Below are 46,743 nucleotides of genomic sequence, written 5' to 3' on the forward strand. Positions count from 1 at the left end.
CGGCGGCCCCGGCTGCCATCAGCGGACCCGCCAGAGGCGTCGACGTGTCGAGCGGCCAGGAGACGACGATGTCGTCAGGTGCATCGGCGGTGCCGTCGTGGGCGATGAGAAGGCTGACGCCTTCGGGGAGCTGCATGTCGGCGATCAGCGCGTCGGTGTCGGTGAACGAGTCGAGCCAGAGATCCGACCCGACCGGACTGCGCCCGGCATCGACTGCCGCACCGTCGTCTGCGGGCGTCTCTTCTGGAGCCGGGGTCGCCTCGGGGGCGTCCGTACTCGTGTCGTCGTCACCTGCCGCAGCTGCGTCCACGAGCTCGACATCGAGCTCGCCGTCCTTGCCGACGGTGACGTGGTTGTACGAGGCGTCAGCCAGCCACGCCTCCATGTCGGCGGTCCGACCGTATGCGGCGAAGATGTCGCCATCGCCACGGACGAGCAGGGTCTGAGCGCCCGGGTGCTCCCTCAGGACGTCGCCGTCCATGAGCACATAGGGCGCCGGTTCTTCCACGGCGACCGAAGTCTCCTGGGTCGACGGACCCATGAAAACGGTTCGCTGCGCGATGCCCGCAGCGATCAGTCCCGCAGCCAGCACGAAGGCCACGACGGCCCATACGAAACGCACGAATAGTCTCCTCACGCAACCCGGACGAGCGCCCGAGTCACAACACTCGACATTTCAGACTAGCGAAATCACCTGTGTGTTGCCCACGAGGGCATGCCCGATCGTCCCGGCACGTCGTGACGATCAGGCATCGCCCGGTCGATAACCTTGCATCACCCGCATCTCCGAGGAGCACCGATGAAGATCCACAACCCGTTCCGCACCGCCCTCGTGGCGACGCTCGGCGTGGGGCTGGGAATCCTGCTGATCGGAAGCGTCGAGAGCCTGTCGACGGTGCTGCTCTACGTCGGCACGGCGCTGTTCCTCAGCCTCGGTCTCGACCCGCTGGTGTCGTTCCTCGAGCGCAAGAGGCTTCCTCGCTGGCTCGCGGTGCTGATCACGATCCTGGCCGTCCTCGGCATCTTCGCGGGCATCATCCTGATCGTCATCCCGGTGCTCGTCGACCAGATCTCGCAGCTGATCGCCCAGATCACGGCCATCGTCCAGCGCGGCACCTTCCTCGCGGATCTCCGGGAGTGGATGGTCGACACCTTCCCCAACCTCAAAGTGGACGACGTGTTCGCCTACGTGACGAACTGGCTCGAGACGAACCTCACCCAGATCGGCGGGTCCATCGGGCAGAGCGTCCTCGCAGCCAGCGGCGCGGTCGTCAGCGGACTCTTCGGGGCGTTCATCGTCCTGATCCTCACGATCTACCTGACGGCCTCCACGCCCTCGCTGAAGCGAGCGGTGTACCAGCTCGCCCCCGCGTCGAAGCGGGAGCGCTTCATCGATCTCGCCGAGCAGATCACGGACTCGGTCGGGTACTACGTCATGGGTCAGGTGACGCAGGGCGTCATCAACGGCGTCCTGAGCATGATCTTCCTGACGATCATCGATGCGCCGTTCCCTGCCGTGCTCGCGGTCGTGGCCTTCTTCTTCTCGCTGATCCCGCTCGTGGGCACCCTGACGGGGTCGACGATCATCGTGCTCGTCTGCCTCATCCCCGGCCTCGGGTCCCCCGCCACCGCGATCGCGGCGGCGATCTACTACCTGATCTACATGCAGATCGAGGCCTACGTGATCTCCCCGAGGATCATGAGCCGAGCCGTGTCGGTTCCCGGAGCCGTCGTGGTGGTCGCCGCGCTGGCGGGAGGAAGCCTTCTGGGGCTTCTGGGCGCCCTCATCGCGATCCCGGTCGCCGCCAGCATCCTGATCCTCTACCGCCAGGTGCTGATCCCCCGGATGAACGAGCTCTAAGCGACCGGCCACTCGTTCGGCAACGGCAGCGCGGCAGGATTCACTGCCGCGACGATCTCGGTGAGGACGCGCCGGGTCTGGCTCTCCCCCACCCAGAGATGCTTGCCGCCCTCGACCGCGATCAGGTTCGCATGCGGGATCGCCGCGAAGCGCTCCCGCGCCTCGGCCGGACGGAGATAGTCGTCGAGCTCGGGAACCAGGATGACGACCTCCACGTCGTCGCCCGCCCATGCCGCCACCTCGGCCTCCGTCGCACGATGGAGGGGCGGCGACAGGAGGATGATCCCCTCGACATCGTGCTGTCGCCCGTACTTGAGGGCGAGCTCCGTGCCGAAGGACCAGCCGAGCAGCCAGGGGCGCGGAAGGCCGCGCTCACGGACGAAGTCCATCGCCGCGGCGACGTCGAACTGCTCCGCCGCTCCCCCGTCGAACGCACCGTCGCTCGTTCCCCGAGGCGACGTCGTTCCGCGCGTGTTGAATCGCAGGACGGCGAGGTCGGCCAATGCAGGAAGCCGTGCGGCCGCCTTGCGGATGATGTGCGAGTCCATGAAGCCACCCGCCGTCGGCAGCGGGTGGAGCGTCACGAGCGTCGCGACCGGATCGGATGACTCCGGCACCGCCAGTTCTCCGACGAGTGTCAGTTCGTCCGCCGTCTGCAGCACGATGTCCTCGCGTCGAGCAGGAAGCTCGAGCGGTCCACGGATCTCGATGCTCACGCAATCCTCCAACAGTGTGTGTGCCAATGCCGCCGGGCGGCGAGGTCTGCGGCGTCACCGAGCACGCCGTCCGCGCGCCAGATCACGAGATGGGCGGTGCCCGGCGCGACGGTGCGTCCGCAGCCGGGGCAGATGTAGTCCTTGAGCGCCTGTGCCGCCGATACCGGCTGAACGGTCCACTCCGAGCCCCGGCGCACCTCCGTGCGCTTCCAGGACGCGAGAAGACGATCGAGTGAGTCCTCGGTGTCAGGGCGCGCCGGACGGCGTTTGCGGGAGCGGGCCATGACGGCCGCTCACCACCAGTGGTTGTTCGTCCAGAAGGCGTGCGCGCCTGCCCAGCTGCCGTATCGTCCGGTCGCATAGCCCGTCGCCCAGCGCAGGTTGTCGACCGGGTCGTATCCGTTGCCCGGGACCTTGCTGCAGGGCAGCGCCTGGACGAGACCGCACGCACCCGACGACTTGTTCGTCGCGTTGGGGTTCCATCCGCTCTCACGCGAGACGATGTAGTCGACGTAACCCCAGTCGGACTCGGCGATGCCGGCAGCGGCCATCCACTCGGCAGGAGCTCCCCCGCCTGTGTAGAAGAGCGGTGCAGCGCTGGTCGGCTTCGAGGAGGACGCCGTCGTCGGTGTCGGCGTCGGTGTCGGCTTCGGCGTCACGTAAACCGAGAAGGTCCCTCGCTGGATGGGCGCGATAGCCGCGCCCTCGACCGAGACGGTGAGGTTCTGGGTCTCGGAGAGCGCCACAGAGTACGCCGACTCCGGGCTGGCCTCAGCAGGCTGCTCGGCGAGGGCGACACCCGTCGGGGCGACCATCGCCGCCGCAAAACCGACCACCGCGAGAGCGCTGAAGAAGCCCACGACGCCGCGGCGGCGGCTGCCCTTGCGCGCCGAAAGCGTCGCCGATGCGGGCACAGGCGTGACGTCGTTTCGCTGGGGGGTCATGTCGTTTCGGGAGTTCACGATGAGAGGCAGTCTACCCGTTGTGGCCTGAGACGGCCATCGGAACGCTCAGCGAACAGCCAGGATCACATCTACGGCAGCGTCGAGCAGGGCATCGACCTGCTCTTCGCGGTAGCCTCCACGCTGCATCCGGAACGCGGCCGCGCGCAGCTGCTCGGCCGTCAGAGGCTCTCCGTCGCGCAGGTAGCGGGCGATGCGCGTGCCCACGTGATCGACCTCGTCGATGCGGTAGCCGAAGGTGAGCACGCCCGTGCGAGCGAAACGGTGACGCTTGGGGCGGGCCAGATGGTCGAGGATCACCTGCGCGTCGTCGCGGGCCTGCTCGACCCACGCGCCCGCGCCACGAGAGCGGACCACCCGATCACGAGCGCGCGCGGCCAATGCGTCCTCGACCCGGCCGAGTGCCGCGTCGACCTCGGCCACGACATAGCCGTTCTTCACCAGGGGAAACGATGCCACCCGCACGTCCGCCGCGCCCAGGTCGTCGGCGTCGCTCTCGAAGGCTGTTCGCGCAGCTGCGAGGAAGGTATCGACCGCTGCGCGGTGGTAGCCGCGCACACGACCGCTCGTGAGCGAGAAGGCGGGCGGCGCCTCCACGGCTCCGTCCGCTACCTGCACGTCGTCGGAGACCATCACAGCACCACCCAGGAGGAGAAGAGGAAATAGAGGCACAGCGCGGGAACCGTGGACGGCAGGATGCTGTCGAGCCGGTCGAGGAGTCCGCCGTGACCGGGAAGCCAGGAGCTCATGTCCTTGATGCCGAGGTCGCGCTTCAGCATCGACTCTCCGAGGTCGCCCAGCGTCGCGGACAGCAGGATGGCGACGCCGAAGATCACTCCGATCCACCACGGCACGTGGAGCAGGAAGATCGCGAGGAGCACGCCGGCCGCGATCGAACCGACCACCGCGCCTCCGAAGCCTTCCCACGTCTTCTTGGGACTGATCCGGGGAGCCATCGGATGCCGCCCGAACGCGAGGCCTGCGGCGTACGCGCCGGTGTCGGCGACGACCGCGATCGCGATGAAGCTCAGCACCCACCACTGACCGCCTTCCTGCTTCAGCAGGATGAGGGCGACCGCAGCGAGGAACGGCACGTAGATCTGCACGAAACCGCTGATGACGGCATCCGTGAGCACATCGCCGTAGGTTCTGCCGTCCTTGGCGATCATCTGCGCGACGAGCCGCCACACGATCACGAACGCGACGGCGAGGAACAGCATGACCCAGACGAGCCAGAGATCGAGGAAGAAGGCGGAGAGCACGAGGAGGGTCGCGGCGATGAACTGCGGCACCACGTCGATCCGTCGTCCCGACGCGCGAAGGGCGAGCGAGAGTTCGTAGACGCCCAACAGGGCGGCCGCCAATGCGAACGGCACGAACAGGACCTTGATGAAGATCAGCGAAGCGAGCAGCGCTGCACCGAAGGCGAGACCGATCAGCGTCGCGAGGATCAGGTCGCGCCCCGTGCGCTCCTTGATGCGCTCATTGGCCTGATCGAGCTGGCCGCGAGCGTGCGAGACATGGTTGCCCAGCTCGTCCCTGGCCGCTCTCCACTGCTCGCGGATGGCGTTGTGATCGGCGGTGTCCAGTGTGGACGCCGTGACTACAGGCCCTTCTGCGGGCAGCGGAGGCCGCGGCGGGATGCTCGTGGTGTCGAATGCCGGGAAGGCACCGTCGACCAGAGGGATGCCGCCGGTCGGGGTCGACGAGTCGCGCGCCTCACGACGCGTCTGCGGCTTGTCGGTACCGTCACCGGTGGAGTCGTCGGACATGCCGCCTACACCTCGAGGAGTTCGGCCTCTTTGCGCTTGAGTGCGTCGTCGATCAGGTCGACGTGCTGGCGCGTGAGGGCGTCGAGTTCCTTCTCTCCCCTGGCGATCTCGTCTTCGCCGAGCTCGCTCTTCAGGGCGTCGAGCTCATCCTTGCCCTTGCGGCGGATGCCTCGGACGTGGACCTTGGCGTCCTCCGCCTTGGTCTTGACGAGCTTCACGTACTCCTTGCGACGCTCGGCAGTGAGCTCGGGCATCGTGACCCGCACGAGGTTGCCGTCGTTGGTGGGGTTCGCGCCGAGGTTCGGCATGTCGCGAATCGCCTGCTCGATGCCCTTCAGTGCCGACTTGTCGTACGGCGTGATGATGAGCGTGCGTGCTTCCTGATTCGCGAGTGAGGCGAGCTGCGCGAGAGGAGTCGGCGTTCCGTAGTAGTCGACCAGGACCTTCTGGAAGAGCTGCGGGTTCGCACGACCGGTGCGCACCGTGGAGAAGTCCTCCTTGGCGGCCTCGACGGCTCGTGCCATGCGGGAGGTGGTTTCAGCGAGGACATCCGCGATCACGGTGACTCCTATCGTCGGGGTGTTCTGAAATTCTATCGGGCCGGGGACTCGAGCACCGGCAGGCGCTCAGGCCGTGACCAGAGTGCCGATGTGCTCGCCGAGGAGAGCACGCGTGACGTTGCCCGCCGGTTCCATGCCGAAGACGCGCATGTCCATGTTGTTGTCCATGCAGAGGCTGAACGCCGTCGAGTCGACGACCTTGAGCCCGCGCTGGAGGGCGTCGCGATACGTGACGCGCTCGATGCGCTCGGCATCCGCGTGCTTGTTCGGGTCTGCGGTGTAGATGGCGTCGACGCCGTTCTTGGCGACGAGGACCTCCTCCGCACCGATCTCGAGAGCGCGCTGCGCGGCGACCGTGTCGGTCGAGAAGTACGGCAGGCCGGCGCCCGCGCCGAAGATCACGACGCGACCCTTCTCCATGTGACGCTCCGCGCGGAGCGGGATGTAGGGCTCGGCCACCTGCGTCATCGAGATCGCGGACTGCACTCGTGTGGGTGCACCGGCCTGCTCGAGGAAGTCCTGGAGAGCAAGAGCGTTCATCACCGTGCCGAGCATGCCCATGTAGTCGGCGCGCCCGCGGTCCATGCCGCGCTGGCTGAGCTCCGCGCCGCGGAAGAAGTTGCCACCACCGACGACGATGGCGATCTCGACGCGGTCGACCGCTGCGGCGATGTCGCGAGCGATCTGGCTGACGACGTCGGGGTTGACACCGAGCTGGCCGGCGCCGAACGCCTCACCGGAGAGCTTGAGAAGAACGCGGCGGCGTCCTGTGCGGTCGGTCATGGGGGTGATCCTCTCGTCCCGATTCAAGATAGTGCCTTCTGGGCATGAAGAAGGGGTCCGGATCGCGTTGATCCGAACCCCTTCGACGATGTTACGCGCCGACCTTGAAGCGCGCGAAGTCCGTCACGGTGATACCGGCGTCCTTCGCCACCTGGGCGACAGAGAGCTTGTTGTCCTTCGCGTAGTCCTGCTCGAGCAGGGCGACCTGCTTGATGAACGCGGAGACACGGCCCTCGACGATCTTGGGCAGAGCCGCTTCCGGCTTGCCCTCGTTGCGGGAGATCTCGGTGACGATCTCGCGCTCCTTCTCCACGGCGTCGGACGGAACGTCCTCGCGGGAGAGGTACGACGGGTTCGCGAACGAGATGTGCTGCGCGATGCTGCGAGCGGTCTCTGCGTCGTCACCCGAGTAGGCGACGACGACACCGATCTGCGGCGGCAGGTCCTTGCTCGTGCGGTGCAGGTAGACCTCGACCTTGTCGCCCGAGACCGTGCGCACGCGACGCAGTTCGACCTTCTCGCCGATGATCGCAGCCTCTTCCGAGATGACCTGCTCGACGCTCTTGTCGCCCGCCTGGGCGGCGAGACCGGACTCGACCGAGTCCGCCTTGACTGCTGCGACGGCGTCTGCGACCTTGTCGGCCAGCGCGATGAAGCGCTCGTTCTTCGCGACGAAGTCCGTCTCGCAGGCGAGCTCGATCAGCGTCACTGCGCCGTCCTGCTCGCGAGCGACGATGAGGCCCTCGCTGGTGGAACGGTCAGCACGCTTCGCGTTGCCCTTGGCACCCTTCAGGCGCAGGATCTCGGTGGCCTTCTCGACGTCTCCGTCAGCCTCCTCGAGCGCCTTCTTGGTGTCGACCATTCCCGTGCCGAGCTGCTCACGCAGCGCCTTGAGGTCGGCGATGGTGAAGTTGGCCATGTGTGGTGGCTCCTTGCTTCGTGATGTGTGTGGTGGTCGCGGAATTACTTGGCGTCTGCTGCCTCGGCGGCGGCGACCTCAGAGGTCTCCTCACCGGAAGCGGCGGCGATCGCCTCGTCGTGTGCCTCAGCACCGGCCTCATCGGCAGCGGTCTCGTCGGCAGCAGGTGTCTCGACGACAGCAGCCTCGTCGGCGGCGGCGTCGACGACCTCTGCGGCGTCTGCGGACTCCTGAACGGGAGCCTCGAGAAGCTCCTTCTCCCAGTCGGCGAGCGGCTCAGCGTCGCCCGTCTCGGGGTTGTGCTTCTGCTGCAGTCCCTCTGCCGCTGCGTCCGCGATGATGCGGGTGAGCAGCGAGACCGAGCGGATCGCGTCGTCGTTGCCGGGGATCGGGTACTGGAAGTCGTCCGGGTCGGCGTTCGTGTCGAGGATGCCGATCACGGGGATGCCGAGCTTCTTGGCCTCGTCGATGGCGAGGTGCTCACGCTTGGCGTCGACGACCCAGATGGCAGACGGCGTCTTGGTGAGGTTGCGGATACCGCCGAGCGACTTGTGCAGCTTGTCGAGCTCGCGCTTCTTGAGAAGCAGCTCCTTCTTCGTGAAGCCGCTGTTCGCCGGGGTCTCGTAGTCGAGCTCCTCGAGCTCCTTCATGCGTGCGAGACGCTTGGAGATCGTCTGGAAGTTGGTGAGGAGTCCACCGAGCCAGCGCTGGTTGACGAAGGGCTGACCCACGCGGGTCGCCTGCTCGGCGAGGATCTCCTGCGCCTGCTTCTTCGTGCCGACGAAGAGGATCGTGCCACCGTGGGCGACGGTCTCCTTGACGAAGTCGTAGGCCTTGTCGATGTAGCCGAGCGACTGCTGGAGGTCGATGATGTGGATGCCGCTGCGCTCGGTGAGGATGAAGCGCTTGACCTTCGGGTTCCACCGACGGGTCTGGTGTCCGAAGTGCACGCCGCTGTCGAGCAGCTGGCGGATGGTGACCACAGCCATGGTCGTCTCCTTGTTCCGGCGCGGTTCTGCGCCATTGAGGTTGTCAAGTCGATCGGGCGATCGAACTTCCTGGTGCCCGGCGCACACCCGCCTGCTCGGAAGCAGGACCTGTGGGAGTGGATGCCACGACCGGAGTCGCTCTGGGCACGCGTAGTCACCCCGAGATCGAGGTGCTCCCCCAGCATACAGGATGCGTGGGCGTCACTCGCCCTGCACCTCGGAGCGCTTCCGGGGTTCTGCACACCTCCTGCGACGATTCGTCCCACGTCCGCGTCGAGCGAGGCGCACATCCCGGATCATGGCCCGATGGTCGTCCGTCGTCGCATCCTCGCCGTCATCCTGCTCGTCGCTCTTGTGAGCGTCGGCCCCCCTGTCCCTGCGAACGCGGACACCCCATCCGCCACCACAGTCCTCGCCTCCGCGCACTGGACTTGGCCTTTCGACGGGGCCCGCTCGGTCGCGAATCCGTATCGGGCGCCGGCGCACGAATACGGAGCCGGGCACCGCGGCGTCGACATCGTCTCGGGACCGAGCGGTGCAGTCCGTGCACCGGCCGACGGGGTCGTGGCGTTCCGTGGAACCGTAGTGGACCGGCCCCTGCTCACGATCGAACACCCGGACGGTTATGTGTCGACGTTCGAGCCGGTGATGTCCACACTCTCCCCCGGAGATGTCGTGATGGCCGGGGATGATATCGGCACCGTCGCATCGGGTGGCCACGCGTCACCTGGAACGATGCATCTCGGCGTGCGGCTCGACGGCGACTACATCAACCCCATGCTCCTGTTCGGAGAGGTGCCGCGCGCGGTGCTCCTCCCCTGCTGCGACCCGCTGTGAGCCGTTGTGAGCGCCTGTGAGCGCCCGTGAGCGCCCGGTGAGCCGCGCCGACGCGTTGCGGTGTCTCGCGCTTCCACGTCCTCGCAGCGCATCCCTCAAGACGACTCAGGCCCGCGGATGCGCCAGTCGATAGGTGGCCGTGAGCCGCTCAGCGGATACGTGCGTATAGATCTGGGTGGTGCCGAGGCTGGCGTGCCCCAGGATCTCCTGCACCGCCCGCAGATCGGCACCGCCGTCGAGCAGGTGCGTCGCAGCGGTGTGTCTGAGGGCATGCGGCCCGACCGTCTCGGCCCCGACGTAGGGTGCGAGCACCTCTGCAACGAGTGAGTACACGGCTCGGGGGCCCACCCGTGCACCCCGCGTGCCCAGGAACAGGGCGGGGGTCGGGCGTGCGGCCCGCGCGACGTGCACGGGCCGACCACGGGTGAGGTAGGCGCCGATGGCGTCTCTCGCCGGGGCGCCGAACGGCACCACGCGCTCCTTGGATCCTTTGCCGAGCACGCGGGCGGTGCCGCGGTCGAGGTCGAGGTCGTCGATGTCGAGTCCACAGAGCTCGGAGACACGGATCCCCGCGCCGTAGAGGAGCTCGAGGATCGCATGATCCCGCAGCTGGCTCGGCTCGCCTGTCGACGCCGCCGCCCGTTGCGCGTCGAGGAGGGTGGTCATCGCATCCTGTGAGGCGATCGTCGGCAGAGTACGTCCGCGCTTCGGTGCGACGAGGCGCAGGCTCGGATCGTGCGGGATGAGCTCGTGTTCGTGCGCCCAGGTGAAGAACGACCGGGCTGCGGCGGCTCGTCGCGCAAGCGTCGAGCGGGCGTCACCGCGCTGGGTGGCCCGCCAGAGCCAGTCCCGCAGAGTCTCGAGCGACACGTCTTCCACACCGAGCTCCCCGACCGTCAGCGCCAGATCGTGCAGGTCGGACCGGTATGCCCGGACCGTCGCGGGCGACAGCCTCCGCACCTGCTCGAGGTGATCGGTGAATGCCTGTGCCGCAGCCGCGAACTCCATGGATCCAGCTTGCAGGAGCGGGCATCGGCATCGTGTCAGCCGCGCCGCCCGACTTCGCCTGCCTTCCGCCACCCGCCCTCGACGCGTCTGACCACGCCGTCCAGCTCGAGGACCCCGAGCATCGCGCTCACCTTGTCGGGTGCGAGTCCCGAGCGCCGACAGATCTCGAGGACCGGCAGCGACGAGCGACCGGTGATCGCATCCAGCACACGCACCTGGTCGGGGTCGGATCGCTCGCCGTCTTGCGACGCATGTAGCGCGCCTCCCCAGAGTTCACGGATCTCCGCGGGAGTCGTCACGCACCGCGCGTCATACTCGCGCAGAAGTCGGTGACATCCGGCGGATGCCGCGGACGTCACCGGTCCCGGCACTGCGCCGAGAGGGCGACCGAGCGCCGCCGCGTGCCCTGCGGTGTTGAGTGAGCCGCTGCGCCACCCCGCCTCGACGACGACCGTCGCCTGGCTCACTGCAGCGATGAGTCGATTCCTCGCCAGGAATCGCCATTTGGTCGGCGCAGTGCCGCAAGGCACCTCGCTCACCACGGCGCCCGTGTCGACGATGCGTCGCAGCAGCTCCCTATGACCTTGGGGGTAAGCGCGATCGACTCCGCCGGCCAGGAACGCGACTGTGCGGCCATCCACGCCGAGCGCCGCCCGGTGGGCGGCGCCGTCGATGCCGTAGGCACCACCTGAGACGACGACCGCGCCGCTCATGGCCAGGTCACCCGCGAACTCTGCGGCGAGCATCTCCCCGTACCCGCTCGCCGCACGAGCGCCGATGATCGCGACGCGAGGCTCGGCGGAGAGGATCAGTGGCTCGCCTCGCACCCAGAGCAGCGTGGGCGCGTGCTCGCCGAGGTCGTCGAGAGCGATCGGCCAGCTCGCGTCGCCCGGAAGGACGAGTCGCGCTCCGACATCGCGCGCACTTCGAATCGCCTCCGCCACGGCTCGCGTATCGGCACGCGCCCTCCATCTCGCGCGTCCCTCAGCGAGTGCCCGTCCGCCCGCCCCCGACTGCGCACGGCTTCGGCCCGCCAGCGCGACCTCCAGGGCCTCGTGTGCGCCGAGCTCCGCGATGAGAGCGCCCGCCACGCCGTCACCCGGCTCCGCGAGAACCGACCATGCGACCCTCTCGAGGGCTTCCTCATGCTGTTCGTGAGGCCGCATCTCGTCGAGCGCAGCACGGACGTCAGGGTCTTCCCTCAGCGATTCGATCATGATGTGTATCCCCTCTTCAGAAACAGAGCACGCCCGACCTCGTCGCGCCCCGGCTTGTCGATTCCCTCCAGGTCCGCCATGGTCCACGCCAGTCTCAGGACCCGGTCGTAGCCCCGGAGGGTCAGCGCGCCCCGTTCCAACGCACGGTCGAGCGGCGCTCGGGCAGGCGGTGCGAGTCGCAGATCGGGCTGACGCAGTCGCGCGCCCGGCACTTCGCCGTTGCGCCGCCACGGCGTTCCTCGCCAGCGTGCGACGGCGCGTTCCCTCGCCCCGACGATGCGTTCCCCTGCCAGGGCCGTCGTGACCGAAGTCCGTTCTGCGGTCATCGCCTGGACGGCGGACACGCGCGCCACCTGCAGCTCGATGTCGATGCGGTCGCGCAGCGGACCCGACAGTCTTGTCGCGTATCTGCGGATCGCCAGGGACGGACACACGCACTCGGAGCCCCGGACCCCGTAATTGCCGCAGGGACACGGATTCATGGCGAGGACCAGCTGGAACCGCGCCGGGAACAGGGCCCTGACCCCTGACCGGATCACCTCGATCGAGCCGGATTCGAGCGGCTGTCGCAATGCGTCGAGTGCGACGCGTGAGAACTCCGCGGCTTCGTCGAGGAAAAGCACCCCGCGGTGCGCTCGTGAGATGGCGCCGGGTCGGACCGCTCGCGATCCGCCGCCCACGAGAGCGGCTACCGACGCGCTGTGGTGCGGCGATTCGATCGGCGGAGTGACATCGAGGCGTCGCACCGGCTCACCTGTCAGGGAGCGGATCGAGGCCACCTCCAGTGCCTCCGCCTCGGTCAGCCGCGGCAGGATTCCTGGGAGCCGCCTCGCAAGCATCGTCTTGCCCGCACCCGGTGGACCGCTCAAGAGCAGATGGTGGCCGCCGGCGGCCGCGACGATGAGCGCCTGGACAGCATCCTCCTGACCGACGACCTCGGACAGGTCCAACGACTCGACCGGCTCATGGACGGCGGCGGCCGCGACGACAGGGTCGCCATCGAGCACGTCGACATCCGCGCCGTGCCAGACGGCGACCTGCGAGAGGGTCGCAGCCGGGCGTACCTCGATGCCAGGCACGAGTGCCGCCTCGGCCTCGTTCGCCGAGGGGACGATCACCGTCTGGAATCCGGCCCGCGCAGCCGCGAACACGGCGGGCAGCACGCCGGGCACTGGCCGGAGCCTTCCGTCGAGTCCCAGCTCACCGAGGTGCACGGTTCGCGCGATGGAACGCGGGGAGAGCGAGCCTCCGGCCGCCAGCGCCGCCAGCGCGATGCTCACGTCGAAGCCCGAGCCCTGTTTGGGAAGGCTCGCCGGCGAGAGATTGACCGTCAGTCGGCGGCGCGGAAGATCGAGAGCGCTGTTCTTGCAGGCGTTGTGCACGCGCTGCACAGCTTCTGCGAGCGACTTGTCTGGGAGCCCGATGATCTTGAAGTCGGGGGTCTGGTTGGACAGGTCCGCTTCGACCTCGACGATGTGGCCGTCGACACCGGTCAGGGCGACGGCCCAGGTTCGCGCCGTCGTCACGACAGTGCCACGAGGTGCTCGAGCGTGCCGCACGAGGGGTCCGCCCCGATGATCCCGATCGCATCTATCCGGATGGTCATCCCCTGCGCGCTCTCGGCATGGTCGGCAGCCCAGGCGTGAGCCAGCTGCCACAGGCGGCGCAGCTTGCGAGCGTCCACCGCCTCGAACGGGTGCCCGAACGAATCGCTCCGTCTCGTCTTCACCTCGACCACCGCGAGATGCGAACCGTGGGATGCGACGATGTCGATCTCGCCCTGGGCACACCGCCAGTTCCGATCGAGAACCTGGTACCCGAGCGTCGTCAGGTACCGAACCGCCTGCTCTTCACCGGCTCTACCGAGATCGTCTTTCGCTGCCATGACGACAGCCTGCCGACCGCAGTCGATGATCTTCGCGGCTGATCTGCCGTTCGCCCGGTGTTCAGGGAGAGCCCGTCAGAACGAGCGACTGTGCAGAAGGGGTCATTCCCCGTCGAGCGACAGCTCCTGCGGCAGCTCGAACTCGCGGCGCTGGAGTTCTTCGACGTTGACGTCCTTGAAGGTGAGCACGCGCACGGCCTTCACGAAGCGGTCGGCGCGGTAGATGTCCCACACCCACACGTCGCTCATCGAGATCTCGAAGTAGAAGTCATGCTCGGTGTCGCGGCGCACGACATTGACCTCGTTGGCCAGATAGAACCGGCGCTCGGTCTCGACCACGTACTGGAACTGCGCGACGACGTCACGGTATTCGCGGAACAGCGCGAGCTCGAGCTCGCGGTCGTAGTCGTCGAAGGCTTCCTCATCCATGATGTCTCCATCCTAGAGTCGGCGGCGCATCGATGCCGCACGGAGCCTCAGAACAGCGTCGGAGCATCGGCGATCGCCCAGGAGGAACGATGATGCGGGGACAGCCCGAGAGCGCGGATCGCATCACGATGCTCCAGACTCGCGTAGCCCTTGTTCCTGTCCCATTGATAGGCGGGATGACCTTCGTGGAGCTCTGCCATGTAGCTGTCGCGCGCGACCTTCGCGATCACGGACGCCGCGGAGACCGACGCGCAGTCCCTGTCCGCCTTGATCACAGGGCGAACGCGAAGCGGCACGGGATGGACGGCGGACACGTAGTCGTGGTTGCCGTCCAGCAGCACGAGTGCGCTCTCGATCGCGACGCCCTGGTCGACGATGCTCTGCACCGCTCGAGAGGCCGCCAGTCCCAGAGCACGCATGATGCCGACCTCATCGACCTCTGCAGAACTCGCCCAGCCGACACCGGACGCCTGGACCCAGGCGGCTGCTCTGGCGGCGACGTCGGGTCGTCTCCTCTCCGTGACGAGCTTCGAGTCCCGCAGTCCCTCGGGGACACGACGACGTGATCCGGCGGCGTCCATCGCCGCGGCTCCGACCGCGACGGGACCGGCCAGCGCCCCACGCCCGACCTCGTCGAGGGAGATGACCAGGTCGCACTCGGTCAGCAGTCGACGCTCCAGGGTGAGCTTGGGTGCGACGACGGTCATTCCGAGTCCGGAACGCCGTTGAAGCTGTCGTGATGTCCGTCGATGGTCCCCATGCGGTCGAAGGGCCAGGTCGTGAGGAACGCCTTGCCCACGAGATTCTCGAGGGGGACGAAGCCGCCACTGGGAAGGTCCTGGTGCGCGCGTGAATCGCGCGATCGATCGCGGTTGTCGCCCAGCACCCAGATCGATCCTTCGGGCACGACGACGTCGAACGGCTCGTTCGAGGCCGCTGTGTCGCCGTCAGGAAGGTTGAGATAGCTCAGCTCGTCGATCGGGGCACCGTTGATCGTGAGCTGGCCGAGCGCGTTGCAGCAGACGACGTGATCGCCGGGAAGCCCGATGACGCGCTTGACCAGATGATCCTGCGAGTCGGTCGCGGAGATGCCGACCACGTTGAGGACCCAGTCGAACGCCTGGATGAGCGCGGGCTGCGCGGGAGTCTGAACCTGCCCGTCGAGCCAGCCGCCCGGGTCTTTGAAGACCACGACGTCGCCACGCTCGTACGAGGTCCATCGGGGCGTGAGCTCATCGACGAGGATCCTGTCGTTGACGAGCAACGTGCGCTCCATCGATGCCGACGGGATGTAGAACGAGCGGACGACGAACGTCTTGACCACGAAGGATACGAGCGCGGCGATGACGATGATCACGAGCACGTCGCGCAGGAACACGAGGAATCCACGACGACGTTTGATCGGTGGCGTGGACGCAGGCGCGGAGTCGGTCGTCATCAAGGTTCCTTCACAGTCTCACACCGCTCGGAGACGGCAATAACTAGGGTCGCACACCCGGCGGAAAACACAGCACCCCGGGACATCGTGTCCCGGGGTGCTGTGGAGAACCTGCGCGTCAGTTGAAGCGCTTCTCCTTGATCTTCGCCTTCTTGCCGCGCAGCTGGCGGAGGTAGTAGAGCTTCGCGCGACGCACGTCACCGCGGGTGACGACCTCGATGTGGTCGATCACCGGGGAGTGCACCGGGAACGTACGCTCGACGCCGACCTGGAAGCTGATCTTGCGAACGGTGAAGGTCTCGCGCACACCATCGCCCTGGCGGCCGATGACGACGCCCTTGAAGACCTGGATACGCGAGCGGGTGCCCTCGGTGATGTTCACGTGCACGTTGACCGTGTCACCGGGGTTGAATACGGGAACGTCGGAACGCAGCGATGCTGCGTCGACGGCGTCGAGGATCTGCATGATCGTCTCTCTCTGCACTCGCCTCAGGACGGATGCATGATGTAGGAAGGAACAAGAAGGGGTGTGTGCTGAACGGCGCCTAAGCGTCCGCGGGCTCCCCTGAGGCAGAACCGGTCACGGCACAAACACTCATTCTGCCATGGATGCCGCACGCGGCCAAAACGTCACGTGCTGCGCTGTCATTCCCGAGCGTCGGTCTCCCGCACCACGATGACCTCATGCGCGCGCGTTGCGGGCGTGGGCTCATCGACGCCGGGGACGGTGGACCAGGCGATGGTCTCTCGGAATCGCGCGCCACTCCCCTTCGCCTCGTTCCACAGCTGCCACAGCTGCAGCCACACGAGGCCGATGCCGACGACGATCGCGGCGGCGAGCAGCCAGCCGAATGCGCCGTCGACGAAGAACCCGACGGCGATCGTCAGACCGTGCCAGAGGGTGAATCCTCCGACGTCCCACCACGACACGGCGCGATCGGCACGCACCGAAGGGCGGGACCGTGTGAGGAGCGTGAGCAGAAGCTGCCCGACGAAGACGGACGGGATCGCGATGAAGAGGACCCAGAGGATCGTCCACCCGCCCTGGAACACGCCCCAGCCGACCAGGAGCCAGAGCGGCAGCAGGAACGCGGCCGGAACCAGCCACCGGAAGAACGCCTGACGCAACCACATGTCACAGATCGTACGACGCCCCGCACGCCGCTGCCCCGGTGTTCGCTGTGAGCGCGCGGACTCCGGAGCCGCACGCATCGGCGAGAATGGAGAGGACGAGAGGACACCCGATGATCGAACTGCGCACCCCTGCCGAGATCGACGAGATGCGCGCCGCCGGGCGCTTCGTGGCCGAGGCGCTGGCGACCCTGCGCGACGAGACGAAGGTCGGCACCAACCTGCTGTCGATCGATCGTCGAGCGCACGACATGATCCGGAAGGCGGGAGCGGAGTCGTGCTACATCGACTACCACCCCTCGTTCGGTGCGAGCCCCTTCGGCAAGGTGATCTGCACGTCGATCAATGACGCCGTGCTGCACGGACTCCCCCACGACTACACGCTCCGCGATGGGGATCTGGTCTCGCTCGACTTCGCCGTGTCCGTCGACGGATGGGTCGCGGATTCGGCCGTCTCCTTCGTCGTGGGCACCCCGCGTGACGAGGATCTCCGACTCATCGACACGACCGAGCGCGCTCTCGACGCCGCGATCGCGGCTGCCGTCGTCGGCAATCGGATCGGTGATATCTCCGCCGCCATCGCCGCCGTGTCGCATGGCGAGGGGTATTCGATCAACACCGATTTCGGCGGGCACGGCGTCGGCCGCATCATGCACGGCGACCCGCATGTCCCCAATGACGGGCGCGCAGGACGAGGCTTCCCGCTTCGCGAGGGACTCGTGTTCGCACTCGAGCCCTGGCTGCTGGAGACAACCGACGAGCTCATCACGGACCCCGACGGCTGGACGCTTCGCAGTGTCGACGGATCCCGAGGTGCGCACTCGGAGCACACTGTGGCCGTCACGGCCGACGGCCCGATCATCCTCACCGACCGCACGTTCCTCGGCGTCGACTGAGCATGTGCTCGTCGGGTCAGGCGCGTCGGTAGACGAACACGTCCGTCACGATGGGCAGGTCGAAATCGTCGCGACCACGCGTTTCAGGATCGGCATCCAGGACGGCCTCGATCGCGGCGAGCATGCCCGCGCGTTCGTCGTCATCCGCCACGAGGAAGCTGCTCACCGTCGACCACCGTTTGAGGTAGTCCTCCCGCCGGATCCGCTCGGTCCAGTGGATCTGCTCCTGGCGGACGTGGACGAAGCCTGGCAGCTCGTCCGCGGCTGAGCTCGTCGTGCCGTCCTCCTCCGCCACCGCGGGGTGCGCGATGCGATGCGCCGCTCTGTCCCAGGTGCTCGCGGGGTCGGAGTGGTTCCAGACCAATCCGAGGGCGCCGCCGGGCACGAGCACTCGAGCGATCTCCGCGCATGCGGTCTCACGATCGAACCAGTGGAACGCCTGCGCGACGGTCACGACGTCGACGCCGCCATCGGCGACCGGAATCCGCTCGGCGCTTCCCTGAAATGCCTCCACTGTGGGCAGCTTCACTCTCAGTACGTCGAGCATCGCCGAAGATGGTTCGACGGCGATGACGTGCTCGGCTCGACCATCGAGCAGTTCCGTGAACTTCCCGGTGCCGGCTCCGAGGTCGAGTGCAGCCCGCACGGGAGTCGGCACGATCAGGTCTGCCGACGCCTGAGGGAAACCCGGACGGTAGCGGTCGTAATCCGCTCCGATACGTTCGAAGGACTTCGCGAGAACCTCATCGACCATGCTCCGACGGTATCAGTCGAGGGCGGGATCACCCCGCCGCGAGCGCTGTGGCTGTGCCATCCTGAGTCCATGATTCCGCAGGATCGCCACGTGCCGGAGCACCTGTTCCTGGTGAGGCACGGGCAGACCCGATGGAACCTGGAACGCCGTCTGCAGGGGCAACTGGATTCGCCGCTGACAGACGACGGCATCCGCCAGGCGAAGAGCATCGCCGAGCGCCTCTCCGGACGAGGGATCACGACGGTATGCTCGAGCCCGCTCGGCCGAGCGCTGCGAACCGCAGTCATCATCGCCGATCGCCTCGGCGCCGATCTCGTCGAGGTCCCTGAACTCGCGGAGGTCCACCACGGCGACATGGCCGGCCTGACATGGGATGAGATCGATCGACGATTCCCCACCGCGCGCGAGGACCGCGCAGCGAACCGCTATGGATGGGCCTTCCCTGGCGGGGAGAGCTATGCGCAGGCGCGGGCGCGAGCACGCCGGGCGCTGTCATCGTGCGGATGGGCGACGGCCGGCATCCCGCTCCTGGTGAGCCACGAGATGCTCGGCAGGATGCTCCGGGCCGACCTCCGAGGCCTTGATGCGGCGTCCGCGCTGTCCCTCCGGCATCCGCAGGACGTCGTGTTCGAGATCGACCACGGCATCGAGACGATGCTCTAGGCGTCGTCCTCCGCAAGCAGGTCGGGACGACGGCGACGCGTGCGCTCGAGCTGCTGCTCGCGCCGCCATGAGGCGATGACCGCGTGGTTGCCGCTCAGCAGCACGTCAGGCACCGAGCGATCGCGCCAGACCGAGGGCTTCGTGTACGACGGGTACTCGAGCAGGCCGTCCTCGTGGGACTCCTCGACCAGGCTCTCGGGATTGCCGACGACTCCGGGGATGAGGCGGCCGATGGCCTCGATCATCGCCATGGTCGCGACCTCGCCGCCGTTGAGGACGTAGTCGCCCAGGCTGACGAGACGGACCTCGCCCAACGACGCCGCGTACTCGAAGACCCGCTCGTCGATGCCCTCGTACCGGCCGCAGCCGAAGATCAGGTGATCGCGGGTGCTCAGGTCGCGTGCGGTGGCCTGGGTGAAGACCTCCCCGGCCGGCGAGGGGAAGATGATCGTGGGTCGGGTCTGCGTCGCCTCGGTGCTCGATGACGCGAGCTCATCGAGCGCGAGGCCCCAGGGCTCGGGCTTCATGACCATCCCGGCGCCACCGCCGTACGGGGTGTCGTCGACGGTGCGGTGACGATCGGACGTCCACTCGCGCAGATCGCGCACGCGGAGATCGAGGATGCCGGCGCTCTGCGCCTTCCCGAGCAGGGAGAGCGTCAATCCGTCGAAGTACGACGGGAAGATGGAGAGGACGTCGATGCGCACGGGAGGAACCGTACCAGCGGTCACTCGGATGCGTCGGAGTCCGAGGACTCTCCCGCATCCGCTGTGTCGGTCGGGTCCGGGAGCTCTTCGAAGAGGCCGGGAGGCGGAGTCACGATGACGCGCCCCGCTCGGACGTCGACGCTGGGGACGATCGCCTGGACGAACGGCACCATGATGTCCTGATCGCCGGATCGGACGATGAGCAGATCCTGCGCGGGGAAGTGCTCCACGCGCACGACCTTGCCGACGACGACCTCGTCACGGACCACGTCGAGACCGACGAGCTGGTGGTCGAACCACGCGTCGTCCTCGACCTCGTCGTCGTCCTGATCGATCCAGAGGATCGCACGGACGAGGGTCTCGGCACCCTCACGGTCGTCGACGTCCTCGAGGAACACGACCGGGTTGCCGTTCATCACGCGGTATTCGCGGACGACGACCGTCTTGCCGTGCCACGGAGATGCCTCGGGCACCTGCAACGTGAACTCGGCTCCCGGAGTGAAACGGCGCTCCGGGTTGTCGGTGTAGAGCTCCAGCTTCAGCGCGCCCTTGAGGCCATGGGCCTTGACGAGACGCCCTACGCGCAGCTGGTTCTTGCCCTGGTTGCGATCTTTCGCCACCACGTCAGTCGTCCGCGACGTCGACGCGGACGCGACGCCCATCAGCCAGCGCGGAGATGAGCGTACGCAGTGCCTTGGCGGTGCGGCCGCCGCGCCCGATCACGCGTCCACGATCATCGGGGTGCACACGCACCTCGAGGAGATCGCCTCGCGGCGAGGTGGACGAGTTGATACGCACATCCTCCGGGTGATCGACGATCCCCTTGACGATGTGTTCGAGCGCGGCGGCGAGCACGACGGATTACTCCGAGTCGGCGGCGGGAGCCTCAGCGGCCTCCGCGTCGGCCTTGGCGGGAGCCTCCTCTGCGGGAGCCTCCACCTTCTTCTCGGCCTTGGGCTTGACGACGGACTTCTTGGACGCGTCGATCTCGAACGGAACCTTGGGCTCCTTGACCTTGAGCGTGGACTTCGCGTCCTTGTCGCCCTTGAACTTGCCCCAGTCGCCCGTGATCTTGAGAAGGGCGGCGACCTGCTCGGTCGGCTGTGCGCCGACGGAGAGCCAGTACTGCGCACGCTCGGAGTCGATCTCGATGAACGAGGGCTCCTCGGTGGGGTGGTACTTGCCGATCTCCTCGATCACGCGACCATCGCGCTTGGTCTTCGAGTCGGCGACGACGATGCGGTAGTACGGCGCACGGATCTTGCCCAGGCGCTTGAGACGAATCTTGACAGCCACGATTCTCCTGAATTGTGTGGAAGTTGACGAACCGATCGCCTGGAGAGTGGGGTGCACACCCGGCGGAAGCTCAAAGAGGGAGGACGAATGCTGGATAGAGGGTCGAGCAGGTCGTCCGACCTTCTATTCTGCCAGATGCGCGGCCCAGGCGCGAAACGCGGCGACACGGCGGTTGCCGTGTCGCCGACAGCGCGTGCCAGACTGTGCTCGTGAAGCTCGATTTCGCGCCATCGGCGCGGTCCACCGTCGGCCTGGAGTGGGAGATCATGCTCGCCGATCCGGTGAGCGGTGATCTGGTCGGTCGTGCACCGGAGCTGCTCGCGGCGCTCGAAGCCGAGAGCGAGGATGAGCGGCACACCGTGACCGGCGAGCTGCTCACCAACACCATCGAGGTCACCAGTGGGATCGGCGACTCCGTCGCGCACGCGGTCGACGACATCGCCAACGCGATCGCGGCCGTTCGAACCGCCACCGACCCGGCGGGCATCGAACTGCTCTCCGCCGGCAGCCACCCGTTCGCCCAGTGGTACGACCAGGAGGTGACCGACAAGACCCGGTATCACACCCTGATCGAGCGCACCCAGTGGTGGGGTCGCAACATGATGATCTGGGGCATCCACGTGCACATCGGGGTCGAGGACCAGCGCAAGGTCATCCCGATCATCAACGCCCTCTCGGGCTACCTCCCCCATCTTCAGGCGCTCGCGGCGTCGAGCCCGTTCTGGGCAGGAGAGCGCACCGGATACGCCTCGAACCGCGCCCTCGTCTTCCAGCAGCTGCCCACCGCAGGACTCCCCTGGCCCCTCCAGGACTGGTCGGAGTACGAGGCCTATCTCGACGACATGGTCCGCACCGGAGTGATGGCGGACGCCACGGAGGTTCGATGGGACATCCGCCCTGCGCCACGCTGGGGCACCATCGAGATCCGTGCGTGCGACGGCCTCTCGACGCTTCCGGAGCTCGCCGCCGTCGCTGCGCTGGTCCAGGTGCTCGTGGAGCACCTCTCGCGGGAGCTCGACGAGGGGCGGACCCTGCCGCAGATGCCGGCCTGGTACCACCGCGAGAACAAGTGGCGTGCGGCGCGCTACGGTCTCGATGCCCGCGTGATCGTGGACGCCGCCGGCACGCAGCGCCCCGTCCGCGATCACCTCGCGCAGGTGATCGAAGACCTGGCCCCGATCGCCGTGGAGCTCGGCTGCGTGCGCGAGTTCGGCAGCATCGCGACCATCCTGAACGACGGCGCCAGTTACGAGCGCCAGTTGACGATCGCGAATGCGACCGGTGGAGATCTGCGCGCCGTCGTGCAGCATCTGATCCGCGAGTTCCGCTCCGGCCCCGAGGCGTCGACGGAAGAGGGCTGAGCTCAGTCCTCGACGAGTCGCCGTGCCAACCCCTCGTCGAGCACCACGTCTGTGATCAGCTCGGCGGCGATCGCCGCACGAAGGCTCACGAGCTTAGGCACACCGGACACCACGCACACGCGTCGGGGGACGCGGCGCAGTCGGTCGAGCCCAGGGCCGGTCGCCCGGGCGTTCACGCGGATGTCCCTCCACGAGCCGTCCGCCCGGAAGAACACCGTCGCCACGTCGCCGATCGCGTGGTCCTCTCGCAGGCTCCGGTAGTCATCGCGCCCGAGGTAGCCGCCGACATAGACCCGGCTGGGAACCTCCGCGGCGGGCGAGCCGAGGCTGAACACGGCGATGTCCATCTTCGACTGCAGGTCGAGCACACGACGCGTGCTGCGTTCCCTCCACATCGCCTCGCGCGTGGACGGGTCGTCGAAGAACGCCGGCACGGGGAACTGCTGCACCTGCGCGCCGAACGCACTGCCGAACCGCTGCAGGATGTCGCTCGAGTACTCCACACCGCTGGTCTGCGTGTTCCCCGCGCCGTTGAGCTGCACGAATGTCGTGTTGTGCGTCTCCTTCTGAGTGAGACCGCGACTGACGGCGCTGATCGTCGACCCCCAGGCGACTCCGACGATCATGTTCGAGTCGACGAACTGCGACAGCAGCCGCCCGGCGGTCAGCGCCACGCGCTCGAGGCGCTCCACCTCGCTGACGATCTCGGGAATCGGTACGACGTGGGCGACGACGCGGTAACGATCCCTGATGTGCTGCTCCAGCATCCCGAGCCGTTCCAGCGGGGAGTTGATCCGGATGTCGACGAGACCACTCTCCCTGGCGAAGCTGAGGAGTCGTGAGACCGACGATCTCGAGGTCTTCAGCTCCTGCGCGATGACCTCCATCGTCTTGTCCTGCATGTAGTAGAGCTGCGCTGCAGTGAGCGCGGCGATCAGCTTCGAGTCGCGTGATCCTGCGTCAGAGTGGCTCATGACGACCTCCTCACCTCGATCTTTGCACATATGTGCAGCGGGCTTGCGCGCGCTGGCCACGAGGGTCGAAGCTGGGGGCACGCACAGAGAAGGGTCGAAGATGATCGAGTCGACACACTCATCACCGGAACGCGCCGAAGTCCGCGCGGTCCGTGAATCGGGACGCACGACCGTCCTTGTCATCGGAGCGGGGATCAACGGCATCTCCACGTTCCGTGACCTCGCACTGCAGGGCGTGGACGTCCTGCTCGTCGAACGCGGAGACTTCGCCTCCGGCGCGTCGGCGGCGTCGAGCCACATGATCCACGGCGGCATCCGCTACCTCGAGAACGGCGAGTTCCGACTCGTCCGCGAGTCCGTCGAGGAGCGCAACGGTCTGCTCAAGATCGCGCCTCACTACGTGAAGCCGCTCGAGACGACGATCCCGATCTACTCGACCTTCTCGGGCATCCTGTCCGCTCCCCTGCGCTTCCTGACGCACAAGAGCGGCAAGCCCCAGGAGCGCGGCGCGTTCCTGATCAAGGTCGGCCTCACGATCTACGACACGTTCTCGCGCGACGGCGGCATGGTCCCTCGTCACCGGTTCCTCGGTCGCAAGCGCTCGCTGGCCGAGCTCCCCTCGCTCGACCCGAACATCAAGTACACCGCGACGTACTACGACGCCTCCATGCACGACCCCGAGCGTCTCGCGCTCGACGTCTTGCAGGACGGACGCGCCGCGCATCCGGGCGGCGCCATCGCACTGAACTACGTCGAGGCCGTCGCACGCGACGGCGCGAACGTCGTGCTCCGGGACCGCGAGAGCGGCACCGAGTTCACCGTCACGGCCGACGTGGTCGTCAACGCCTCCGGCCCCTGGACCGACCTCACGAACGACGCCCTCGGCACCGACACCCGATTCATGGGCGGCACCAAGGGCTCGCACATCGTGCTCGACCACCCCGACCTCCTCGAGGCGACCCGCGGACGCGAGATCTTCTTCGAGCACTCCGACGGCCGCATCGTGCTCATCTACCCGCTCAAGGGACGCGTCCTCGTCGGCACGACCGACATCGACGCGGATCCTCGCGAGGTCCCGGTGTGCACGGAAGAGGAGATCGACTACTTCTTCGACCTCATCCACCACGTGTTCCCGCAGATCGACGTGACACGCGAGCAGATCGTCTACAACTTCTCCGGCATCCGCCCGCTTCCCCGCCACGAGGACACGGCTCCCGGTTTCGTCTCCCGCGACTACCGCATCGAGGTCGACGAGAAGGGAGCAGCGCCCCTCGTCAGCCTGGTCGGCGGCAAGTGGACGACCTTCCGCGCCCTCGGAGAGTCGCTCTCCGATGTCGTGCTCGGCCTGATCGGCCGCACCCGCACGGTATCGACGGCCGGGCGTGCGATCGGCGGAGGCCGCGACTTCCCGCGCACCGAGAAGGCCCGTCGCATCTGGATCCAGGAGAACCTGCCCGGAGCAGGTGAGCGCGCCGAGCGCCTGCTCGCCCGCTACGGCACCCGCGCAGCGCAGGTCTGGGAGTACATCGAGCAGGGCGACGACGCTCCCCTCGCCGGTGACGACCTCTCGACGCGCGAGCTCGCCTGGATGGTGGAGAACGAGATGGTCGCGCGCCTGCAGGACGTCATCCTGCGCCGCACCAGCATCGCGTTCACGGGTCACGCCGACGCGGATGTGCTCGAAGAGCTTGCCGATGCACTGGCTCCTCTGCTCGACTGGGATCGCGAACGCCACGATGCCGAGCTGGATCAGACGCGCACGCTGCTGAACGAGCGACATGGACTGAAGATCTCGTCCCGCACACGCGGCTGACGAGACATCCGAACACCGCCCTCCACGCGGTGTAATTCCCAACAAGTGCCAGGGCTAAGGGGCCCTGGCACTCAAGAAAGGTCAATGAAGACATGACTGATGTGAATCTCGGTCTCTACTTCCTCTCGGAGTTCGTCGGCACAGCGATGCTGATCCTCCTCGGATGTGGTGTGGTCGCCAACGTCGCCCTCGCGAAGAACAAGGGCTTCGGCGGTGGCTTCCTGATGGTCAACTGGGGATGGGGTCTCGCGGTCTTCGTGGGTGTCCTCGCCTCCGCATACTCCGGCGCGATCCTGAACCCGGCTGTCGGCATCGGCCTCCTGGTCGGAGGGAAGATCGACTTCTCGCAGTTCGCCGTCGCGACCGGCGCCGAACTCCTCGGAGCGATCGTCGGTGCGATCCTCACCTGGCTCGCCTACAAGCAGCACTTCGATGAGGAGCCGGAGGCCGCCAACAAGCTCGGCGTGTTCTCGACCGGCCCCGCGATCCGCTCGTACGGCTGGAACCTCGTCACCGAGGTCATCGGCACGTTCGTGCTCGTCTTCGCGGTCTTCGCGTTCGCGGACTACGGCGTCGCGGACATCGGAACCCCCGGAGGCCTCGGACCGCTCAGCGCTCTTCCGGTCGCACTCGTCGTCGTCGCCATCGGTGCATCCCTCGGTGGACCGACCGGCTACGCGATCAACCCTGCACGTGACCTCGGCCCGCGTATCGCCCACGCCATCCTGCCGATCAAGGGCAAGGGGTCCAGCGACTGGTCCTACTCGTGGGTCCCGGTCGTTGGTCCGCTCATCGGTGGTGTCCTCGCCGCCGTCGCCGCACCCGTCCTGCTGAACCTCGCCTGAACCAGAACCTGACTTCAAAGGAGAACACAATGGCCGACTACATCATCGCCATCGATCAGGGCACCACCTCCAGCCGCGCGATCATCTTCGACAAGAAGGGCAGCATCGTCGCGACCGGTCAGAAGGAGCACGAGCAGATCCTGCCGAAGGCCGGTTGGGTCGAGCACGACCCCGCCGAGATCTGGCGCAACGTCCAGGAGGTCATCGGACTCGCTCTGAGCCGTGGCGACCTGACGCGCCACGACATCGCGGCCGTCGGCATCACCAACCAGCGTGAGACCGCGGTGGTCTGGGACAAGACGACCGGCAAGGCCGTCTACAACGCCATCGTCTGGCAGGACACCCGGACGCAGGAGATCGTCGACCGCCTCGCGGCAGACGGCGGCGTCGAGCGGTTCAAGCCCGTCGTGGGCCTTCCCCTCGCCACCTACTTCTCCGGCACCAAGATCGCGTGGATCCTCGAGAACGTCGAGGGCGCACGCGAGAAGGCCGAGGCGGGAGACCTCATCTTCGGCACGACCGACAGCTGGGTGCTGTGGAACCTCACGGGTGGTGTCGACGGTGGTGTGCACGTGACCGACGTCACCAACGCGTCGCGCACCATGTTCATGGATCTCGAGACGCTCGAGTGGCGCGACGACATCCTCGAGGCATTCGGCGTGCCGCGCTCGATGATGCCGGAGATCCGCTCGTCGTCCGAGGTGTACGGCGCCGCAGAGGACTCGTCGCTGCTGCGCGAGACTCCGATCGCCGGCATCCTGGGCGACCAGCAGGCCGCGACGTTCGGCCAGGCCGCCTTCAACACGGGTGAGAGCAAGAACACCTACGGCACCGGATGCTTCCTGATCTTCAACACGGGCGAGGAGATCGTCCACTCGAAGAACGGGCTGCTCACCACCGTCGGCTACAAGCTCGGCGACGGACCGACGCACTACGCGCTCGAGGGCTCGATCGCCGTCACCGGATCGCTGATCCAGTGGCTCCGCGACCAGCTCGGCATCATCGGATCCGCGCCCGAGGTCGAAGAGCTCGCCAAGCAGGTCGACGACAACGGCGGCGTGTACATCGTGCCGGCCTTCTCGGGCCTGTTCGCTCCGTACTGGCGTCCTGACGCACGCGGCGCGATCGTCGGCCTCACCCGATACGCGAACAAGAACCACATCGCTCGCGCGGCACTCGAGGCCGTCGCCTTCCAGACCCGCGACGTGCTCGACGCGGTCAACGCCGACGCAGGCGTCGACCTCACCGAGCTCAAGGTCGACGGCGGCATGGTCGCGAACGATGCGCTGATGCAGTTCCAGGCCGATGTCCTGGGTGTCCCGGTCGTCCGTCCTGTCGTCGCCGAGACGACGGCACTCGGTGCCGCGTACGCCGCAGGGCTCGCCGTGGGCTTCTGGAACGGCCTGGACGACCTGTCCGCCAACTGGCAGGAGGACCGCCGCTGGGAGCCGTCGATGGAGGACGCCGAGCGCGACCGCCAGCTGCGCCTGTGGCGCAAGGCCGTCAGCAAGTCGATGGACTGGGTCGACGAGGACGTGAAGTGACCTCAGAGTTCTGAGGAGGCGGGCCCGGAGGATTCCTCCGGGCCCGTTTCGTCTCCCCCGCGACCTGCCACGGAGTCGAGGACGCGAAGGAAGGCGGTCGCGACGTTGCGCGGCGCACGGTCGTCCCACGCGACGTACTGGACTCTGACCGGGCCGTTGCCCACCTCGACGGCGACCGCATCCGTATATGACGCGGCGATCACCCCCGGCGCGAGCAGCGCGATCGCGAGCCCCTCCGAGACGAGTCCGAGGAGCAGTTCCGACGAGTCGGCCTCGAAGGCCACATCGCGCGAGATGTCGGATGCCGCGAACGCCGCATCTCCCTGTGCACGCCCCGACGTGCCGGCAGGGAAGTCCGCGAAGACCTCATCTGCGAGATCCGCGAGCCGTACGCGGGCCCGACCCGACAGGCGATGCGTCGGCGGCACCGCGACGACCAGTCGCTCGCGACCGAGTTCGCGGGAGGCGACCCCCCGCGGCACGGCCTGCTCACGCAGACCGAGCAGCGCGACGTCGAGGTCGCCCCGCCGCACCGCATCGGCGAGAGCGTCGCTGTTGCCGACAGAGAGCTCGACCCGCGCGTCAGGATGCGCCTCGCGAAAGCGAGAGATGACCCGCGGCACCGAGACCGCACTCGCCGTGGGGATGACGCCGAGGCGGAGCGTGCCCACGACGCGACCGGAAGCCGCAGCCGCGGCCTCGCGGGCATCGTCGGCCGCCATCACCGCCATCTTCGCGTGAGCCAGGAAGGCCTCCCCCGCCTCGGTCGTCCGGACACTCCGACTGGAGCGAACGAAGAGACGCTGTCCGAGCTCCCGCTCGAGCGCGGCGATCTGATGGCTGAGCGCGGACTGCGTGACGAAGCACCGTTCGGCCGCTCGCGTGAAGCTCGACGCCGACGCCACCTCGACGACGTACTTCAGCTGCTGAAGATCCACCGTTCCATGATCTCTCTTCATGAACATCGTGACAACCATGGCTTGGACTCATCCTGCTGAACGGTTCAGGCTGAAAATATGAAACGCACCTCCGTCGTTCTCCTCACAGCGCTTGCTCCCCTCTCCTGGGGCACCACCTACCTCGTGACCACGGAGATGCTCCCCGCCGGCCATCCCCTCCTGGCTGGGCTGCTCCGCGCACTCCCCGCGGGGCTCATCGCCCTGATGATCGGCAGGACCCTCCCGTCCGGCGGCTGGTGGCTGAAGTCTCTTCTGCTCGGAAGCCTCAACATCGGGGCGTTCTTCCCCCTGCTCTTCCTGGCCGCCGAGCGGCTGCCCGGTGGAGTCGCCGCGGCCGTCGCGGGAGCACAGCCGATGATCATCCTCGGTATGAGCGCGCTCGTTCTCCGCGACCGGATCCGCCCGCTCACTGCCGCCGCTGCCGTCGCGGGAACGGGGGGCGTCGCTCTCGTCGTGCTGGGTCCGGCCGCGCAGCTCGACGCCCTCGGCATCCTCGCGGCGCTCGGGGGCGTGACCGCCACCGCTCTCGGAATGATCCTCACCAAGCGCTGGGGCCGCCCTGCAGGCGTCGGACCCGTCGCCTACGCGGGGTGGCAGCTGACCGCGGGCGGTCTCGTCCTCCTCCCGCTCACCCTTCTCCTCGAAGGTGTTCCTGACACCATCGATGGCGGATCGGTGCTCGGATACGTGTGGCTGGGCTCGGTGGGAGGACTGCTCGCCTACACGCTGTGGTTCCGCGGCATCCAGCTGCTGCCGGTCATCGCCCCCGGGCTGCTCGCTCTGCTCTCCCCCGTGGTCGCGACGCTGCTGGGCACACTCGTGGCCGGCGAGTCGTTCACACCGCTTCAGGCGCTCGGAATCGCTCTGGTACTCGTCGCCCTCGTCGTGGGACAGCTGACGGCACTCCGAACGCCGCGCCGGTCACCGACCCCTGCTCGGGAGCACTCGCTGCCTGCATCGCAGGCCTGAGCGACGTCAGTTCTTGCCGAAGAGCTTCTGGATCTCGGCGAGGTCTGCCTCGCTGGGCGCCTTCGCCCCGCCCAGACCGAATCCGGACCCGGTCGGGGTGGCCGCAGTGGCGAGCCCCGCGTTCTCGGCCGCTCGCTTCGCCGGGTTGCCGGAGCGGGAGCCGCCGGACGACTTGCCCTTCTTGCCACGCTTCGACGAAGCCCCGGGCTTGCCCATGCCGGGCATCGATCCCATACCCGGGATGTTGGGGGTGCCACCGCGGGCGACCGTCTTCATCATCTTCGCGGCCTGGTCGAAGCGCTGCACGAGCTGGTTGACATCGGTGACGGTCATACCGGAACCACGCGCGATGCGCAGACGACGTGACCCGTTGAGGACCTTGGGGTTCCGGCGCTCACCGGGGGTCATCGAGCGGATGATCGCCTCGGTGCGATCGATCTCCCGCTCATCGAAGTCCTCGAGCTGCTGCTTCATCTGGCCCATGCCGGGGAGCATCCCCAGCATCTTCTTCATCGACCCCATCTTCTTCATCTGCTGAAGCTGGTCGAGGAAGTCCTCGAGTGTGAACTGCTCTGTGGCGAGCTTCTCGGCCATCTTGATGGCCTCGTCCTCGTCGAAGGCCTGCTGGGCCTGCTCGATGAGGGTGAGGATGTCGCCGAGGTCGAGGATGCGGCTGGCCATGCGGTCGGGGTGGAAGGGCTCGAGATCTTCGAGGCGCTCTCCGGTCGACGCGAAGATGATGGGCCGACCGGTGACCGACGCGACAGACAGCGCGGCGCCGCCGCGCGCGTCGCCGTCGAGCTTCGACAGGACGACACCGGTGAAGTCGACGCCCTCCTGGAATGCCTTGGCCGTGTTGACCGCGTCCTGACCGATCATGGCGTCGATGACGAACAGGACCTCATCAGGGTCGGTCGCCTTGCGGATGTCGGACGCCTGCTTCATGAGCTCGGCGTCGACTCCGAGACGACCGGCGGTGTCGATGATGACCACGTCGTGCTGCTGGCGGCGGGCGTACTCCACGCCGTCGCGGGAGACCTTGACCGGATCGCCGACGCCGTTGCCCGGCTCGGGAGCGTAGACGGTGGCGCCGGCCTGCTCCGCCACGACCTGGAGCTGATTGACGGCGTTCGGACGCTGAAGGTCGGCGGCGACGAGGAGGGGCGTGTGTCCTTCGCCCTCGAGCTGCTTCGCGAGCTTGCCTGCGAACGTGGTCTTTCCCGACCCCTGAAGACCCGCGAGCATGATGACCGTCGGTGCCGTCTTGGCGAACTGCAGGCGTCGCTGCTCGCCACCGAGGATCTGGACCAGTTCCTCGTTGACGATCTGCACGACCTGCTGAGCAGGGTTCAGCGCCTTGTTGACCTCGTCGCCGAGCGCCCGCTCTCGGACCTTCGCGGTGAACTCCTTGACGACGGCGAGGGCGACATCGGCGTCGAGCAGGGCGCGACGGATCTCGCGCACGGTGCCGTCGACGTCGGCCGCGGTGAGCTTTCCCTTCGTGCGCAGATTGCGGAAGGTCTCGGTGAGCCGATCGGAGAGCGTGCCAAAGGTAGCCATGGTGAGACCGAGTTTACGCGAATCTCACCGGTTCTCCGCGCTCACGGCGCACTCAGGCAGTTTCGTCCGTGCCGTCGATCAGGCGGGGGCAGAACCCCAGGGCAGCCGGTCGATCATGCGCACGGCATCGGCGAACCTGTCGCCGACCGATCCGCGCCCCGCGCCGCCCTCCGCCCATGCGCGCACGGCGGCGAGGACCGCGGCAGACCAGGTCGCTGCCACGATGTCGGCCGGGAGGGAAGCGACGCCCGATCGGCGTGCGAGATCCGCGAGCGCCGCCGCGAGTCGCGCCTGGCGCAGCGCGGCATCCTGTTCGAGCTCGTCGTCGAGCCCCATCGCCGAGGAATTCGTCATCGCGAGCGCGAGGCTGTCGGGAGCGAAGCCGTCGACGAGGCCGGTCAGGATCCGCCGGACCTCCGCCCCATCGCGATCGGCGGGGACCGTGACGAGGTCCTCGACCGCGCTCGCGATGCGGTCATCCAGCCCCGACCACAGCACGTCGCTCTTGGACGAGAAGTAGTTGAAGAAGCTCGAGCGGCTCACGCCCGCGCGCTGGGTGATGTCGGCGACGGATGTCGCGTCATAGCCACGTTCGAGGAACAGCTCGCAGGCAGCCTCGGCGAGGGTCTCGCGCGAAGACGCCTTGGGGCGCCCTGCTCGGCTCGTGCTGCTCATGCTCACACGCTACCGCGCGTCGCTGCCGCGTGCCGGGGATCGCGAGGAGGAGTATTCTTAGACGCAATCCATTTATTGAATGAGAGCGACCTGATCATGCTCGACATCCTCACCCCCGGACTCGCTCCGGCCTACGTTCCCTATACGGACGGATGGGATCTGCAGCGCCGCACCCACGCCGATGTGGTCGACGGCACGCGCCCCGACACCCTCATCCTCCTCGAACACGAAGCCGTGTACACCGCCGGGAAGCGCACGGAACCGCAGGAGAGACCGCAGGACGGCACTCCGGTCATCGATGTCGACCGCGGCGGCAAGATCACGTGGCACGGGCCGGGGCAGTTGGTCGGGTATCCGATAGTCCGGCTGCCGGAACCCATGGACGTCGTCGCGCACGTCCGCCGGCTCGAGCGCATCCTCATCGACGTCCTCCGACCGCTCGGTGTCGACGGCTACCAGGTGGATGGCCGAAGCGGTGTGTGGGTCCGTCGCCCCCTCTCCGAAGACAAGGTCGCAGCCATAGGTGTACGTGTGCAGCAGGGAGTCACGATGCACGGGTTCGCGATCAACTGCGACAACACCCTCTCGGGATTCCAGGGCATCATCCCCTGCGGCATCACCGACGCCGGAGTGACGACCGTCAGCGAGGTCGTCGGCGCCGACGTCTCCCCCACGGACATAGTCGATGCGGTCGCCGCCGCCTTCCTCGCCGAATACTCGCCCGCCGACCACGCAGGAGTTCCCGCATGACCGCCGCACCCGAGGGGCGCAAGCTCCTCCGCCTCGAGATCCGCAATGCCGAGACCCCCATCGAGCGCAAGCCCGAATGGATCAAGACGAAGGCGAAGATGGGGCCCGAGTACACGGCTCTGCACTCGCTCGTGAAGAGCGAGGATCTTCACACGGTCTGCCAGGAGGCCGGCTGCCCCAACATCTTCGAGTGCTGGGAGGACCGGGAGGCGACGTTCCTCATCGGCGGCTCGCAGTGCACTCGGCGCTGCGACTTCTGCCAGATCGACACCGGCAAGCCCGACGCCTACGACACCGACGAACCGCGACGTGTCGCCGAGAGCGTCGTGCGCATGAACCTGCGCTATGCCACGGTCACGAGCGTCGCGCGGGACGACCTGCCGGACACGGGCGCGTGGCTCAACGCCGAGACGGTCCGCAAGATCCACGAGCTCAACCCGAACACCGGCGTCGAACTGCTCGCCAACGAGCACAACGCCGATCCTGCTTTCCTCGGGCAGATCTTCGATGCCCGGCCCGAGGTGTTCGCCCACAACGTCGAGACCGTGCCGCGCATCTTCAAGCGCATCCGCCCGGCCTTCCGCTACGAGCGCTCGCTCGACGTGATCACGCAGGGACGGAACGCCGGGCTCATCACCAAGTCGAACCTGATCCTCGGAATGGGCGAAGAGCCCGAAGAGGTCGTCCAGGCTCTCAACGACCTGCACGACGCGGGCTGCGACATCATCACCATCACGCAGTACCTGAGACCGTCGCCTCGCCATCTGCCGGTCGCCCGATGGGTCAAGCCGACGGAGTTCGTGGAGTTCAAGGAGGAGGCCGAGCGGATCGGATTCCTCGGCGTCCTCGCGGGGCCCCTGGTGCGTTCCTCGTACCGCGCAGGTCGGCTCTGGGCGCAGTCCATGCGGTCCAAGGGACGCGAGATCCCCGCACACCTGGCCCACATCGCCGACAGCGCCGACCTCGGCTTCGCTCAGGCGGTCTGACGCGCCGCGCGATCGGTCATGGGCGTCAGTCGGCGCTCATGACCGATTGCACGCTGCCGTCGGAGCCGAGGTTCACGAGCAGCACGTCATCGGTGGTCCCGGCGTCGAGCGCGTACTCGAGGACGGCGAAAGGCTCTGATCCTCCGTGCTCATCGGCCAGGATCGTCATGCTCATCAGCCGCAGCGAGCGGATGATGTCGACGGCGGCGTCGCCGCTCACATCGACCAGGACATCTTCGAGCTCGTCGCCGTAGGCCTCCTGCTGCTGCAAGATGTACTCGGTCACCTCGCTCGTGCGATCGTCGACCTCCGAGAGCATGCCACGACGCGACGTCGCGTCGACGTTCTCGAGCCCGGCGATGAGAGACGCCGCGATGTCGAGGGCGTCAGCGGAGACGTCGTCCTGGTCAGGAGCCGTGAGATCGACGGTGACGCTCTGGTCACCGAGCTCCACCGTCTCTGACCAGAAGATCGAGCCGTCGGGCCCTGAGGACAGGAGTCCGAAGTAGTCGTGTTCGATCGCCATAACGCTATGAAACCAGCCTCGTGCTCGCGGCGGTAGTCCTGTGCTCAGCCGACGAGCGACTGGACGAAGACATGGGGGGTGAATCCGGTGAGATCGTCGATACCCTCGCCCTGCCCGAGGAGCTTGACGGGGATGCCGGTGCGCTCCTGAACGGCCAGCACGAAGCCGCCCTTCGCGGAGCCGTCGAGCTTGGTCAGGACGAGGCCGGTGACGCCCGCATGCTCGAGGAACGCCTCGGCCTGCATGACGCCGTTCTGGCCCGTGGTGGCGTCGAGGACGAGCAGGACCTCACTGATCGGCGCCTGCTTCTCGATGACGCGGCGGATCTTGGTGAGCTCGTCCATCAGTCCGCCCTTGGTGTGCAGGCGGCCGGCCGTGTCGATGATCGCGATCTCGATGCCTTCACGCTGTGCGTACTCGACGGTCTGATACGCGACGGATGCCGGATCCTGACCCTCCTGCTGGGGGCGGACGATGGCCGCTCCCCCGCGCTGCGCCCACGTGGCGAGCTGGTCGACGGCGGCCGCACGGAACGTGTCAGCGGCTCCGACGACGACGCTGCGCTGGAAGCCGCGCAGGAACTTGGTGAACTTGCCGATGGTGGTGGTCTTGCCGACCCCGTTCACGCCGACGACCAGCACGACGGCGGGACGTTCGGTGAGCTTCAGGGTCGTGTCGAACTTGGCGAAGTGCTCCTCAAGGGTCTCGCGGAGCATCCGCTGCAGGTCCTGCGGGTCCGTCGTGCGGAACCGCTCCACCTTCTCGCGGAGCTCGTCGACGACGCGCTCGCTGATGTCGGGGCCGAAGTCGGCGGTGATGAGCGCCGTCTCGAGGTCCTCCCACGTCGTCTCGTCGATCGTGGGCTTGACGAACATCCCGCGCAGCGCACGGGTGAGGGACCAGGACTTCTCCGCCATGACTCCAGCCTACGGGTAGCGCCTCGAGCGCTTGCGGCCCACGCCTACGCTCTGAGCACAACTTCGGAGCGCTGCGGAGCTACGCGCACATCTCGGATCAGCCCGCGGCAGCGGCGCGGTCCCCGACACGCTGACCGACGACAGCGGACACGCCGTCCTGTCTCATCGAGACACCGTAAAGGGCGTCCGCGATCTCCATCGTGCGCTTCTGATGCGTGATCACGAGCAGCTGGGAACTCTCGCGGAGCTGCTCGAAGACCGTGAGCAGTCGGCCGAGGTTCGCGTCGTCGAGCGCGGCCTCCACCTCGTCGAGGATGTAGAACGGGCTCGGGCGGGCCTTGAAGATGGCGACCAGCAGGGCGACGGCCGCGAGCGAGCGCTCGCCACCCGAGAGCAGCGACAGGCGCTCGATCTTCTTGCCGACGGGACGCACCGAGACCTCGATGCCCGTCGTGAGCATGTTGTCGGGATCGGTGAGCGAGATGCTTCCCGATCCGCCGGGGAACAGCAACGGGAAGACCTCGCCGAACGCCACCCTGGTGTCCTCGAACGCGCTCGCGAAGATCGTCTGCATGCGCTCGTCGAGGTCGGCGATGATCGTCAGCAGATCCTGCCGGGTCTGCGTCAGGTCGGCAAGCTGCTCGGTCAGGAATGCGTGACGCTGTTCGAGTGCCGCGAATTCCTCCAGCGCCAGCGGGTTCACGCGTCCGAGCTGGGCCAGCTTGCGCTCTGCATCGGCGAGTCGGCGCTGCTGGATGCGTCGGTCGAACGGGATCGCGGTGTCGTCTGCGAGCTCGTCTTCGGCGTGCTCTACACCGGGATCGCGGGGAACCAGCTGATCGGGGCCATATTCCGCAACGAGAATATCTTCGTCGAGCGCGAGCTCGGACGCGACGCGCTCCAGCAGGCTGTTGAGATGGAGTTTCTTCTCGTGGATCTGCAGTTCGAGCCCGTGCACGCTCTCGGTGAGACCGGCGAGCCTTTCTCGAAGAGACGTCTCCTGCGCGCGCAGAGCGGTGAGCTCCTGGTTCTGCGCGGACCGCGCTGCCTCCGCCTCGGCCAGGGCGACCCGTGCCTCGGTGACCGATCGGTCGATCGAGTCCAGGATGCGCGGAAGCTCGTCGGCGACCCCGGATGCCGCTTCTCGTTGTGCACGCCGGATCACCGCGCGGCGGGCAGCCTCGGCGGCCGCGTCGCGTTCCTGCTCCCGTTGACGTTCGAGGCTCGCGACACGCGCCTGCGCAGCGCGCACCCGCTCGCGCAGCGTCTCGATCTCGAGCCGTGCTCGGACCTCACCCTCGCGTGCGAGTTCGAGGGCGTCGAGCAGCCCGTCACGTGCTGTGGCATCCAACACCGGTCGCGGCGCCGACACCGCAGCCTCGAGCTCGACCTTGGCTGCCTCGGCCTTCGCCTCGGCGTCCTCGACCGCGGACTGCGCCTGACCGAGGCCCGCCTCGAGGCGCTCGCATTCGGCGACGGCGGACTCGTGCATCACCGTGATGCGGTTGACCTGCTCGGCGTGGCTTGCAAGGGCAGCGTCATGTTCACGAAGCGATCGAAGGGCCTCCTTGGCGTTGCGGCGGGTGTTCTCGACGATTTCGTTCGCATCCTCGCGCGCTTCTCGCAGCGAATCGACAATGACCTGCACCTCTGCGAGGCGATCGTTGGCAGCATCGCGCTCGGCAGCGAGCTCGAGGCGCGACCGCTCTCCTCCGGAACCGGTGCGCAGCGTCTGGGCGGTGATCACATCGCCCCCGGTCGTGACGATCGTCGTCGTGATGTCGCCGATCGCGTCGAGCGCCGCGCGGGCTGTGCGTGCAGCGTCGAGGCCCTCGGCGATCAGGACGTGCGACAGGATGCCGAGCACTCCGTCCGGAGCCGTCACCGTGTCGATCGCGGATGTCACTCCTTCGAGCGAGGGCAGATCGACAGCGGGGCGCAGGGCATCGGCGACCACGAAGTCGACGACACCTCGGCGCTGCTCCGCAGCCTCGTTCGCGAGAGCGAACGCGTCGGATGCCCGGTCCACGAGCACCCCTTCGGCGAGAGAGCCGAGCACTGCCGCGATCGCCGCCTCGAAACCGGCTCTGACCTGCACGGAGTCACCGACAAGTCCCCGGATGCCAGCGCCGCCGGTCTTCACGATCTCGGCAGCGCCGCCCGAGATCGCGAGCGCGCTTCCGAGTGCCGCCGACTTCGCCGTGAGCGAGTCGACCTCGCGCTCGGCCGCATGCAGTCGCTCCCTGAGCGTCTCGCGCTCGGTCTCCGCGGCTGTCGCCGCCCGCTGCGCGGTCTCGTACGCGGCCGAGTGCTCCGCCGCCGTACCCTCGGGCGCTTCCGCCTCGTCGATCGACTCGAGTGCCTCAGCGGCCTCGCGGCGACGCGCATTCGCGGCCTCGAGAGCGTTCTCCTGACGCAGCACCGCGCCGCGCACCGCGGCGAGGGCGGAGGCTGCGGCATCGGCCGTTCCGCGGAGCGCGCTGAGCCGCATGTCGTACTCGGACACCAGGGCGCTCTGCTCGGCGATGTCCACATCGAGCGTGTCGAGTTCGGCTCGTGCATTCACGACCTCGCGGCTCGCGACGGTCGCAGCCTCCTGGGCATCGCCGAGGCCGGCTGAGATCTCGGTGATCTCGTCCTTCGCCTCGTCGATCGTGCTCTGCGTCACCGTCACGGCGGTCACCGCGGCGTCGTCCTCATCGGATCCGAGGAGCGCGAGCCGCTGGTTCGCGAGGGTGTAGAGCCCGCGCATGCGCTCCTGCACCTGCTCCAAGCCGAAGGCCACTCCCCTCGCCTGGTCGACGGCGACCGAGTTCTGGTCCTGCTCGAGGCGCGCGATGCTCCCGCGCACCGCCTCCGCCTGGTCCGACAGCACCAGACGCTCCGTGTGCCGTTCATGCTCGGTGCGCGTGTGATCGGCGAGAGCGGTGCGAAGCGCCACGACGTCGTCGGCGAAGATGCGCGCCTTGGCGTCGCGGACCACGGCTGCGATGGTCTGCGCTTCGCGCGCGATCTCGGCCTGCCTGCCGAGCGGCTTCAACTGGCGCCGGATCTCTCCGGCGAGGTCGCTCAGGCGTGTGAGGTTCGTCTCCATCGCATCGAGCTTGCGGAGGGTCTTCTCCTTGCGGCGCCGGTGCTTGAGGATTCCCGCGGCCTCCTCGATGAAGCCCCGTCGATCCTCGGGCGATGCCTGGAGCACGGTGTCGAGACGCCCCTGACCGACGATGACGTGCATCTCGCGACCGAGTCCCGAGTCGCTCAGCAGCTCCTGCAGATCGAGCAGTCGGCAGTTCTCGCCGTTGATCGCGTATTCGCTCGCCCCGTTGCGGAACAGCGTCCTGCTGATCGTCACCTCGGCGAACTCGATGGGCAGCGCCCCGTCGCTGTTGTCGATCGTGAGCTGCACCTCTGCGCGGCCGAGAGGTCCCCTGGTCGAGGTTCCGGCGAAGATGACGTCCTCCATCTTGCCGCCGCGAAGAGTCTTGGCGCCCTGTTCGCCCATGACCCAGGCCAGGGCATCGACGACGTTGGACTTGCCCGAACCGTTGGGTCCGACGATGCAGGTGACGCCCGGTTCGAACACGAAACTCGTGGGCTGCGCGAAGGACTTGAACCCCTTGAGGGTCAGGCTCTTCAGATGCATGCGCGTGCCGCGCTTCGGGGGTGAATCACGCCCATACGCTACCGGAATGGCGGCTCAGAACCGGCATCCCGCGCGGGTCCCGATCGAACAGGGACACGGCGCGACACGCCGATCCACGCCGTAGGTGCTTGACGGACACGCCCGGGTTTCGCTACCGTAACCTGCGGATCGCCACACGAAAGGAGGTTACCGATGATGATCACACTCAACGCACAGGCCACTGGCCTCGCCGCGCCATTCGCGCCGCGTCTTGCGCACTCGGTAACCGCCGGCGTCCGCACCACTGCGCTCTCGTAGAACCGCAGCCCGAGGACTCCGTCCTGCGCCAACCGCAGGTCGCCGCCCCGTGAGGGGCATCCCTCAGACGCGTGTCACCGCGCCCACCCTCTGATCCGACCTCGGATCACGGATTCCCGCCGACCCCGGCGATCGCCCTCTCGCGACCCGGGCTCTCGACTGTCCGCACCCGCCAGGACACCTCTCGGTGCTCTGCGCCGGTGCTCGCCTCACCCATCCACACCACTCTTCTCGAAGGATCATCGTGAATACCACGCTGTACCGCAGCACCACCCACCCTCCGGATACCGAGGGCCGACAGGTCCTCCACGTCCCCGCACCCGACGAACTGCGGCGCCTCGCGCTCGCGGACCGTCTCTCCCTCCGGATCGGCCTGTGGCTGCTCCAGAGGGCTCAGCGTCCTCGCCGGGAACGCCGCACCGCGTCTACGGTCTATTCGGACGGCTCGCCTCTCGAGCGACGAGAGCGCGCGGCCGGCGAGACGCTCGCACTGCTCACGTACGACCTGCAGCGTCAGCTGCGCTGACCTGGAGATCACCATGGGCATTCCCCTCACCGATGATGCATCGCTGCATCCGCTCGTGCTGCCGGCGCGCGCGGATGCAGCGGACGCGGGCGAGTTCCGCGAACTCGCCCGCGTCCGCAACGCCGTCTACCGCGAACTCACCGGCCGCACCGAGCAGGACCTCACACCTGAGGCGCTGCTGCCTCTGCTGCGTTCCCGCAAGGAGCGCACCACCGTGGTGTGGGCCGTCAGAGTCGGCGACGAGACGGTCGGCCGCGCCGTCGTCGACATCCCCCATGAGGAGGGTTCTCGAGTGGCGATCGCGTCGATCGAGATCCATCCGCGGGTCTGGGGGCGCGGGATCGGCACGGCCGTCGTGCCACACATCGAGGCCGTCGCGCGGGATCACGGTCGCACCGTCATCCAGAACTGGACGGAGCAGCCGGCGAGCGACGGTCCACGGCTCGAGGCGCGCACCGGCTTCGGAAGAGTGCCGGACGACCACGTCGCCCGATTCCTCACCCGTCACGGCTTCACCCTCGAACAGGTGTACCGCGTGAGCCGTCTCGATGTCACAGCATCGACTCTCGATCGCGCGCGAGCACTGTACGAGGAGGCCCGCGCGTTCTCGAAGGACTACCGCGTGGTCCAGTGGGGGCTTCCCACCCCGGCCGAGCACATCGACGGCTACGCGTGGCTGAAATCTCGCATGTCGACGGACGCCCCGTCCGGCGATCTCGAGACCGACGAGGAGGCCTGGGACGCCCAGCGCCTGATCGACGGAGAGAAGCGAATCGAGGAGATGGGCCAGACCATGCAGGTCACGGTCGCTCAGCACATCCTCACCGGTGAGCTCACCGCCTTCACCGAACTCGGAATCGGCCCGGTGCTCACCGAGACCACGCACCAGCACGACACTCTCGTGCTGGTCGAACACCGTGGGCACCGTCTCGGGCAGCTCGTGAAGTGCGCCGCTCTTCTCGCCTGGGGCGATGTGGCTCCGGAATCCGGCGACGTGATCACCTACAACGCCGAGGAGAACCGCCCCATGCTCTCCATCAACGAAGCCATGGGCTTCACCGCCATCGCCTATGAAGGCGCCTGGAAGAAGGAACTGACATGACGACCATCGCGCTGACGATCTCTGCGCTGACCGTCCCGAAATCACTGGACGATGCCGACGGCGCGGACTTCCGCGCCTACGGGGCCCTCAATCGCCAGATCTGCGACGAACTGGTCGGCCTGCCCGACATCGCGCCCGACGCCGCACAGCTGCTTGCCGGGTGGCAGGACAGCACCGACACTCTGCACACCGGGTTCGTCGCTCGTCTCGGAGACGAGATCGTGGGGATGATCACGATCGACTACGCCCAGGAGGAGGACGCCCATGCGGCGGAGATCGACCTGATGGTGCCGGAGCGTCATTGGGGACGCGGCGTCGAGGACGCCCTGCTCTCCCTCGCTGAGACAGAGGCACGCGCGCATGGCCGCTCACTCGTGCAGACCTGGACGCTCCACCGCCCGGTCGAGACCGAGCGGATGATCGTTCCGCGAACCGGATGGGGCCGCATCCCTGCGATCCCGCTGTCGGACGCCCTCGAGGCCCGTGGTTACGAGTTCGAGCAGGTCGAGCGCAACAGCGAGTTCGATCTGCACTCGGACCCCGCTCCCCTCCGCGAAGCGATGGAGACGGCGCAGACTGCGGCAGGACCCGACTATCGAGTGCTGCAGTGGCTGGCTCCGACACCGCCCGAACACCGCGAGGGCTACGCGGCGATCCTCGCCCGTCTCTCGACGGATGCGCCGAGCGGCGAGATGGACTTCGTCGCCGAGGTCTGGGACGCCGAGCGCGTAGTCCGACGAGAGAAGCGCCTGACCGGCGCCGGTCAGGCGCTGTCGGTCGTCGCCGTGCAGCACATCCCGAGCGGTGACCTCGTCGCCTACAACGAGCTCCTGATCGCGTCGGACCGTACAGGGGTGACGCATCAGCTCGGCACGCTCGTCTCCAGCGAGCACCGGGGGCACCGTCTCGGGGCGCTCGTCAAGTGCGCCAATCTGCTGCACTGGCGCGAGCTGATGCCCCACTCCCCTGTGGTCTCCACGTTCAACGCAGAGGAGAACCGGCCGATGCTCGGAATCAACGAGGCGATCGGGTTCACCGCGGTCTCCTACGCGGGAGCGTGGCAGAAGCGGATCTGACCGAGATCATCCGATCGGTGTATGCGGTTCGACGCGGATCATCCGCCGGGCCGATGCACCGATCGGAGCCGCTCGCGAGGCTGGAAGCATGAACGCATCCGTCCTCGAAGCCCGATCCCTCACGAAGTCCTACGGCACCACCCGCGCACTCGCCGGGGTCGATCTCGCCATTCATCGTGGCGAGTCCGTGGCGATCATGGGTGCATCCGGGTCCGGGAAGACCACGCTGCTCCACGTGCTCGCCGGGATCATCACCCCCGACACCGGCACGGTGAGCTTCCAGGCCTCCAGCGGCGGTCCGGTCGAGCTCGCCGGCCTCGGCGAATCGGCGCGGTCGCGGCTGCGACGCGAGCGGTTCGGATTCGTGTTCCAGCAGGGCTTGCTGATCCCCGAGCTCACCGCTGTGGAGAATGTGGCGCTCGCCTCGCTGATCAACGGGGTGAAGCGGGCGGATGCCGTGGCGCACGCGGCGTCGTGGCTCGCCGCACTCGGGCTCGCCGGAATGGAGGACCGACGGATCGGTGAGCTGTCGGGTGGGCAGGCGCAGCGCGTCGCGATCGCCCGCGCCCAGGCCACCGGCGCCGACCTCGTGTTCGCCGACGAGCCGACCGGCGCGCTGGATTCGCACACGTCGCAGGAGGTGATGAACGCGTTGCTCTGGTCGACCACCGGACAGGGCCGGACGCTGCTCGTCGTCACTCATGATCCTGAGGTCGCGGCGCGCTGCTCGAGGATCGTCTCGGTTCGCGACGGCCAGATCACAGCATCCGCGGTGCAGGCATGAACACGTCGGTGCTCGGTCTCCTGCTCCGTCCTGCCAAGGGGCAGAACTCCGTGATCGTCCTCCCCGCCACCGCATTCGCGATCGTCACCGCCCTGGTGCTCACCGTCGTGGGTGGAGCGCAGTCCTTCTGGACCTGGACCGACGGCTACGGTCCTCTGTATCAAGCCCTCGCCGCCATCGCACTGGTGCTCCTGGTCGTCCCCCTCGCGAACCTCGGCGGTGCCGCGGCCCGGCTCTGCGCGCGCAGACGGGACGAGCGGTTGTCGACCCTCCGCCTTCTCGGCGTCACTCCGCTCGGGGTGAGCGTGGCCACCGTGATCGAGTCCGTCCTCGTCGCGTCCGTGGGTGCGCTCGTGGGGATCGTCGCGTATCTCGCGATCTCTCCCCTCATCGGACTCATCCCGTTCCGTGGAGCGGCGCTCGGTATCGATGCAGTGCTGCTGCCACCGGTCGGCGTCCTCGCTGTCGTCGGTGCAATCCTGCTCGTCGCCGCCGGCAGCGCCGCACTCGGACTCCGGAGGGTGATCATCTCGCCCCTGGGCGTGCGGCTTCGCACGACCACCTCGTCCGTGCACTGGTTCCGTGCGGTCATAGGCATCTCGGTGATCGCGATCGTCTTCGCCCTCGTGAAGATCTTCCCCTCGATCGCCGGATTCACGACCACCATCGTCGTGCTCGCGGTCCTGTTCGCGGTCGCACTGGCGATCCTCAATGTGATCGGCCCGTGGGCGCTCAAGGTCACCGCGTCCCGTCAACTGCGGCGCGCCGAGAGGGCCGATCGGCTGCTCGCAGCGCGTATGGTGCTGGACTCGCCGAAGGCCGCATGGCGCCAGGTGAGTGGGATCGCGATGGCGAGTTTCATGGCGGTGTTCGCCGGGACCGGCGTCTCCCTCATGAACGTGATGGGCAGCGAGGCGCTCGACGGGGCGGATGCCGCTCTCGCTGCCGACATGCGTACCGGACTCGTCATCACTCTCGTGGCCTCGTTCCTCATGGTCGCGGCATCGGTCGGAGTGAACCAGGCGGCATCGGTGCTGGACCAGCGCGACCTGCACCGGAGCCTGCACCACCTCGGGATGCCGCTGGAGACCGTCGACAGTGCGCGCAGACGAGCGATCATGTCACCTCTGCTGGTCACCGCACTCGGTTCGGCGCTCTGCGCTGCGGTGCTGGTCTTCCCGCTCCTCGGCATCGCTCTCATCACCGCGCCCGAGTCGCTGCTGACCATCGCGGTCGTCGTGAGCGTGGGCATCTCGGTGGTCTGGACGAGCACCCGGGTCACCAGGCCGCTGCTCGCGCAATCCTTCCACGCGGTCTGACCATGCGGTCAGCGTCGGCGCTGGCACCGGGGGCAGTAATGACTCGATCGGTTCATGAATGCCTCACGCCTGATGAGTCCGCCGCACCGAGGACACGGCTGCCCGCCACGANNACAACAGCAATGTACATACACCCTCCTTAATAGGTACACGTCAGCGGCGGGTGCCTGAATTGAGAAGCACAGTGAGGCGGGCCTTCTGGTCTTCGGTGAATCGAGGTGCTGCTACCCGGATCGCGGAGACATGGCGGTCCTGGTCTTCGGTGAGGAATGCGGCGTCCAAGTCTTCGCGCTTGATCAGGTGTTTCCTCACGCACCGGCCGTCACGTCCGGCCACGACGATAAGCCCGGACGTGAGCGTCCCCTTCTTGATGAGGTTGTAGATCGTGTTGCGGCTGCACGCATGCCTCGCTGTGCCCCAGGCCGCACTCGGGGTCGGCAGTCCAGTCGAAGTCTGCGCGCGCCATGATTGCTCCGTTCATTGGATCAGGTCGCTTCATTGTCGCGCAGCGCATCAAGGGCCTGCTTGCAGCAGGGCCTGCACAGCAGGCGGAGACGGATCGAACCCCTGAACGGAGGCAGCGGCCCGACGCGCGCCACCGGTCCGAAGCTCGGGAAATTCTCCAGCGTGAGCTCCTAGCGCCGCTGAGAGGCCAGCACGGCCCTAAGCAGCGCCGCACTCTCGACCGGCGTCCTGCCCACGTCGATCGTGGCGAGCTCCTCGTCGCGGACATGGGCCTTCGGGCCTGGACGCCGGCCGAGCGGTGCTCCGGGTGTCTAAGCTGGGCGGGCGTCGGGTCGACGTACTCGGCCAGACGATCGACGTAGCGCCAGAGGGCGTAGTAGCCAGTAGGAGTCCAGTCGGCCCGATCCTCGCAGTAGATCCCGCCGGTCACGGGCGCTCGCCTCCGCGACCCTCCGTTCAGAGGGCGGCGGGACATCATTTGTCTCGCGGGATCGGCGGTGGGGCCCCTGCGGCCTCAGAGACGGTCACGTACCCACATGAACAGCATCGGTCAGTCGGGGAACGGCCGCCACCAGACCGTGACGGCCTCGTCGTCGGCGGGTTGCTCCTCGTCGATCTGCTGGAATCCCGATGCCTCCAGCGCTCTCGAGAGCTTGCGAAGACCCACTTGGCGCTCCTCGCCTTCGGGGCGTGGGGCACCACGGACCAGGGGCAACGACTCGGGGAACACGACGACGATGGTCTCTGTCGGTTCGAGTTGAAGCACGTCCAGCAGGTCATCGACCAGCGCTCCGAGAAGCTTCTGTCCGCGGTACTCGGGTTCGAGCGTCGCCCGGTCAAGCATGACCACGGCGTCGAGGATCCGATCGCCTTCGTGCTCATCGACGAGCTTCTGCGCGGCAGAGCCGAGGATCATCCCGTCGGCGCTCAGAGCATCGCCGGCATCGGCGACGTCGGAATAGACTTCCCGGGTGAGCCAGCCGCTGAGTCGCCCGATCTCCCTCGGCTCGGCGTCGTCGTCGCCGGTGTACCGCACCGTCGCGCTGAAGCCCCGCAAGACGTCGGCATCAGCGTCACAGCGAAAGATGCTCACGGAGGTGTCCAGCAACTCAGGGTAGATCGCGTCCATGCCCAAATCATGGCACCGGCGTGAGACATCCGCCTCGCTCAGCCGACCCGCTGGATCAGCCCGTCGGTCTCGCGACACGAGCGCCAAGAGGCAGGCGCTCAGCGCAGCCTACCCACAGCGGGCCGGCCCGCGAACGGGGGCCACGGGCTCGGCTGATGCGGTCGTCCCGTCGTCTGTCGGGGTCCTGGATAGCATGGCAACCGACTCAACAAACTGAAAACACATAGCTCTACCCAAGAGCCCCTTACTCAGGAGAAGAACAACAATGCCCAAGTGGCTCTTTATTACGTTGCTGATCGCGTTGCCGTTGCTTCTCGGAGCGATTCACCCGATCCTCTTCGTTCTCGCCCTCGCCGGAGTCCTGATCGCGAACCCAATGATCTGGAAGTACCGGAAGAACAAGTACTTCAACGGTGAAGAGTTCCAGGGGCTCCGCGCTCAGATTGCTGCAGTTGTCGCCGAGCACAATGAGGTCGTGAACTATGTCGCGGAGATTCGCGGCCAGGGCGCGTTCGAGCTGGGCGCGTCATCTACCGGCCAGTATGCACACCTCGCGAACTTCGAGAACACGTCTAACTGGAACTACCAGCGCGATCGCAACGTGGCCGAGTACGCACCCCACGTCCACAATGCATCCCTGCAGGTCGTGCGTAACGCGAGCATGGATCCGATCAAGTACCTGATGAAGTACTTCGAGATCAAGGCGAACCAGGAGACGCTGGTCGACGCGCAGCGGGTAGCCGAGGACATCTCGCGGCTCGAAGAGGCCGTCGCCAACGTGCAGCGCCGTGAGGCCGAGATTGTAAGGATGATCGACCCGCCCGCGTTCATCCTTCAGCGATACGCGGACGAGTTCTGGAGCCTCGTCGGTGTGCGCCTCTCGCCGATCACTGTGCCCTACCCGAAGTACAAGTTCCAATACGTCTCCGCCGGCGGTAATAGCGGCCAGACGGTGAACATCGATCTGAACACCCCGACCCTCGACGCGCTCTCAGAGACGCTCGTTCAAAAGATTCGCTGGGCGAAGTCGGCTGCCGGTCAGCGCGCACTCATGACAGCCCGCCTGCGCGGGTGGATCAAGGATCGCGACCGCCACACCTGCCAGAATCCCGCATGTGGCGTCTCGGTCACTGTCGAGCCGAACCTTCTCCTTGAAGTCGATCACATCGTGCCGGTGTCCAAGGGCGGTCTCAGCGAGCCCGACAACCTCCAGACGCTGTGCTGGCGCTGCAACCGCACCAAGGGCGCAAGGATGCCCGCGTAACATCGCATCCCGCGCGCGAGTACCTCCCGGCGGCGAGACCTCGCCCGTCAGATGCTCGACGTGGATGGCTTCCGCTGGCCCCGTGGCAGAATGCCCTGCCGAGCAAAGCGTTCTTCTGGATGGCACGCCCGGGAACTGACTTCCCGGCCACCCAATCGAACAGATATCGATGCGCACTGAGCGAGCGCGAGGGTCCTACGCTGCGCCGAAGCGGATAGACGTGAACGCGAAGGAATGACGCTCATGGACAATAAAGTGCATTCACACGACCGCGGGCCCTCTACTACCCTGCCCGTGAAGGCCAGCACGGACACCACAAGCACTCCGACCGGACTATCGTTTTCGTTGGCAGAACGGGCAAAAATGTGACGAGCGGTTCATGAATGCCTCACGCCTGATGAGTCCGCCGCACCGAGGACACGGCTGCCCGCCACGA

The 46,743-nt window shown here is 67.3% G+C and carries 51 protein-coding genes (1 of these 51 cut by a window edge); 17 read left to right on the plus strand and 34 right to left on the minus strand.

Annotated features, from left to right (window positions below; genetic code table 11):
• Positions 1-622, minus strand: the start of a protein-coding gene (locus ASF80_RS03075; protein ID WP_056307889.1) for a hypothetical protein. It extends 1,367 nt beyond the left edge of the window; the window shows 622 of its 1,989 coding nt (coding positions 1-622); the start codon lies at positions 620-622; the stop codon falls past the left edge of the window.
• A 177-nt stretch (positions 623-799) separates the two neighbouring features.
• On the opposite strand from ASF80_RS03075, the gene ASF80_RS03080 reads away from it, so the two are divergent.
• Positions 800-1,861: an AI-2E family transporter gene (locus ASF80_RS03080; RefSeq protein WP_056307892.1), complete on the plus strand. Its 1,062-nt coding sequence runs from the start codon at positions 800-802 to the stop codon at positions 1,859-1,861.
• Here the strand turns inward: ASF80_RS03080 and ASF80_RS03085 are convergent.
• From ASF80_RS03085 to rpsB, 9 genes are all read right to left on the minus strand, one after another.
• Positions 1,858-2,571 (minus strand): alpha/beta hydrolase, encoded by a 714-nt coding sequence (locus tag ASF80_RS03085; protein ID WP_056311706.1) that lies wholly within the window; start codon positions 2,569-2,571, stop codon positions 1,858-1,860. The two genes, ASF80_RS03080 and ASF80_RS03085, sit on opposite strands and share 4 nt — an antisense overlap.
• 2 nt (positions 2,572-2,573) lie before the next feature.
• On the minus strand, positions 2,574-2,861 hold the full coding sequence (locus ASF80_RS03090) for a hypothetical protein (protein ID WP_056307894.1): 288 nt from the start codon (positions 2,859-2,861) through the stop codon (positions 2,574-2,576).
• A 9-nt stretch (positions 2,862-2,870) separates the two neighbouring features.
• Entirely contained in the window at positions 2,871-3,521 is a 651-nt protein-coding gene (locus ASF80_RS03095; RefSeq protein WP_082488166.1) for a transglycosylase SLT domain-containing protein, read from the minus strand.
• Positions 3,522-3,587: 66 nt separating this feature from the next.
• A complete protein-coding gene (locus ASF80_RS03100) occupies positions 3,588-4,172 on the minus strand; it encodes a DivIVA domain-containing protein (protein WP_056307896.1) in 585 nt (194 codons plus the stop codon).
• Positions 4,172-5,311 carry a phosphatidate cytidylyltransferase gene (locus ASF80_RS03105; protein ID WP_056307898.1) on the minus strand — a complete coding sequence of 380 codons (1,140 nt, stop codon included), beginning with the start codon at positions 5,309-5,311 and terminating at the stop codon, positions 4,172-4,174. Before ASF80_RS03105 ends, ASF80_RS03100 begins: the two co-directional genes overlap by 1 nt.
• A 5-nt stretch (positions 5,312-5,316) precedes the next feature.
• A complete protein-coding gene (frr, locus tag ASF80_RS03110) occupies positions 5,317-5,871 on the minus strand; it encodes a ribosome recycling factor (protein ID WP_056307900.1) in 555 nt (184 codons plus the stop codon).
• A gap of 66 nt (positions 5,872-5,937) precedes the next feature.
• Positions 5,938-6,654, minus strand: a complete 717-nt coding sequence (pyrH, locus tag ASF80_RS03115; RefSeq protein ID WP_056307902.1) for a UMP kinase — start codon at positions 6,652-6,654, stop codon at positions 5,938-5,940.
• Between the two features lie 91 nt (positions 6,655-6,745).
• Positions 6,746-7,573, minus strand: a complete 828-nt coding sequence (tsf, locus tag ASF80_RS03120; RefSeq protein WP_056307904.1) for a translation elongation factor Ts — start codon at positions 7,571-7,573, stop codon at positions 6,746-6,748.
• A gap of 44 nt (positions 7,574-7,617) precedes the next feature.
• Positions 7,618-8,562, minus strand: coding sequence for a 30S ribosomal protein S2 (gene rpsB / locus ASF80_RS03125; RefSeq protein WP_056307906.1), 945 nt, complete (start codon positions 8,560-8,562; stop codon positions 7,618-7,620).
• Positions 8,563-8,868: 306 nt separating this feature from the next.
• Between rpsB and ASF80_RS03130 the strand changes: the two genes are divergently transcribed.
• Complete coding sequence (locus tag ASF80_RS03130; RefSeq protein ID WP_082488167.1) at positions 8,869-9,399, plus strand: murein hydrolase activator EnvC family protein; 531 nt, start codon at positions 8,869-8,871, stop codon at positions 9,397-9,399.
• Positions 9,400-9,504: 105 nt separating this feature from the next.
• On the opposite strand, the gene ASF80_RS03135 is transcribed toward ASF80_RS03130, so the two are convergent.
• From ASF80_RS03135 to ASF80_RS03175, 9 genes are all read right to left on the minus strand, one after another.
• Positions 9,505-10,407, minus strand: coding sequence for a tyrosine recombinase XerC (locus ASF80_RS03135; RefSeq protein WP_056307908.1), 903 nt, complete (start codon positions 10,405-10,407; stop codon positions 9,505-9,507).
• Positions 10,408-10,442: 35 nt separating this feature from the next.
• Complete coding sequence (gene dprA / locus ASF80_RS03140) at positions 10,443-11,624, minus strand: DNA-processing protein DprA (RefSeq protein ID WP_056307910.1); 1,182 nt, start codon at positions 11,622-11,624, stop codon at positions 10,443-10,445.
• On the minus strand, positions 11,621-13,150 hold the full coding sequence (locus ASF80_RS03145; protein ID WP_056307912.1) for a YifB family Mg chelatase-like AAA ATPase: 1,530 nt from the start codon (positions 13,148-13,150) through the stop codon (positions 11,621-11,623). The genes dprA and ASF80_RS03145 overlap by 4 nt, the downstream gene beginning before the upstream one ends.
• Entirely contained in the window at positions 13,147-13,509 is a 363-nt protein-coding gene (locus ASF80_RS03150; RefSeq protein WP_056307914.1) for a YraN family protein, read from the minus strand. Before ASF80_RS03150 ends, ASF80_RS03145 begins: the two co-directional genes overlap by 4 nt.
• Before the next feature lie 102 nt (positions 13,510-13,611).
• Positions 13,612-13,938, minus strand: a complete 327-nt coding sequence (locus ASF80_RS03155) for a DUF2469 family protein (RefSeq protein WP_042541663.1) — start codon at positions 13,936-13,938, stop codon at positions 13,612-13,614.
• 47 nt (positions 13,939-13,985) lie between these two features.
• On the minus strand, positions 13,986-14,645 hold the full coding sequence (locus tag ASF80_RS03160; protein WP_056307916.1) for a ribonuclease HII: 660 nt from the start codon (positions 14,643-14,645) through the stop codon (positions 13,986-13,988).
• Positions 14,642-15,376: a signal peptidase I gene (gene lepB, locus ASF80_RS03165; protein WP_056307918.1), complete on the minus strand. Its 735-nt coding sequence runs from the start codon at positions 15,374-15,376 to the stop codon at positions 14,642-14,644. Before lepB ends, ASF80_RS03160 begins: the two co-directional genes overlap by 4 nt.
• Before the next feature lie 118 nt (positions 15,377-15,494).
• On the minus strand, positions 15,495-15,842 hold the full coding sequence (gene rplS / locus ASF80_RS03170; RefSeq protein WP_056311713.1) for a 50S ribosomal protein L19: 348 nt from the start codon (positions 15,840-15,842) through the stop codon (positions 15,495-15,497).
• A 179-nt stretch (positions 15,843-16,021) separates the two neighbouring features.
• Positions 16,022-16,510: a hypothetical protein gene (locus ASF80_RS03175; protein ID WP_056307920.1), complete on the minus strand. Its 489-nt coding sequence runs from the start codon at positions 16,508-16,510 to the stop codon at positions 16,022-16,024.
• Positions 16,511-16,620: 110 nt separating this feature from the next.
• On the opposite strand from ASF80_RS03175, the gene map reads away from it, so the two are divergent.
• Positions 16,621-17,403, plus strand: coding sequence for a type I methionyl aminopeptidase (gene map, locus ASF80_RS03180; RefSeq protein WP_056307922.1), 783 nt, complete (start codon positions 16,621-16,623; stop codon positions 17,401-17,403).
• A 16-nt stretch (positions 17,404-17,419) separates the two neighbouring features.
• On the opposite strand, the gene ASF80_RS03185 is transcribed toward map, so the two are convergent.
• A complete protein-coding gene (locus ASF80_RS03185) occupies positions 17,420-18,157 on the minus strand; it encodes a class I SAM-dependent methyltransferase (RefSeq protein ID WP_056307924.1) in 738 nt (245 codons plus the stop codon).
• 69 nt (positions 18,158-18,226) lie between these two features.
• On the opposite strand from ASF80_RS03185, the gene ASF80_RS03190 reads away from it, so the two are divergent.
• Complete coding sequence (locus tag ASF80_RS03190) at positions 18,227-18,820, plus strand: histidine phosphatase family protein (RefSeq protein WP_235559865.1); 594 nt, start codon at positions 18,227-18,229, stop codon at positions 18,818-18,820.
• On the opposite strand, the gene trmD is transcribed toward ASF80_RS03190, so the two are convergent.
• Genes trmD through rpsP form a run of 4 tightly spaced genes read right to left on the minus strand, consistent with a single transcriptional unit; the run spans position 18,817 to position 20,823 of the window.
• Positions 18,817-19,527 (minus strand): tRNA (guanosine(37)-N1)-methyltransferase TrmD, encoded by a 711-nt coding sequence (trmD, locus tag ASF80_RS03195; protein WP_056307928.1) that lies wholly within the window; start codon positions 19,525-19,527, stop codon positions 18,817-18,819. The genes ASF80_RS03190 and trmD overlap by 4 nt on opposite strands.
• A 20-nt stretch (positions 19,528-19,547) precedes the next feature.
• Positions 19,548-20,150 (minus strand): ribosome maturation factor RimM, encoded by a 603-nt coding sequence (rimM, locus tag ASF80_RS03200; protein WP_056307929.1) that lies wholly within the window; start codon positions 20,148-20,150, stop codon positions 19,548-19,550.
• Between the two features lies 1 nt (position 20,151).
• Positions 20,152-20,382, minus strand: coding sequence for an RNA-binding protein (locus ASF80_RS03205; protein WP_056307930.1), 231 nt, complete (start codon positions 20,380-20,382; stop codon positions 20,152-20,154).
• A 6-nt stretch (positions 20,383-20,388) separates the two neighbouring features.
• On the minus strand, positions 20,389-20,823 hold the full coding sequence (gene rpsP, locus ASF80_RS03210; RefSeq protein ID WP_056307932.1) for a 30S ribosomal protein S16: 435 nt from the start codon (positions 20,821-20,823) through the stop codon (positions 20,389-20,391).
• A gap of 209 nt (positions 20,824-21,032) precedes the next feature.
• Here rpsP and ASF80_RS03215 point away from each other — a divergent pair, with 209 nt between their 5' ends.
• The gene (locus ASF80_RS03215; protein WP_056311715.1) at positions 21,033-22,184 is read left to right on the plus strand and encodes a glutamate--cysteine ligase; all 1,152 of its coding nucleotides are present in this window, start codon (positions 21,033-21,035) and stop codon (positions 22,182-22,184) included.
• A gap of 2 nt (positions 22,185-22,186) precedes the next feature.
• Here the strand turns inward: ASF80_RS03215 and ASF80_RS03220 are convergent, their stop codons facing one another.
• Complete coding sequence (locus ASF80_RS03220) at positions 22,187-23,158, minus strand: sugar-binding transcriptional regulator (RefSeq protein ID WP_056307934.1); 972 nt, start codon at positions 23,156-23,158, stop codon at positions 22,187-22,189.
• A gap of 100 nt (positions 23,159-23,258) precedes the next feature.
• Between ASF80_RS03220 and ASF80_RS03225 the strand changes: the two genes are divergently transcribed.
• The 3 genes from ASF80_RS03225 to glpK all read left to right on the plus strand — a co-directional run bounded on the left by ASF80_RS03225 (position 23,259) and on the right by glpK (position 27,360).
• The gene (locus tag ASF80_RS03225; RefSeq protein ID WP_056307936.1) at positions 23,259-24,971 is read left to right on the plus strand and encodes a glycerol-3-phosphate dehydrogenase/oxidase; all 1,713 of its coding nucleotides are present in this window, start codon (positions 23,259-23,261) and stop codon (positions 24,969-24,971) included.
• A 92-nt stretch (positions 24,972-25,063) separates the two neighbouring features.
• On the plus strand, positions 25,064-25,816 hold the full coding sequence (locus tag ASF80_RS03230) for an MIP/aquaporin family protein (protein WP_056307938.1): 753 nt from the start codon (positions 25,064-25,066) through the stop codon (positions 25,814-25,816).
• Positions 25,817-25,845: 29 nt separating this feature from the next.
• The gene (glpK, locus tag ASF80_RS03235; protein ID WP_056307940.1) at positions 25,846-27,360 is read left to right on the plus strand and encodes a glycerol kinase GlpK; all 1,515 of its coding nucleotides are present in this window, start codon (positions 25,846-25,848) and stop codon (positions 27,358-27,360) included.
• 2 nt (positions 27,361-27,362) lie between these two features.
• Here the strand turns inward: glpK and ASF80_RS03240 are convergent, their stop codons facing one another.
• The gene (locus tag ASF80_RS03240; protein ID WP_056311717.1) at positions 27,363-28,298 is read right to left on the minus strand and encodes a LysR family transcriptional regulator; all 936 of its coding nucleotides are present in this window, start codon (positions 28,296-28,298) and stop codon (positions 27,363-27,365) included.
• 78 nt (positions 28,299-28,376) lie between these two features.
• On the opposite strand from ASF80_RS03240, the gene ASF80_RS03245 reads away from it, so the two are divergent.
• Complete coding sequence (locus ASF80_RS03245; protein ID WP_056307943.1) at positions 28,377-29,288, plus strand: EamA family transporter; 912 nt, start codon at positions 28,377-28,379, stop codon at positions 29,286-29,288.
• A 6-nt stretch (positions 29,289-29,294) separates the two neighbouring features.
• Here ASF80_RS03245 and ffh read toward each other — a convergent pair whose 3' ends face one another.
• Together ffh and ASF80_RS03255 are read right to left on the minus strand one after the other, a co-directional pair.
• Positions 29,295-30,848, minus strand: coding sequence for a signal recognition particle protein (ffh, locus tag ASF80_RS03250; RefSeq protein ID WP_056307945.1), 1,554 nt, complete (start codon positions 30,846-30,848; stop codon positions 29,295-29,297).
• 78 nt (positions 30,849-30,926) lie between these two features.
• A complete protein-coding gene (locus tag ASF80_RS03255; protein ID WP_056307947.1) occupies positions 30,927-31,523 on the minus strand; it encodes a TetR/AcrR family transcriptional regulator in 597 nt (198 codons plus the stop codon).
• A 96-nt stretch (positions 31,524-31,619) separates the two neighbouring features.
• Between ASF80_RS03255 and lipB the strand changes: the two genes are divergently transcribed.
• Positions 31,620-32,273: a lipoyl(octanoyl) transferase LipB gene (gene lipB, locus ASF80_RS03260; protein ID WP_056311718.1), complete on the plus strand. Its 654-nt coding sequence runs from the start codon at positions 31,620-31,622 to the stop codon at positions 32,271-32,273.
• Entirely contained in the window at positions 32,270-33,259 is a 990-nt protein-coding gene (gene lipA / locus ASF80_RS03265; RefSeq protein WP_056307948.1) for a lipoyl synthase, read from the plus strand. Before lipB ends, lipA begins: the two co-directional genes overlap by 4 nt.
• A gap of 25 nt (positions 33,260-33,284) precedes the next feature.
• Here lipA and ASF80_RS03270 read toward each other — a convergent pair whose 3' ends face one another.
• The 3 genes from ASF80_RS03270 to smc all read right to left on the minus strand — a co-directional run bounded on the left by ASF80_RS03270 (position 33,285) and on the right by smc (position 38,345).
• Positions 33,285-33,785 carry a DUF2004 domain-containing protein gene (locus tag ASF80_RS03270; RefSeq protein WP_056307950.1) on the minus strand — a complete coding sequence of 167 codons (501 nt, stop codon included), beginning with the start codon at positions 33,783-33,785 and terminating at the stop codon, positions 33,285-33,287.
• 44 nt (positions 33,786-33,829) lie between these two features.
• Positions 33,830-34,702, minus strand: coding sequence for a signal recognition particle-docking protein FtsY (gene ftsY / locus ASF80_RS03275; RefSeq protein WP_056307953.1), 873 nt, complete (start codon positions 34,700-34,702; stop codon positions 33,830-33,832).
• A gap of 97 nt (positions 34,703-34,799) precedes the next feature.
• Complete coding sequence (smc, locus tag ASF80_RS03280; RefSeq protein WP_056307955.1) at positions 34,800-38,345, minus strand: chromosome segregation protein SMC; 3,546 nt, start codon at positions 38,343-38,345, stop codon at positions 34,800-34,802.
• A 541-nt stretch (positions 38,346-38,886) separates the two neighbouring features.
• Between smc and ASF80_RS03285 the strand changes: the two genes are divergently transcribed.
• The 5 genes from ASF80_RS03285 (at position 38,887) to ASF80_RS03305 (ending at position 43,449) form a co-directional block, all read left to right on the plus strand.
• Entirely contained in the window at positions 38,887-39,168 is a 282-nt protein-coding gene (locus ASF80_RS03285) for a hypothetical protein (RefSeq protein WP_056307957.1), read from the plus strand.
• Between the two features lie 13 nt (positions 39,169-39,181).
• Positions 39,182-40,270, plus strand: coding sequence for a GNAT family N-acetyltransferase (locus tag ASF80_RS03290; protein WP_056307959.1), 1,089 nt, complete (start codon positions 39,182-39,184; stop codon positions 40,268-40,270).
• Positions 40,267-41,346, plus strand: a complete 1,080-nt coding sequence (locus ASF80_RS03295) for a GNAT family N-acetyltransferase (protein WP_056307961.1) — start codon at positions 40,267-40,269, stop codon at positions 41,344-41,346. The genes ASF80_RS03290 and ASF80_RS03295 overlap by 4 nt, the downstream gene beginning before the upstream one ends.
• 88 nt (positions 41,347-41,434) lie before the next feature.
• A complete protein-coding gene (locus tag ASF80_RS03300) occupies positions 41,435-42,130 on the plus strand; it encodes an ABC transporter ATP-binding protein (RefSeq protein ID WP_056307962.1) in 696 nt (231 codons plus the stop codon).
• The gene (locus tag ASF80_RS03305; RefSeq protein ID WP_056307965.1) at positions 42,127-43,449 is read left to right on the plus strand and encodes a hypothetical protein; all 1,323 of its coding nucleotides are present in this window, start codon (positions 42,127-42,129) and stop codon (positions 43,447-43,449) included. The genes ASF80_RS03300 and ASF80_RS03305 overlap by 4 nt, the downstream gene beginning before the upstream one ends.
• 8 nt (positions 43,450-43,457) lie before the next feature.
• Here the strand turns inward: ASF80_RS03305 and ASF80_RS18665 are convergent.
• Positions 43,458-43,560: zinc finger domain-containing protein (locus tag ASF80_RS18665; protein ID WP_321163973.1), on the minus strand; the 103-nt coding region annotated here is incomplete at its 5' end.
• 904 nt (positions 43,561-44,464) lie between these two features.
• Positions 44,465-45,049 carry a hypothetical protein gene (locus ASF80_RS03310; RefSeq protein ID WP_162239107.1) on the minus strand — a complete coding sequence of 195 codons (585 nt, stop codon included), beginning with the start codon at positions 45,047-45,049 and terminating at the stop codon, positions 44,465-44,467.
• Positions 45,050-45,308: 259 nt separating this feature from the next.
• Here ASF80_RS03310 and ASF80_RS03315 point away from each other — a divergent pair, with 259 nt between their 5' ends.
• Positions 45,309-46,307, plus strand: coding sequence for an HNH endonuclease (locus ASF80_RS03315; RefSeq protein WP_082488169.1), 999 nt, complete (start codon positions 45,309-45,311; stop codon positions 46,305-46,307).
• Between the two features lie 333 nt (positions 46,308-46,640).
• Here the strand turns inward: ASF80_RS03315 and ASF80_RS19225 are convergent.
• Positions 46,641-46,743 (minus strand): zinc finger domain-containing protein (locus ASF80_RS19225; protein ID WP_321163974.1); only part of this gene is annotated, 103 nt, incomplete at its 5' end.

This window comes from Microbacterium sp. Leaf159 (assembly GCF_001423615.1).
GTDB lineage: Bacteria > Actinomycetota > Actinomycetes > Actinomycetales > Microbacteriaceae > Microbacterium.

Coding starts and splice junctions, on each gene's coding strand:
- lipA (WP_056307948.1), top strand. CDS start 32,270: ATGACCGCCGCACCCGAGGGGCGCAAGCTCCTCCGCCTCGAGATCCGC.
- ftsY (WP_056307953.1), bottom strand. CDS start 34,702: ATGGCGGAGAAGTCCTGGTCCCTCACCCGTGCGCTGCGCGGGATGTTC.
- tsf (WP_056307904.1), bottom strand. CDS start 7,573: ATGGCCAACTTCACCATCGCCGACCTCAAGGCGCTGCGTGAGCAGCTC.
- ASF80_RS03225 (WP_056307936.1), top strand. CDS start 23,259: ATGATCGAGTCGACACACTCATCACCGGAACGCGCCGAAGTCCGCGCG.
- ASF80_RS03160 (WP_056307916.1), bottom strand. CDS start 14,645: ATGACCGTCGTCGCACCCAAGCTCACCCTGGAGCGTCGACTGCTGACC.
- rpsB (WP_056307906.1), bottom strand. CDS start 8,562: ATGGCTGTGGTCACCATCCGCCAGCTGCTCGACAGCGGCGTGCACTTC.
- rplS (WP_056311713.1), bottom strand. CDS start 15,842: ATGCAGATCCTCGACGCCGTCGACGCAGCATCGCTGCGTTCCGACGTT.
- ASF80_RS03255 (WP_056307947.1), bottom strand. CDS start 31,523: ATGAGCAGCACGAGCCGAGCAGGGCGCCCCAAGGCGTCTTCGCGCGAG.
- lepB (WP_056307918.1), bottom strand. CDS start 15,376: ATGACGACCGACTCCGCGCCTGCGTCCACGCCACCGATCAAACGTCGT.
- ASF80_RS03300 (WP_056307962.1), top strand. CDS start 41,435: ATGAACGCATCCGTCCTCGAAGCCCGATCCCTCACGAAGTCCTACGGC.
- pyrH (WP_056307902.1), bottom strand. CDS start 6,654: ATGACCGACCGCACAGGACGCCGCCGCGTTCTTCTCAAGCTCTCCGGT.
- ASF80_RS03305 (WP_056307965.1), top strand. CDS start 42,127: ATGAACACGTCGGTGCTCGGTCTCCTGCTCCGTCCTGCCAAGGGGCAG.
- ASF80_RS03220 (WP_056307934.1), bottom strand. CDS start 23,158: ATGAGCCACTCTGACGCAGGATCACGCGACTCGAAGCTGATCGCCGCG.
- ASF80_RS03315 (WP_082488169.1), top strand. CDS start 45,309: ATGCCCAAGTGGCTCTTTATTACGTTGCTGATCGCGTTGCCGTTGCTT.
- ASF80_RS03105 (WP_056307898.1), bottom strand. CDS start 5,311: ATGTCCGACGACTCCACCGGTGACGGTACCGACAAGCCGCAGACGCGT.
- ASF80_RS03155 (WP_042541663.1), bottom strand. CDS start 13,938: ATGGATGAGGAAGCCTTCGACGACTACGACCGCGAGCTCGAGCTCGCG.
- ASF80_RS03080 (WP_056307892.1), top strand. CDS start 800: ATGAAGATCCACAACCCGTTCCGCACCGCCCTCGTGGCGACGCTCGGC.
- ASF80_RS03290 (WP_056307959.1), top strand. CDS start 39,182: ATGGGCATTCCCCTCACCGATGATGCATCGCTGCATCCGCTCGTGCTG.
- ASF80_RS03130 (WP_082488167.1), top strand. CDS start 8,869: ATGGTCGTCCGTCGTCGCATCCTCGCCGTCATCCTGCTCGTCGCTCTT.
- map (WP_056307922.1), top strand. CDS start 16,621: ATGATCGAACTGCGCACCCCTGCCGAGATCGACGAGATGCGCGCCGCC.
- ASF80_RS03090 (WP_056307894.1), bottom strand. CDS start 2,861: ATGGCCCGCTCCCGCAAACGCCGTCCGGCGCGCCCTGACACCGAGGAC.
- ASF80_RS03295 (WP_056307961.1), top strand. CDS start 40,267: ATGACGACCATCGCGCTGACGATCTCTGCGCTGACCGTCCCGAAATCA.
- ASF80_RS03100 (WP_056307896.1), bottom strand. CDS start 4,172: ATGGTCTCCGACGACGTGCAGGTAGCGGACGGAGCCGTGGAGGCGCCG.
- lipB (WP_056311718.1), top strand. CDS start 31,620: ATGCTCGACATCCTCACCCCCGGACTCGCTCCGGCCTACGTTCCCTAT.
- ffh (WP_056307945.1), bottom strand. CDS start 30,848: ATGGCTACCTTTGGCACGCTCTCCGATCGGCTCACCGAGACCTTCCGC.
- glpK (WP_056307940.1), top strand. CDS start 25,846: ATGGCCGACTACATCATCGCCATCGATCAGGGCACCACCTCCAGCCGC.
- ASF80_RS03245 (WP_056307943.1), top strand. CDS start 28,377: ATGAAACGCACCTCCGTCGTTCTCCTCACAGCGCTTGCTCCCCTCTCC.
- smc (WP_056307955.1), bottom strand. CDS start 38,345: ATGCATCTGAAGAGCCTGACCCTCAAGGGGTTCAAGTCCTTCGCGCAG.
- ASF80_RS03175 (WP_056307920.1), bottom strand. CDS start 16,510: ATGTGGTTGCGTCAGGCGTTCTTCCGGTGGCTGGTTCCGGCCGCGTTC.
- ASF80_RS03185 (WP_056307924.1), bottom strand. CDS start 18,157: ATGGTCGATGAGGTTCTCGCGAAGTCCTTCGAACGTATCGGAGCGGAT.
- ASF80_RS03095 (WP_082488166.1), bottom strand. CDS start 3,521: ATGACCCCCCAGCGAAACGACGTCACGCCTGTGCCCGCATCGGCGACG.
- ASF80_RS03150 (WP_056307914.1), bottom strand. CDS start 13,509: ATGGCAGCGAAAGACGATCTCGGTAGAGCCGGTGAAGAGCAGGCGGTT.
- ASF80_RS03190 (WP_235559865.1), top strand. CDS start 18,227: ATGATTCCGCAGGATCGCCACGTGCCGGAGCACCTGTTCCTGGTGAGG.
- ASF80_RS03135 (WP_056307908.1), bottom strand. CDS start 10,407: ATGGAGTTCGCGGCTGCGGCACAGGCATTCACCGATCACCTCGAGCAG.
- ASF80_RS03230 (WP_056307938.1), top strand. CDS start 25,064: ATGACTGATGTGAATCTCGGTCTCTACTTCCTCTCGGAGTTCGTCGGC.
- ASF80_RS03270 (WP_056307950.1), bottom strand. CDS start 33,785: ATGGCGATCGAACACGACTACTTCGGACTCCTGTCCTCAGGGCCCGAC.
- dprA (WP_056307910.1), bottom strand. CDS start 11,624: ATGATCGAATCGCTGAGGGAAGACCCTGACGTCCGTGCTGCGCTCGAC.